General features: G+C 34.1%; 29 protein-coding genes (1 of these 29 running past the window's edge). 4 read left to right on the top strand and 25 right to left on the bottom strand.

Features of this window, described 5'->3' with window-relative positions:
* On the top strand, positions 1–885 hold the 3' portion of the coding sequence (locus EYY60_RS02800; RefSeq protein ID WP_132987881.1) for an MFS transporter. The gene continues 651 nt to the left of window position 1, outside the view; the window shows 885 of its 1,536 coding nt (coding positions 652–1,536); the start codon falls outside the window, past its left edge; its stop codon occupies positions 883–885.
* A gap of 62 nt (positions 886–947) precedes the next feature.
* Here the strand turns inward: EYY60_RS02800 and EYY60_RS02795 are convergent, their stop codons facing one another.
* The 16 genes from EYY60_RS02795 to EYY60_RS02720 all read right to left on the bottom strand — a co-directional run bounded on the left by EYY60_RS02795 (position 948) and on the right by EYY60_RS02720 (position 35,260).
* Positions 948–3,113 carry a beta-glucosidase gene (locus tag EYY60_RS02795; protein ID WP_132987880.1) on the bottom strand — a complete coding sequence of 722 codons (2,166 nt, stop codon included), beginning with the start codon at positions 3,111–3,113 and terminating at the stop codon, positions 948–950.
* Between the two features lie 383 nt (positions 3,114–3,496).
* Positions 3,497–5,014: a phosphatase PAP2 family protein gene (locus EYY60_RS02790; protein ID WP_235832275.1), complete on the bottom strand. Its 1,518-nt coding sequence runs from the start codon at positions 5,012–5,014 to the stop codon at positions 3,497–3,499.
* Between the two features lie 46 nt (positions 5,015–5,060).
* A complete protein-coding gene (locus tag EYY60_RS02785) occupies positions 5,061–5,972 on the bottom strand; it encodes a hypothetical protein (RefSeq protein ID WP_132987879.1) in 912 nt (303 codons plus the stop codon).
* 43 nt (positions 5,973–6,015) lie between these two features.
* Entirely contained in the window at positions 6,016–6,504 is a 489-nt protein-coding gene (locus EYY60_RS02780; protein WP_132987878.1) for a hypothetical protein, read from the bottom strand.
* A 145-nt stretch (positions 6,505–6,649) separates the two neighbouring features.
* Complete coding sequence (locus tag EYY60_RS02775; RefSeq protein WP_132987877.1) at positions 6,650–9,943, bottom strand: VCBS repeat-containing protein; 3,294 nt, start codon at positions 9,941–9,943, stop codon at positions 6,650–6,652.
* A 63-nt stretch (positions 9,944–10,006) separates the two neighbouring features.
* Positions 10,007–12,217 (bottom strand): FG-GAP-like repeat-containing protein, encoded by a 2,211-nt coding sequence (locus tag EYY60_RS02770; protein WP_162847841.1) that lies wholly within the window; start codon positions 12,215–12,217, stop codon positions 10,007–10,009.
* A 49-nt stretch (positions 12,218–12,266) separates the two neighbouring features.
* Positions 12,267–13,763 carry a vanadium-dependent haloperoxidase gene (locus tag EYY60_RS02765; RefSeq protein WP_132987875.1) on the bottom strand — a complete coding sequence of 499 codons (1,497 nt, stop codon included), beginning with the start codon at positions 13,761–13,763 and terminating at the stop codon, positions 12,267–12,269.
* A gap of 167 nt (positions 13,764–13,930) precedes the next feature.
* Complete coding sequence (locus EYY60_RS02760; protein WP_132987874.1) at positions 13,931–14,476, bottom strand: hypothetical protein; 546 nt, start codon at positions 14,474–14,476, stop codon at positions 13,931–13,933.
* A 182-nt stretch (positions 14,477–14,658) separates the two neighbouring features.
* Positions 14,659–16,146 (bottom strand): RagB/SusD family nutrient uptake outer membrane protein, encoded by a 1,488-nt coding sequence (locus EYY60_RS02755; RefSeq protein WP_132987873.1) that lies wholly within the window; start codon positions 16,144–16,146, stop codon positions 14,659–14,661.
* A 9-nt stretch (positions 16,147–16,155) separates the two neighbouring features.
* Positions 16,156–19,164 (bottom strand): SusC/RagA family TonB-linked outer membrane protein, encoded by a 3,009-nt coding sequence (locus EYY60_RS02750; RefSeq protein ID WP_132987872.1) that lies wholly within the window; start codon positions 19,162–19,164, stop codon positions 16,156–16,158.
* A gap of 564 nt (positions 19,165–19,728) precedes the next feature.
* Positions 19,729–23,868, bottom strand: a complete 4,140-nt coding sequence (locus EYY60_RS02745; protein WP_132987871.1) for a hybrid sensor histidine kinase/response regulator transcription factor — start codon at positions 23,866–23,868, stop codon at positions 19,729–19,731.
* Positions 23,869–24,008: 140 nt separating this feature from the next.
* A complete protein-coding gene (gene xyl3A, locus EYY60_RS02740; RefSeq protein WP_132987870.1) occupies positions 24,009–26,603 on the bottom strand; it encodes a xylan 1,4-beta-xylosidase in 2,595 nt (864 codons plus the stop codon).
* A 68-nt stretch (positions 26,604–26,671) separates the two neighbouring features.
* Positions 26,672–29,140, bottom strand: coding sequence for a glycoside hydrolase family 95 protein (locus EYY60_RS02735; protein ID WP_235832274.1), 2,469 nt, complete (start codon positions 29,138–29,140; stop codon positions 26,672–26,674).
* Positions 29,141–29,174: 34 nt separating this feature from the next.
* Entirely contained in the window at positions 29,175–31,880 is a 2,706-nt protein-coding gene (locus EYY60_RS02730; RefSeq protein WP_132987869.1) for an alpha/beta hydrolase-fold protein, read from the bottom strand.
* Between the two features lie 80 nt (positions 31,881–31,960).
* Positions 31,961–33,592 carry a glycoside hydrolase family 43 protein gene (locus tag EYY60_RS02725; RefSeq protein WP_235832273.1) on the bottom strand — a complete coding sequence of 544 codons (1,632 nt, stop codon included), beginning with the start codon at positions 33,590–33,592 and terminating at the stop codon, positions 31,961–31,963.
* A 633-nt stretch (positions 33,593–34,225) separates the two neighbouring features.
* Positions 34,226–35,260, bottom strand: a complete 1,035-nt coding sequence (locus tag EYY60_RS02720; protein WP_132987867.1) for a glycoside hydrolase family 43 protein — start codon at positions 35,258–35,260, stop codon at positions 34,226–34,228.
* A 961-nt stretch (positions 35,261–36,221) separates the two neighbouring features.
* Between EYY60_RS02720 and EYY60_RS02715 the strand changes: the two genes are divergently transcribed.
* The gene (locus tag EYY60_RS02715) at positions 36,222–37,298 is read left to right on the top strand and encodes a M23 family metallopeptidase (protein ID WP_132987866.1); all 1,077 of its coding nucleotides are present in this window, start codon (positions 36,222–36,224) and stop codon (positions 37,296–37,298) included.
* 471 nt (positions 37,299–37,769) lie between these two features.
* On the opposite strand, the gene EYY60_RS02710 is transcribed toward EYY60_RS02715, so the two are convergent.
* The 7 genes from EYY60_RS02710 to EYY60_RS02680 are packed head-to-tail and all read right to left on the bottom strand — an operon-like array spanning position 37,770 to position 49,535.
* A complete protein-coding gene (locus tag EYY60_RS02710; RefSeq protein ID WP_132987865.1) occupies positions 37,770–38,390 on the bottom strand; it encodes a hypothetical protein in 621 nt (206 codons plus the stop codon).
* On the bottom strand, positions 38,387–45,163 hold the full coding sequence (locus tag EYY60_RS02705) for an RHS repeat-associated core domain-containing protein (RefSeq protein ID WP_132987864.1): 6,777 nt from the start codon (positions 45,161–45,163) through the stop codon (positions 38,387–38,389). Before EYY60_RS02705 ends, EYY60_RS02710 begins: the two co-directional genes overlap by 4 nt.
* Before the next feature lie 6 nt (positions 45,164–45,169).
* Positions 45,170–45,619, bottom strand: a complete 450-nt coding sequence (locus tag EYY60_RS02700; RefSeq protein WP_132987863.1) for a T9SS type A sorting domain-containing protein — start codon at positions 45,617–45,619, stop codon at positions 45,170–45,172.
* Positions 45,619–46,308, bottom strand: coding sequence for a hypothetical protein (locus tag EYY60_RS22420; RefSeq protein ID WP_235832272.1), 690 nt, complete (start codon positions 46,306–46,308; stop codon positions 45,619–45,621). Before EYY60_RS22420 ends, EYY60_RS02700 begins: the two co-directional genes overlap by 1 nt.
* A gap of 4 nt (positions 46,309–46,312) precedes the next feature.
* The gene (locus EYY60_RS02690) at positions 46,313–47,650 is read right to left on the bottom strand and encodes a hypothetical protein (RefSeq protein ID WP_132987862.1); all 1,338 of its coding nucleotides are present in this window, start codon (positions 47,648–47,650) and stop codon (positions 46,313–46,315) included.
* An 8-nt stretch (positions 47,651–47,658) separates the two neighbouring features.
* Positions 47,659–48,567, bottom strand: coding sequence for a hypothetical protein (locus EYY60_RS02685; protein WP_132987861.1), 909 nt, complete (start codon positions 48,565–48,567; stop codon positions 47,659–47,661).
* A 2-nt stretch (positions 48,568–48,569) separates the two neighbouring features.
* The gene (locus tag EYY60_RS02680) at positions 48,570–49,535 is read right to left on the bottom strand and encodes a hypothetical protein (protein WP_132987860.1); all 966 of its coding nucleotides are present in this window, start codon (positions 49,533–49,535) and stop codon (positions 48,570–48,572) included.
* A 1,279-nt stretch (positions 49,536–50,814) separates the two neighbouring features.
* On the opposite strand from EYY60_RS02680, the gene EYY60_RS02675 reads away from it, so the two are divergent.
* Positions 50,815–53,613: an outer membrane beta-barrel family protein gene (locus tag EYY60_RS02675; RefSeq protein ID WP_132987859.1), complete on the top strand. Its 2,799-nt coding sequence runs from the start codon at positions 50,815–50,817 to the stop codon at positions 53,611–53,613.
* A gap of 4 nt (positions 53,614–53,617) precedes the next feature.
* Positions 53,618–54,421: a GLPGLI family protein gene (locus EYY60_RS02670; protein WP_132987858.1), complete on the top strand. Its 804-nt coding sequence runs from the start codon at positions 53,618–53,620 to the stop codon at positions 54,419–54,421.
* Between the two features lie 119 nt (positions 54,422–54,540).
* On the opposite strand, the gene EYY60_RS02665 is transcribed toward EYY60_RS02670, so the two are convergent.
* Positions 54,541–55,404 (bottom strand): outer membrane beta-barrel protein, encoded by an 864-nt coding sequence (locus tag EYY60_RS02665; RefSeq protein ID WP_162847840.1) that lies wholly within the window; start codon positions 55,402–55,404, stop codon positions 54,541–54,543.
* Between the two features lie 22 nt (positions 55,405–55,426).
* A partial coding sequence (locus EYY60_RS02660) for an MBG domain-containing protein (protein ID WP_132987856.1) occupies positions 55,427–57,671 on the bottom strand: 2,245 nt, incomplete at its 5' end.

The following is a 57,671-nucleotide window of genomic DNA, read 5'->3' as shown; positions in this document are numbered from 1 at the left end:
GGCACAATTTGTTTGCTGATCACTTTTTTTACAACCAAAGAAAGAATTCTTCCTTCTAAAAAACAAGAATCTTCAGTGAAACAGGATTTTACTGATTTGTCCAAAAATGGTCCCTGGCTAGTTATGTTGCTTGTTACTATTTTGGTATTTATAACCTTGTCCTTAAAAGGGGGAATGTATGTATTTTATTTTAAGTATTACCTAGACCCAGATGCGCAAACCTTATTTTTGAACAATATCGGTTTTACAGCATTTATCCAAGATCTCAACAATAAAATGATCTCAATGGGATTAGTTGATTTTCAGTGGCCAAAAGATGCTCCTACTTCTGCATTTAGTCTGTTTAATGCTGGCGGAATTCTTTTTATGATTCTAGGCATTTTAATTTCAAAGCCATTTGCAGATACTTTTGGAAAAAGAAACATTTATATAAGTTTTATTTTTTTGTCAGCTACAAGTCTATTATTTTTCAATTTTTACAGCAGAACAGCTATTGAAATAGTTTTTCTTACCCAATTAGTACACGGTTTTATTTACGGAGTAACAATTCCGTTATTATGGGCTATGATAGCTGATGTAGCTGATTATAGCGAATGGAAAAACCATAGAAGAGCAACTGCTACTGTTTTTTCGGCAATGCTTGTAGGATTAAAAATTGGAATAAGTATTGGTGGTGCATTAGGCGCGGCTTTTTTATCCAAATATGGTTATGTAGCCGAAGAAATCAATCAGGTGCCCGCAGCAGTCGAAGGAATTAAACTTTCTGTTAGTATTTATCCTGGTTTCATATTTATCATAAGCGCCGTTATGCTGTGCTTTTACAAAATAGATAAAAAAATGGAAATTCAAATAGAAAGTGACCTTAGAGAAAGAAGAGAAAATTAAAATTATGGCAATCTTCTACGAATGCCATAATTTTAATTTATTTGAATTTTTCTAAGCTGGATTTATTGTACTACAATCTTCAAAGCGCTAACAATTTCTTTCGCTGATGTCGCCGTATAAAGTACAAATTCACCAGCTTCAACTTTCCAGCTGGAAGTTTTCTCATCGTAAAAAGCCAAATCTTTTACTTTCAATTTTAAAGAAACCATTTTTTTTTCTCCTGGTTTCAGGAATACTTTATCGAATGCTTTTAATTCTTTCTTTGGTCTTAAAACGGAAGAAGTTGTTTGACCAGCATAGAGTTGAATTACTTCAGCACCGTTCGATTTTCCAGTATTTCTAATTTCACATTTCACAATTATTTCATCATCGATATTGTAAGCTTTTTTATCAGTCGCTACATTAGAAATTTCAAAAGAAGTATAAGATAGTCCGTATCCAAAAGAATATTGAGGTTCAATTCCTTTAGTGTCAAACCAGCGATAACCTACCAGAATATCTTCATCATAATTTACCTTTAAATCATGGCCGGGATATGCTCCTAAAGCATGTGCTGGTGATTGGCGTAAGGTTACCGGAATAGTAAAAGGCAGTTTTCCTGACGGAAATTCTTTTCCGCTTAGTACATCAATTACAGCATTTCCGGCTTCCATTCCACCGTACCATCCCCAAACCAAGGCTGGTACACTAGATTCAATTCCGGCTAATTCAAGTGGCGAACCTGCAATAATCACAACAATGGTTCTAGGATTTGCTTTGGCTACTTCCTGAATTAAAGTTTCCTGTCCGTAAGGCAAACGCATGTGAAGTCTGTCAAATGATTCTGAATCAAAATCATGGTTCAAGCCTGCAAAAACAATCGCTACATCCGATTTTTTAGCTTGAGCCACTGCTTCGTCAATTAATTTCCAATCTACTTTATCTGTGTTTAATTGCCCATCGCTGCTTCTTTCTACAACATGAGATTGTTTTTCATAACCTTGTGCAAAATTTATTTGTACCGATTTTCCATACTTTTCAGTAATAGCCTGTAGCGGTGTAACTTCATATAATGCTTTGATCTCTGAACTAAATCCGCCACCACAATGTGTACGGGTCGCATTATCTCCAATAATTGCCACAGATTTTAAGGTGCTCATATTTAAAGGCAACGTTTTGTTTTCATTTTTCAACAAAACAATTGCTTCGACAGCAGAGCGATAAGCGGCTTGCTGGTGTTCTTTTGTATTTATAGAACCTGTTATTCGCGTTTTAGGATCTAAAACTTTGGTTTTAATCATAACTCGCAAAATATTCGCTACTTTCTCATCTACTACACTTTCTTTTATGCGTCCTTCCTGTACTGCCTTAATGAGTGGATCTGCAAAATACCATTCATCATAATTTTCTTTTTCAGTTCCCATTTCCAAGTCCAAACCGGCTAGAGCAGCTTTTTCAGTACTGTGCACGGCATCCCAATCAGACATGTAAACGCCTTTGAAATTAAATTCATCTCTAAGAATAGTTCGCCCCAAATAAGCATTTTCAGTACAGTATTCGCCTCGAAATTTGTTATAGGCTCCCATAACTCCCAATACTCCAGCATCAACAATCGACGATTTGAAACCGGGTAAATAAATTTCGCGAAAAGCACGTTCGCTCATATTAATATCAATAACAAAACGATTTTCTTCCTGATTATTTGCTACGAAATGTTTCACGCAAGCAGCAACATCTTGAGTCTGCAAAGCCTTTATATAATTTACAGAGAGCTGAGAAATAAGAAATGGATCTTCACTTAAATACTCGAAATTTCGTCCGCAAAGTGGAGAACGAATGATATTGATTCCTGGTCCAAGCAAAACATCCTTTTTACGAAAACGAGCTTCTTCACCTAAAACGATACCGCGCTGTCTCGCCAATTCTAAATTCCAACTTGCAGCCATAGCTGTTCCGGGAGGAAAACAAGTTGAAGAATCATCAGTTTGTCCTGTATACTGCCAATTATGACGATTCATTTCTGCTCTGACGCCATGAGGACCATCAGACAACGCCCATTCTGGAATTCCAAGATGTTTTATTTCTGAAGTATAAAATTTAGAGTTTCCGTGTAGCATACCCACTTTTTCTTTCAAAGTCATTTTTTTTATTAAATGTTGGATCTTCTTTTCGGTTACAGCATCGGTTTGTGAAAAGGCGGTTTGAAAGAATAGTGAAAACAACATAATAGTTCTAATTTGGAATTTCATTTTATATATTTTTTAAAAACTTTTTGGTCAAGATTGATAATTTGTTCGTAATGATAATGGAGAAAAAAATCTTTTAACAAGCTTCCAAAAGTAAAGCAATGCGGTATATCCGAATCAAACAAATCGTGCATTTTCTATAAGAAATGAAGCAAATTCGCATGAAATAATCGCATAAAAATCCAACTCTAGAAAAAGGCTATTTAAAGTATTCTTCCTGTTATTGTTTTTATCCAATTCTAAATAATTGATATTTAGAAAATTTTTAGGGTGCTTTTTTTAGGTAAAAATCCAAGATAGTATGAAAATAAAACCCGACAGAATTTAGAAACCTGTCGGGTTTAAAATTGAAAAACAACCTAATATAAAAAATAATTATTCTTTGATTATTCAGCGCCATCTGTTGTTGCTCTTCCAACAGCAAAACCAGCGACTTTTTTACCTAGTGTTAATCCTTTTTCGCAATCGCTTCTATAATGAATAGCGCCGTACATTCGCGAGTTTGATGCCTCTAAAGCCATTGCTTCATATTGCGTTTTTTTAGCGGGAATAAAATGGGACAAAACCGTACTTGCGGCGGCACTAAAAGTAGAATGCCCCGAAACATAAGCTGGAAAATTAGGAACTCCTGTAGTGGTTTTAATTGAAGGATCCATTTGGCACGGACGTGGATTGAAATAAGCATATTTTGCATCCCAGCAACTAATCGCCGCATCCATCATGGCAACATTTAACAAAGCCAAATTTCTTGCCCAACGAACTTCACTGTACGATTGTTGCACAAAATTTTCAGAAGCAATGGCGTTCCAATGTCCTGGAGGCGTGTAAGTATCTACTCCGTCAGCCCAAAAACTCACAATTTCCAAATGTTCACGAGACTTGTCCTGACTGAAACTTTTAATCTCGGCTAATTCTTTGGCAAAAGCTTCAGATTTTGTGGATGGCGGTGCAGGCGGACGATTTGCAACAACATCAGCTTCTGTCATTAAAAATGATTTTACTTTTCCGAATAATGGCAACATTGGAGGTCTTGCCGGTACTTCTAATGATTTCCACGGAATTTCTCCTTTTGCTGCAGTTTCAGTTTCAAATGCTGCCCAAATTGCCGGCGTACCAATAGCAGCCCCTGCACCATCCGTTGAAGCACGAGTGATGAATTTTGCCGCAACCTTTCTTCCTAAAATTATTCCGGCATCAACATCAGAGCGAACATTGGCACCACTGATGATACGATATAATTTTTCTTCCTCGGCTTTTCCGTTTACATAAGCGATTTCAGTCGGAAATAATAATTTCAAAAGTTCAACGGTAACTCCCGTTACCACAGCATCTTCTGAAGGATAAGATGGCAAAGTGCTTTTAGGAATTAGAACCTGCAAACTCGGATCAACAGTATAAGGCGCCGCTCTGTTGTAAAGCTTTTTAAAATGCCAAGCTGCAACCAGCGCATCATATTGAGCAGCACTTACATACGCATAAGCTCTCGCCGCGTAAGGAGGATTAGAAAATGGAAATTGAGGATATGCAAATGGATTTGCCGCTGAGGGAGCTGGATAAGTTCCGTCTTCATTTTGATACGGTGGACGATTATGCCTCGCAACTAATGTTCGCAAAATTTCATTCCAACGCAACACACTACCTGCGCTCCAATACTCTATTATTCTTTTTTGTTCTTTTGTAATATCAACCTGAAAACTCTTTATTTCATTAATTTCTCTCGTATATGCAGCTGAATTTGTCGCCGCGGGTGCATCTATTGAAAATTCATCTGGTGCAGTCAAAAGATATGTTTTCCAAGTGCCAGCTTCGACATCTGTATTTTTTGGATTTAGTTGCGGAAACTGCTCATTGCGAGGTGTAATATCCTCATCGCAAGAATGTAATAATCCAACTGCAAAAAACAAAAATATCAGACTTTTTAGAACTATATTTTTTATATTATTTTTCACCTTACTTGCTTTTTTTATTAAAATTAATCAGATAGAAAATGCCTCCATAGAATGAAGTTGCTTCTCCAACATTTCTACCTTCTGTTACTACATTATATCCACCAACAATGGCTAATTCAGGTTGTTTTATAACCGTGTATTTTCCATTCACACCCAACTTGAAAGCATTCATCGTATTGCTTGGGAAAGGCATATTGTTTTTTGTAATGTTAAAACCTCCGGATTGTGTAACCGAATTATCGATAATAGCTTCCGCAATCAGTTTTGAGGAACGGTATCCGAATCTAAAATTGACATTTATTAAATCCGGCATATCGACTTCATTGGTATAATGAATTTCATTATCTAAATAAGAATTTCGATCAATGGTAATGTTTCCTCTTTTTAGATAAGCTCCAGATAAAGTAGCGAAAAAATGGCGATACTGGACATCTCCCATCAATCGAAATGTTCCTGTATTGCTCCCAAGGCCAAGGCTCAATGGCAAATAATCGGGGGCATAATCTGATCCGGGTGTTGAATAACTTCCTAAAAGAATTAATGAATACTTGACATTACCAATATTCTTTTTAATTGGCATATATTTTAGAGTGAAAGTTAAATCCTGTATTCCTTTTTGACCTTTCATAGTTCCTGCTGTCGCTTTTGTTTCAACATAAGGAACGGTCAAAAGAAAATTCAGCTTGTCTAATACTCCGTAATCACCCATAAAAGCAGGACCTTGAGAAGATACCGTTCCGAGATTAAGATTTTCTCTTTTAAAAGTGCCTTCCCAATATTCGTTCCAACTGCTGTATTGATAAACCGCCCCGAAGCAAAAATCATTTTTCTTCATCATAAGCGCGTCTATATCAGTTTGTGCATTCATCATAAAGGGAATTAGGAAGAGAAAGCACAAGTATATTTTTTTCATTTTTAAATTTGTTTTTGTTGGTTAATAGTTTGTTTCAGTTTACTCATTCAGCATTTGCAGTAAACTTTTCCTGCTCTTTTTTCAAACTCATTGCTGTATAATAATCCTCGTTGTATTTTCCGGCAATAACCAGCGCTCCTGCAACCAAGACAATATTCTTGATAATATACTGACCCGCCAATGTTGGTTCATACGGAAAGATTTCAAAACAACTGGATTTTAGAATAAAGAAAGTAGAAAGCGTTGCTCCCATATGCAATAATAACAGCACAATAGTTACCGGAATCAATTTTCTAAAGAGCAATCCCAATCCGATACATACTTCACAAATTCCAAGAATTGGAATAAAGAATTCTGGCTTGAGCCAAAAAACCGTTTTCGCCACCATGTCGCCTGCAGGACTAAGACCGAAGATTTTTAGAAGTCCGAACCAAATGTAAATTATGACCAAAGCCAAACGCATTAAGTAAACACTGTGTTTTCCTATTTTATCACTTAATGAGAAATAGAAAGCGTTGAAAGTATTTTTCATTTGTCTTGAATTTTGGATTAGTTAATTAAGAGTTTTTAAAACAAGTCCTTACAATGCCTTAAAGACACTGTAAGTATTGTTTTTAAAAAGTCAGACCTGAACTCAGATAAGAGTTCAAAAGCTTTTTCCTAACTTATTTTTTACTTTAATTAATCCTGACGCTTTGCAAAAACGAATTGTTTTTAGTTACCAGTAGATATGTTTTTCCTTGTACTTTTATTTTCTCCATGTTTTTAACGTCTCCCGGAGTAAAAAATCCGCTTTCAACTGCTGTTACCGATTTGAATTTTCCTTTTCCATTCCCTTTCAAAAACAATCCATGACCGGCATCGTTTCGAGGAGTTTCAACTTCAGAATTATACATGTTTCCTGTAATTAGTGCATCAAGATTTCCATCTTTATCATAATCATCAACCATTATTTGATTGATACAACTAAGCTGTGCTTCAACAGGTAATTCGTGAATTACAAATTTTCCGTTCTTATTTTCCAAATAAATACTGGCAAAAGATTTTACTTTGTAATGCAAGGCTTCTTTAAGTGATTTTTCGGTATAAACATCAACCAGAGTCGCTTCTGAAAAACTTTCGTAGTCTTTGAATTTCTTCTTGATATTCGGAATTTGTTGTGAAGAACAACCACGACCACGAACCGGATATTGTTTGCCATCATTGTAATAGCTCAGTACAATATCTTTGTGTTTATCATTGTCAAAATCTTTCACAAAAATGTCAAAAGTCTCATCTGGAGTGGCTTTGTATTTATAATTCAAACCATTATTTCCAATGATATAATCCATATCTCCATCTTTATCAAAATCGCCTTGCTGAATGCTCCACCACCAGCCTGTAGTATCATCGTTAAGTCCCATCTCTTTTGTGACTTCTTTGAAACCCGCTTTTGAATTTTGGAAAATTCGGATAGGCATCCATTCGCCAACAACGATAATATCTTCTAATTTATCATTATTGAAATCCGTGATTACAGCACTTGTTGCCATTCCAAGATTGACAAATTCTTTAGGTGCTTTTTTAGAAATTTCAAATTTTGGTTGTGTTGCTGTGCTTATATTGTGCAACAAATAAGTTGTTGTTGGTGAAGGATATTGTCCTGGAACCTGTCTTCCCAACACCAAAAGATCCTGTTTTCCATCTTTATCATAATCGATTGGATATACTTTTGAACCACTTGTCGGCATGGACGGAAGTACTCCGACTGGCGCTTTAGTAAAATCTCCTTTTCCGTTGTTGATATATAATCTGTCTTGCAATTTTGGGTCATTAATCAAAAATTCGTAACCGCCGCTTACTACGTACAAATCGTTATCGCCATCATTATCAGCATCAAAAATTAATGCTCCAGTATCTTCACTAGCTTTATCTAGTTCCAATGCAGGAATGCTTTTTTCGACAAAACCATTTTTAGTCTGAAAAAACATTTTCCCAGAATAAGTTGCAGAACCTCCAATGAAATAATCATCAAGACCATCCTTATTCAAATCTCCAACAGCAATCACAGGACCAAAAGTTGACATTTTATGAGGCAATAAAACCTGATCCTTAAAATCATCGTATTTATTTTCTTCGTGTTTGTAAACTGGAAAAATCTTGGTTTCTGTTGCAAATAATTGACTTTTCGGAGCTGTTTTCGCTACAATTTCTTCTTTAGCATCCTGCTCTTTAAAATGAAGTGTTTGATTCGCTTTTACATTGTTTAGTTTTTGCACTTTGCCATTTGTCCAAACCACTTTTACTTCGTCAATTGTATTTTCTTTACCTACTCCAAAATGCAGTTCAGGAGCAACAGATGACTGAAATCCTCTTGTTAAAGTAAGTTCTTGCATTTGAGTTCCTTTTTTGGTTCTCACATAAACACGATTTCCGAGACCATAAACATTTTTTGAATTGCCTTTAAAATCTACTTTGAGGTAATTGTTGATTTTTGAACTTGAATTTTCGAACACTGACGCATAATCGTCGATATTATTTACTACAATATCCAAGTCGCCATCATTATCTAAATCAACGTAAGCAACGCCATTTGAAAAACCTTTAAATTCAATTCCCCATTTTTTATTTGCCTGCTCAAAATTTAAATTTCCATTGTTTTGAAACATGAAATTATCGATTTTCTCAGAAGGAATTTCCTGAGATTTTTTCAGCAAATCTTTTGGTTTTAGATTTAACGTTTCAAGGCTATGAAAGAAATCATTGTTGTTAATTTCTCTTCGAGTTCCGTTTGTTACAAACAAATCCTTATTTCCGTCGTTGTCAAAATCGGCGAATAAAGGTCCCCAGCTCCAATCTGTAGAGGATGTTCCGGTGATGCGTGATACATTGCCAAAATGTGGAATTCCGTTTTCATAAACTCCTGTATTTAACTGCATACAATTGTGCATGTATTGGTAATTAAAACCTGCATCAATTACATCCCAAAAAAGTTTTGGATTCATGCTGGACATGTTTGCCTTTTTACGGCGATTGTCCTTTGCATCCATATCTACCTGAAAAAGATCTAAATTTCCGTCGTTGTTGAAATCTGAAATATCAACGCCCATTCCGTAAAAAGAATTATGCGCCATTGCTTCTTTTACTACTTCCTTAAAAGTTCCGTCCTGATTGTTTATGTACAAGAAATCGGGTGAATTAAAATCATTTGAAACATAAATATCAGGCCAGCTATCATTGTTTAAATCGCCCACTGTGGCGCTTAATGACAAACCATAGTTTTTTACACCCGCTTGTTCGGTAACATTCGTAAAATGATTTCCATCATTTCGATATAAATGACCAGATTCATTGTCTTTGACATGAAGCATCATTTGCACATAATCTCCCGTTGCCGAATTGAATTTAGTTGGCGGATAATTGGCAACAAACAAATCTAGATCACCATCTTTATCGTAATCAAAAAAAGTTCCCTGAACGCTGTTTCCAACATCATCAATACCATATTCTTTGGCTTTTTCTGTAAAAGTGCCGTTTCCATTATTAATATATAATTCATTGTTTTTAGGTCCGAATTTCCCTCCCACACTACAATAAATATCTAAAAATCCATCACCATTTACATCTGCCATAGCTACGCCAGTATACCAACGGCTATCGCCTCCAACACCAGCTTTTTCTGTAATATCTTCAAATTTTAGATTTCCTTTGTTCAGGTATAATTTATTTGATACCTGATTTCCGGTAAAATAAATATCAACTAAACCATCGTTATTGATATCGCCTGTTGCAACTCCACCTCCTAAATAAATATAGTTGTAGGTAAAGTAATTCAGTGAATCGTTTTCTGTCAAGTTATTACTGAAATCAATTCCTGTATCAGAACGGTCTAAAGTCGTAAAGATCTTTTGATCAGAATCTTTAGAACAGCTTGCAAGTAATATTAAGCTCACAATGCTCAAAAAACCTGCTATTGTATTTATGTTTTTCATTTTTATAATTCTAAAATTTATCAATTTGTCTAATGGATTAACCTTTTAATTCTGAGCAATATATCACATACAGATTGGTGATCTTGCTCCGGCTGTTGGAAAGGAAAGTTTTTTAAGATGTATGTTTGAAAATTCTTTTTCTCCTTCAATAATTTTGATGAATTGATTTGGCTTTACATTTTTAAACACTTGCTTTTTCTGATTTTTTGGCCAAGTGATTTCGATTTGGTCAATAATTGACGCTTGTCCAATTCCAACTTCCATTCGCAATGCCGAGGCTCCGAAACTTCCACCTGAATTTAAAATCCTGTATACAGATCTTGAAATGCCGTTTTCTTTGAAAGTTACTTTTACTTTGGCACCAATTGCAGAACGATTGCTTTCTGTACCTTCCAGTTTCATCTTGATCCAACGATTGTTGTTTTGGCCTGGATTCAGGTATAAAGAATTATTGAAAGCATCACCAAAATAAGCACCGCCAACTTCTATAAAAATATCGCTGTCACCATCATTATCAAGGTCGTTAAAAGCTACTGCATGTCCTTTTTGGAGATTTCCCATACGGCTGGAAACGGTTACGTCTGCAAATTTTCCGTTGCCCATGTTTCTGAATAGTTTATTAGGCGACAAGGATTTATAATCCGGATTTCCTGTACCTAGGTACATATCCAAAAAACCATCATTATCAAAATCTCCAAAGTTTGAACCCATTGCAAAAACAGTTTTGCTCAAACCAGACAACACGGAAACATCTGAAAAAGTACCGTCATGATTATTATGGTATAAGTACATTTTGCTGCTTCCATTCGGAATATTTAATGCTTCCATCGCAGTTTCACCGGCAATTGATCCGTTGAACTGATAACCGCAAACAAAAATATCCTGCCAGCCATCATTGTCGTAATCCCAAAACCAAGTTGGAAAAGTCATTACATTGATTCCAGCTAAACCAGCTTCGTCTGTAACATCTTTAAATTGCGGAATGCCATTTTTAAGTCCGGTATTTTTTAATAATATCTTCTTTTTATTCATTCCAGAAAGAAACAAATCAATATCGCCATCATTATCATAATCTGCCGACGTTGCTCCTTTGATAAAAGCAACAATGTCACATTTTGCTTCTTTTGCAACATTTGTAAATGTCCCATCCTGATTGTTGATGTACAATTCAGAAGGATATGATCCATCATTTGAAGATTCATTGCCAATAAATAAATCTAAATAGCCGTCATTATTAAAATCATTCCAGTTTCCGGCTTGAGTAGGAAATTCAGAATACAAACCACTTTTAATAGTGACATCAGTAAAAGTGCCATCGCCGTTGTTACGTAATAATGAATTAGGTTGTCTGCCGAATTTATGCATCCAAGCTCCTCTTAAAACAAAAATATCAACATCGCCGTCATTGTCATAATCTGCTTGGATCATATTCAGACCGCCTTTAAATCTGCCTATTTCTGAAATTTTGGATACATCTGAAAATTTTCCTTTTAGATCGTTTTGATAGTAATGCATAACGCCATCTAAACTCCAATCTGAAGTAACAATATCCAGATAATCATCATTATTGAAATCATCAACAATTACTCCGCCCGACATATTTCTGCTTTTTATGCCCACGTTTGGCGCAACATCCAAAAACGGTTTTACATGATAGTCCGAATCATCTTTATTCAGATTAGGTATCAGCCATTTTTGAGGAACGTTTGAAGGATAACCGCCTAATGTCATACAAGCAATATTAAGCAACCATCTCGATTCATAATCGTTTGGATCTAAATCCAATAACTTCTTATAAATTTCGATTGCGTTTTGAGATCCCTGACGTATAGTATGAATGCCATTTTTTTGAATAGGCATAATACACGATTCCGGATTGTGGTAATTGACACAATTTTGCTTTTCACCCAGTCTCATATAAGCAATTGCCAAACATTTAAGCGCTTGTGGATCATCTTTGCCATCAATCGCTTTTTTTCTTTTGATGGCATTTTCCATAATTGAAACAGATTCTGCTTCTTTTCCGAATTTCAACAAAGCATTTCCTTTATTCAATTCGTTGAATAATTTGAAAAAACCTTCATCAGAACTATTGATTATAGAATCATAATAAGCGACTTCTGCCTTTGCGGCAAAAGGATTGCTCTTGACATTATACATCATTTTTCTCGCATCCAAAATCTTAATCATCTTGTCATTCGGATTGGAAAAATAATCGCATGAAACTGCCAAAACAGAAACTATCAATAAAAATACTACTGGCTTAATTTTCATAATTAAAACATTTTCAGAAAAAATCAGTTCCATTTTAAAATTGGAACACTTATTCAATTGAAGTAATTTTATCTATAGTTTTATTTCCGATATGAAAATTGTAGAATTTCCAAACCTCGTGAGCTACGTTTCTTCCAAGTTTAAGTCCTTCAACATTATCTGCCTGAATGTGATAGCCTCCCATAACTCTGGAAATTCCAGCCATATTTGCTGTTTCTGTAAATGTTGGAAATTTTAGTACAACAGGTTTTCCTACGTTATCTGGTTCTGTCATTGATCCTGGCGCATTTACTGTTGCAGACTCTCCGAAATTGTCGTTTCCTGTCCATAGTTTTAATGCTTCACCGCAACCTCCGCTGATTGTGCTGTGTCCTGAAACATAACCGGGAAATGCAGGACATAAAAAAATATCTGGCGAATATGGTCTCCAGTCTTGCCCTTTCATATCAATATTTCCATAACCTGGTCCGCCCCATGCATTTATAGTTTTGTCTTTAAAATAATAATGTACTAAAGCATAAGGACGAGCAAAATCATAAAACATTTTTGTATCCCAGCATGCTATAAAACAATCCATAGCCGTCACCTGATTATAAAAAAACATTTTCACATCCTGATCCAGCGTGTGCTTGTCTCGTCTTGAAACATCCTGAGCAAATTTTAGCCAGTGTCCAGCTTGTTGCACTGATTTTGGGCCATCACGCATAAATTCTACTAATGCTTTTTGTTCGTTAGTAAGATTATGTTGCAAGTCGATTAATTCTTTAACTTCATTTTTGAGTTGTTCAGAATCTAAAGAAGGTGGAGGCATTGCACGAAACTGATCTCCAGTTTTTAACCCAACAGGTTTTACTTTACCCCAAAATGGCGTCATGCAGCCGGGCGCGAACTTACCGCCTTTTCCATCTGAAAAATATTTTGGTTGCCAGTGATTTACATCAACCATTTCGTCGGCAGTGTTTACTGGCTTATAATTTACATAGTTAAAATAGGGAGTTCCATTTGATCCATCTTCTTCTCCATATTGATTTGAACCGTCATGTTTTCTGGCTTCAATCACTGATTTGGCGGCTAAATTCCCTATTCCTGCTGGTGTTTTAGGATCAAGAGATTTATCGTTAGGATCCAATCCTAATTCTATCATATATGCTTTAAAAATTTCTTTGTCTGAAAAAAAATATTCACACAATGCATTGTAAGCGGCATAACTAATAGCAATCTCTTTATTTCTTAGTGTTTGTTCTTTCTGAGGTCTTCTTTCTGCATCTTTTAAATATACGGAAATTGCCTTTTCATCATAACGGCTCCAGGCATCAAAAATGGCAACAAATGTTAATCCTAAAAAACGGGAAGTAACAGTTGGTCTTGGCTTGAATCTATCGGTATCATTTGCCGTTGCATTGATCGCAATTTCGCTCCATTTATAAGCCATATTGCTTACTCCTGTTGGTTCAGGTTGTTTTTTATTGTCTTTGTTTTGAGCAAACGCAGATGTGCTTAAAGCACTAAATAGAAGCACTTTAAACAAAAATTTATAAATTTTCATTTTTGGTTAGGTTTATATGGTTATGTAATAGTTTCTTAAATCAATTATTCTAATTGATTAAGTGAAAAATTTAAATAATCAGAATTCATCTTATGGCAACACCAAAGATTGAATTGAGGACTTGATTAATAGTCAAGATCTTTTAAATTTTTAACGTGAAAGAAGTATTATACCATATCGGGAGGAGGACAAATGGTAGTAAAATACCCCGAAAGAAGGTCTCTTTTTGGAGTATACGGACACAATTTTTCAGGAAAAAATGCTTTGGATGCAGTAACAACCAAATCAATTGTATCATTATTAGGAATGTAATCCGTAATAAAGGATTTCATTAATTTTTTACTTGGATTTTCTTTGTTAGAAGAGGTGTCAAATATTTGACTGTCGACAATTTTTTTTAAATCCTTGCTAAAAACTTTGGTATAGGAATTTTTTAGGCAATATAACTTTAATACATTGTTTACAATTCTTTTCTTAAAAACATGATAGGTCTTATTTTCGATTGTAAAATCTTCGTTGACCTCTTCAAAACCAGAATCCACGACATACGCGTAAGGATCAATCTGAATTTCGATAACTTCAAAATTTATATCTTCAGTTTTTTCCATAGCAGTCACCCACACTTGCTCTTGTTGTTCAGCAAACATGATGTAAAATCCTAAAACATTGTAAAACAACGTTACGATTAAAAAAAGTAATGCAATTTTTTTCATTTTGAATAAAACTGGTCTGTGGTATTTAAAAATGTATTTTAATAGTAAAACAGCAAATTATAAGTGTCTAAATTTTAATGGTTTTGCAACATATAAAATAGTGATAAACAGCGCACTTGCATGCGCTGTTTCTCAAACTACTAACTAACTTAACTTAAACTAACTAACTAACTTCAATTTATTTAATATCCAGGATTATTATTACTTGGCTTAATATTTGGATTTGAAGACGTTTCTCTATTTGGTATTGGCCACAATTCGCTTTTACCAGCTTTAAAGCCAGTTCCTGCTAATTGAGTACTAGCAATGCCCCATCTAATGATATCATCAAAACGAACTTGCTCGCCAGCCAATTCTACTTTGCGTTCGTGAATAAGAGCTGTAAAAACTTGATCTTTTGTAAGAGTTGTAGCCAACAATGGTACACCTGCTCTTGCACGAACCTGATTGATATAACCAATAGCCGTTGCTTGCACACCACCCGATCTTAAGCTTTCACATTCTGCCATCATAAGCAATACATCAGAATAACGCATAACCTTGAAGTTGATACTTGAATCAAGATTTTCGTCAGTACGTTTATAATAGTTTTGATATTTTTTCCAGCCTGCTCTTCTTAAACCTTCAGATGAAGAGAAATTAGCAGCTGTCATCGTGTTGTTTCCGTTATTATATTTAGATCCCGGCACGTAAAAAGTATCTCCAAAACGTTTATCGTTTGGCTCATATTCATCTAATAAATTATCAGAAGGATATACGTTGTACCAACCTAGGTTACCATATTCCTGACCTCTAAGTGTAGATTCGGCAACACCATCTCCAGCGGTATCACTACCCCATTTATCAGCTACTCCTAATTTTTCGTCATATTCAATTTCGAAGATTGATTCAGGACCATGTTCTGTCTCATCCATGAAATTGTTATAGAAATTAGTTTCTAAGCTAAATCCTGTCACTTTACTGAAAGCAGCTAAAGCTTCATCATATTTCTTTTGGTACAATAGCGCTTTCCCTAAGTAAGCAAAAGCAGCTTCTTTTGTTGCTCTTCCTTTGTCTTCAACACTTTTGCTTAATAAATTTTTAGAAGCAAAATCAAAATCAGAAACAATCAATTTATACACTTCATCTTTAGGACTTCTTGGATTACCAACGATAGTTTGCTTTGTATAAATTGGAAGATCTCCAAAACGAGGCACTAATAAAAAGTAATAGTAAGCTCTTAAAAAATGAGCTTCGCCTAAAAACTTATTCTTTTTCTCTTGTGATAAAATTGAATTTGGCAAAGCATTGATTTTATCTTCATTGTCTAAGACAAAATTCGCTTTGGAAATTCCTAAATAGCAGGTTTCCCAATAAAATTGGATAATATCGCTACTTGCATCAAAAGAGAAATCAAGAAAAGGTTTTTTATTTCCTTCCAACTGTGGATTCCCTTTATTTTCTTGAGCCATATTATCTAAAGCAAAGAAAATGTGTCTTGCATATAATCCTCTTGTTTGCAAGTTTGCATAAGCAGCATTTACTGAAGCCTGTACTTGAGTTTCGCTTTTAAAGTATGTTTCCGGCGATAGCTCATTTGGATTGCTCAATTCTAAATCATTGTCATTACAAGAATTTATAGTAAAAATTCCTAGTAATATCGCAACTGTATATTTTATTTTTCTCATCATCTTTATAAATTAAAATGTAACATCAAGTCCAAAAATTATTGATTTAGGTTGAGGGTATCTTCCTATATCAATTCCAGCAGAATTTGCATTAGCATCTACACGAGCAATTTCAGGATCTAAGCCAGAGTACTTTGTAATTGTAACAAGATTTTGCGCACTTAGATAAAAGCGTATGTTTGTAAAATGGTTGTCGAAAGTGTCTCCTGATAAAGTATACCCCAAGGTCACATTTTTTAACCTTGTATAAGAACCATCTTCAACATATCTTTGACTTGCAGATGACCAGTTTTGACCCGCCCCAAGTGCTCTAGGTAATGTAGCCGATGGGTTGGTAACTACTCCATTTTGAACTATTGATCTGTCTAAAACATCTGTGCTAGCATTGAATAAACGCTGCATAGCTTCTAGATCAAATTTGTTTGAGTTAAAAACGTCATTTCCGCTAACTCCAGTTATAAAACAATTGAAATCGAATTTTTTATATGCTGCTGTAAGGTTTAGACCATAAGTAAAATCTGGGTATGGATTTCCAATATTTGTTTTATCCTCTGAGTTGATAACTTTATCTCCGTTTCTATCAACAAATCTAATATCACCTGGCTGTATTGTAGTTTGTCCTGCACCTAAAGCAGCATCTACTTCTGCTTGATTTTGATAAATTCCATTTGTTTGATAACCCCAGAAGTAAAATAATGGCTGACCAACTTCGAGTCTTGAAAAGCTCTCCAAACCAGCTCTTCCTGATGGTCCGCCTAAAACGCTAGTTACACCTGGTGCCAAACTTGTTACCTCATTTTTGCTTGTTCCTAAATTAGCAACAGCTGACCATGTAAAATCACCTTTTCTGTCGTTGTAGCCAAGTGAAAGTTCAAATCCGTGTACTTTTGTATTGGCAATGTTTTGAGTCTGAGTTCCTCCACCAGCTGAACCTACAGAAGCAGGAAGCGGTACTGCGAAAAGGATATCACTACCCTTATTGTTGAAATATTCAAAACTTCCAGTGAATGCTTCATCAAATAGTCCAAAATCCAAACCAATATTTCGATCTGTTTTAGACTCCCATTTCAAATCTGGATTAGAAGCTCTACCAGCTGTAACACCTGAAGCTGCTGCTCCGTTGATTGGATAAATGTAATTTGCTGCTAAAGTTCCACTGTACTGATAATTGTCAATAAGGTCATTTCCTGTTGTTCCTGTACTTGCTCTAAGTTTCAATGTGCTGAATATAGAATTTGCCATAAAACTTTCTTTTGCAATATTCCAACCTAAAGCAACAGAATAAAAATTACCATAACGATTATTTGAACCAAAACGAGAAGATGCATCTCTACGTCCTGAAATTGCGAATAGGTATTTATCATCATAGTCGTAATTAATACGAGCTACATAACCTAAATTATTTGTTTCACTGCTTGTTGATGCCAAATTTGCATCCTGAAGTCTCAATTGATCAATTTCATCTGAAATATAATAACGGCTACTTGCTACAAGATTCTGAAATTTATTCTCAATTTTAGTAATTACTCCTACTGCTTCTAAGTGATGTTTTTCTGCAATGGTAGTTTTATAAGTTAAACTATTATCGAAAACAATCGTTTGACCTTGAGAATTTGTTTCTGCAGTTGATGAATAAGCTTGTTTATGAGCTGAACCATCGCTGTAGCTTGGAATAAAAGTATGGTCTTCGTTTGTAAAATAATCCAATGCAACTTGTGATCTGAATTTCAACCCTTTAATGATTTCTACTTCAGCGTAAATGTTTCCAATTATAGATAATCCCTTAATGTATTGATATCCTAAATTTGCCACACGAACTGGGTTTTCTGCATCCTGCCCATCAGCAGTAGAAGGGCCTTGATAACCTCCTAAATTATTTGCATTGTAAACAGGCAGATAAGGTGCCATTTTAATAGCATGCTCCAATAATGTTCTACCTCCTGATGCACGTTCTGGATTAGTCTTGCTAAAAGATACTCCAATATTGCTTCCTACAGTCAGCCTACCGATATTTTGCGTATTATTCGCTCTGAAAGAGTAACGTTCAAAACCAGTATTTATAACAGCTCCTTCTTGTTTTAAATATCCAGCAGAATAACGGCCTGTTGAATTTTCAGTTCCGTTTGAAAAACTTAAATTGTAATCCTGCATTACACCATCCTGAAAGATTTCGTCTTGCCAATTTGTATTTATGTTTCCAAATTCAGCTGCTCTTGCTGTCAAGTCACTTCCTAAATCTTTGGCATATTTAAGATATTGCTGTGTATTTAAAACATCATATCTTTTAGTAATTCTCTGAAAACCTGCGTACGAACTAAAATTTAATGTTCCTGCACCTTTTTTTCCTTTTTTTGTAGTTACCATAACTACACCATTATACGCTTTAGAACCATATAAAGCTGTCGTTGATGCATCTTTTAAAACGGATATATTCTCAATATCGCTAGGATTTAATCCTGATAGGTTACCAGTTAAAACGCCATCGATTACATATAAAGGTGTACTGTTTCCCATTGTAGCCAAACCACGAATACTAACTGTAGGGCTAGAACCGGGTGCGCCATTTACAACAGTAACACCTGCGGCTCTACCCTGTAAAGCAGACTCTGCATTAGTAATAGGCACTGCTGTAATATCTTTTGAGGTAACAGTTGAAATTGCTCCAGTTACTTTGGTTCTTTTTTGTGTTCCGTAGGCAACTACAACTTCCTGTAAGTTTTGTGCTGATTCAACTAATGTAACATCAATTGTAGTACGAGTTCCTACTGCAACCGTTTGCGTAACTAAGCCAACATAAGAAAATATTATTTTGTCTGTTGGATTAACTCCTTTTAAAGAATACTTACCATCAAAATCTGTTGATGCACTATTGTTTGAACCTTGTACAATTATGGTTGCACCCGGTAATGGAAATCCCGAAGGATCTGTAACCACACCTTGTACGGTCTTGGATTGTGCTATCATATTCTGATAGCTTATCATCAGCAATGCGATTATTGCAAATTTTAATTTTAACTTCATAATTGGTTTTTTGTTTTAGTTAAATAATTGTTGGTTGTAAAGTTTTGTTTGTTTGTTATTTATTGTATTAATATTGTCCTTTATTTTTTGAATTTAAAAGCCGCTTGCAATACATAAATATGGTTTTAATTCATATTCTAAATGGGTTTAAGATTGTTAGTAATTTGTTTCATGTTTATTCTAATTTTGATTCTACCAAAAGTAGATTGTTAACATAAATTTCACATACTACATTTGATGCATAATCTATCAAATTTGTAGCATCATAGTTAAAAAAATAGCAAATTCAGGGTTTTACAGCGCTTAATCAATTGAAATGAAAAATATATTATTGCCATTTTTTGTATCATAATTTTTGGATATAGAAAAAATAAACGACTTATAAATTTCTATTTCACAATCAAAAAGAGACGAAATCGCTCCCGATATTTCTTCTTTTAAAAAAATAAAGAGGTGCAAAAGAAATCAAAATATGTAGTCTCTAAAAACCGGTTATTTGATTCATTTAAAAGCAAAAAAAAAAGACGAAATACTTCGTCTTTTTTAGAGGGGAAATTGATATAATTAACTATTGCTTACTTTTTGTGTTGGCAGACATCCAAATTTTTCTTTATAACATTTAGTAAAATAAGATGGCGAACTAAAACCTACTTTATAACTGATTTCCGTTATATTATCATTTCCTAATTCTATTAGTTCTTTAGCTTTTTCTAAACGAACATTCCGAATAAATTCATTGACTGATACGCCCGTTAATGTCTTGACTTTACGATACAACTGGCTTCTGCTCAAAAAAACATTCGAAGCCAAAACTTCTACGCTCAATTCGGTTTCACGAATATTTTCATTGATGTAATTCAGAACATTTTTTATGAATTCATTGTCTAAAGTTGTAGTTTTTTCTTTAGCTGTTGAAGTAATTCCGTTATAGAACTTATTGAACATAATTTGTCTGCTATTAATCAACTGTGTTAAACTAGACCTCAAAATATCCATATCAAAAGGTTTGCTTAAATACATGTCAGCACCAGAATCAATCCCTTCCAATCTGTCTTTAACTAAGGCTTTTGCAGACAACATCATTAACGGAATATGGCTTGTTTTTAAATTGGCTTTTATATTTTTGCATAATTCCAAACCATTCATGACAGGCATAATCACGTCGGTTAAAATCAAATCAGGCAGTTTTTGCAAAGCTAAGTCTAAACCAACTTGCCCATTTTCGGCAACTATGACTTTGTATTCTTTTTTGAGTTCACTTTTTAGATAATTTCGAAGTTCGACATTGTCTTCAACAATCAAAACCGTATAAATTCGGTCTTGATGCTCCTCATCATCAGTCAATTGGATGTCCTCTTTTTCGACAATTGGCTTAAAGCTTATTTTATTATCCTTTTTATATTCTTCAAGCAATATTTCGTTTTCATTAAAAAATTCTTTTCCAACAGGAAACAGCAATTTAAAAATAGTGCCTACTCCCAATTCGCTTTCAACCTCAATTATCCCTTTATGTAATTCGACAAATCCGCGAACAACTTCCAAGCCAATTCCTGTACTTCCATAATACGCTTTGTTCAAATTGTTTACCTGATAAAAACGATCAAAAATCTTTTTAATATCTTTTTTATCTAATCCCGAACCAGTATCTTCAACAACTATTGTAAAATAAGGCGCAGTATCTGATGAATCAATTAAAGGAAAATGAATTTGTTCGCTATTAATTATGATTTTCACCTTAATTTTTCCATTATCCGGCGTAACTTTAAAAGCATTTGAAACGACATTAAAAATAATTTTTTCAAACATTTTCGGGTCGATCCAGTCTTTTAGTGAAGTTTTATTGGATTCAAATTGCAACTCAATTCCGCGGCTTAATGCTTCTTCATTAAAATAACTGACAACTTCTTTTGTAAAACCAACCACTTCAATCAATTGTAATTGAAGATTCATTTTATTGAACTGAAGTTTATTAAAATCCATCAACTCATTAATCAGTCTCGAAAGTCTGTCAGAACTTTTTTGAATCGTTTGCAATTTATTCAGAACACCTTCTGGAAGTTGCTGGCTGCTATTTTTTATGATATCTCCTAAAGGATTTAAAATCAATGTTAATGGAGTCCTGAACTCATGTGAAATATTGGTAAAGAATTGTAATTTTTTATTGTTTAATTTTTCAATCTGAATCGCTTTCTGTTTTTCAAACTCGATCATTTGTTTTTGTTTAAATCGATTTTGATAATACTGATTGGCAAAATGAATCGCTGCCCCAAGTAAAAGCGTATAAAATAAATAAGCAAAAGATGTTTTCCACCATGGCGGCAATATCTCAATTTTTAACTCCAACGGCACCTTGCTCCAAGCTCCGTTTTTTTCTGAAGCTTTAACTTTAAATGTATAATTTCCAGGAGCTAAATTGGTGTAAGTTGCCGAACGTTTGTTTCCGACATAATTCCAAGAATCATCAAAACCTTCTAAATAATAGGCAAATTCATTTCTAGCTGGAAAAGAATAATTCACCGCAATAAAATCAATTGTAAATACAGACTGATCGTGTTTAAGAATTATTTTTTTTGTTTCGGAAAGTACTTTTATAAGTGGCGAATTTTTTTCAAGTGGTCCGACTGATTTATTGAAAAGCTTCAGATCAGTAAAATAAATAGGTAATTGCTTTTTACTTTTAACCAAATTAGAAGGATTAAAATAGTTTAAACCCTCGTAACTCCCAAAATAAAGCATTCCATCTTCATCTCTTAAAACTGCATTATTATTGAAATCATTACCTAGCAAACCGTCAAAGGTAGAATAGTTTACGGTAGTATTGTTTTTTAAATCCAATCTCGTAATTCCTTTTTTTCCACTTAACCAAATGCTTTCGTCATTAGATTCTGTAATCGCCGAAATTGATTTTTCATGCAGTCCTTTAAAATTGATATACCATTTTAGGACATTCGTTTTTTTATTGTAACTGAATAATCCTGCGCCATCAGTACCAATCCAGATTTCTTTATTTTTAGCCTCATATAAAGCATTAATTGTATGAGTACTTTTATGATTTTTAAGTTTCTCCGACATTTTATCTCTAAAAGAAGTCACAGAAAAAGTGATAAAATCATTCGTAACCACTTTATAAAGACCTGTTGTTGAACCAACCCAAACAGCATCATCTGAATCAACCATTACATTTCTGATGTCAATATTTGTTATTGCATTTGTCAAAAATGGCTTCGCATTACAATGGTGAAATTGTCCGTCTGACGGAGTATAATAATGTAGTCCTTTAGCAAAAGTTCCAATCCAAATTATACCTCTGGAATCTTCTGTAATACTCATAATATTATCTGAGGCTAGATTAGGTGTATTTTTAGTATTATAATTAATAAAACTCCTGCTTCCTTTCTTTAAAAGAAAAATCCCTTCGTTCCAACTCGATAGCCAGACATTTTGTTTTTTGTCAATAAATACCTTTGTGATATTATCATTGGTTAATCCAGAATATAATTTGCCATCTGATTTAGTAATATGTTTAAAGTCTTTGGTTATGGGATTGTAAACATCCACTCCTCCACCTTCCATAGAAATCCATAATTGTCCCTGATGATCTTTAGCTATTCCGGTCACACAACTGGTTTGTAAGGATTGTGGATTTCCAGGCAAACTTTCTATGATATTGACTTTACTGTTTATTTTATCAAAAACGCCTAAACCTTTATTATAATAGCCCAGCCAAATTCTATTCTCTCTGTCTAATAATAAAGACCAAACCGAATTTGAACTCAAACTACGTGTATTGAACTTGCTGTTTACATATTTTTTTTGAACAACACCCTGATCATCAACTATGATTAATCCATCATTTTCGGTTGCACAAAGAATTGTTTTAGAATCTCTTGCCAAAATTGACATGATTCTTTTTTTAGTAATAGGATAGTAAAAGGCTTGTTTAACTTTAGAATGTAAATCGACTTTTATCAAGCCTTTAAATCCGTCGCCAATCCATAAGTTTTGATTACTATCTAAACACATAGACACAATGCTTGCCGAGTGTATCCGATTGTCATTGCCAATGTTAATCTTTTTTGTCTCATTCTTTATAGGATCGAATATTTTCAATCCTAAATTTGTTCCCAAGTAAATGGTTCCTTTTTTATCTTTTGCAAGACTATTGATAAGATAATTAGCGTTATTGGCTACATCAGAATTGACTTTAGTAATTTTCCGCGTTGTAGTATTTAATTTTAGTAAACCGTTGTTAACTGTTCCTAACAGTAGATTTCCGTTATTGTCTTCAAGAATGCTTTTAATAGAAATTACAGTTTCTTTTTTAATTTTCTTCTGAATATCAATGCTTTCAAAATTGTCTAAGTTTCGATTATACAGACATAATCCTTCGTCAGTCCCTATCCACAACCGGTTGCGAGTATCAACGTAAGTAACATAAATTAAATTGCTATTAATAGAATTACTCCGTTTGGAATTTTGTTCATAAGCAACATAATTAACTCCGTCGTATTTATACAAGCCAGCACCATTTGTACCCATCCACATAAATCCAGACTGATCCTGTGAAATGGTATAGATACCACTTTTCGAAGCTTCTTTATCTACTAATCTAAATTGATAGTTTTCAAATTTATCCTGAGAAAACAATTTGTTTACTATAAAAAATAGAATAACTATCGCTTTAACACAAATTTTTGGAGCCATACATTATTGAGGAAATTTAAATTAAATATATACTTTTTAATTGAAAATGCAATTTTTACGCATGTTAATTAAGTATATTATTAGAATTTTGCCTACTTCAAAAAACAATATTTCTCAAGCAGGCGTTGAATTTTGATAGATTATTGAACAAAAACTTTAATCATTTTTAAATCTTGAGTTTTTGAACTATTACCATAATACACCTCATACTCACCTGGAGTTACCTTCATATTTCTAGTGTTTTGATCATAAAATTCAAATGAAGATGATGGCAAATCAATTGTTACATTTTGACTTTCTCCCGCTTTTAAATTGATTCGTTTAAAAGCTTTCAGGGTTTTTAATGGGCCATCTATATCATTTAATTTTCGAACATACACTTGAACAATCTCAGTTCCATCACGTTTACTGCTGTTTTTAATGGAAAAACTCAATTGTGTGCTTTCATTTGATTTTATTTTTGGATTGCTCAGCTTCGCCGTACCGATATTGAATTTAGAATAACTCAAACCAAAACCAAAAGGAAATAAAACATCCGTTGTATATCTGTACGTGCGTCCTTTCATAGAATAATCCTCAAAATCTCCCAATATATCTGAATTTTTATAAAATGAAACCGGAAGTTTCCCCGCAGGATTATAATCTCCAAAAAGAACATCGGCAACAGCCTGGCCACCTGATTCCCCAGGATACCATGCCTGTAAAATGGCATCACAGCTTGATGTTTCTGGCGCAAAAGCAATTGCAGAACCCGAGCAGTTTACAAAAACTACTTTTTTACCCGCTTTTTTAAGTTCTTGCAGACATTTTCTCTGAACAGCCGGAAGTTCTATATTCGTTCTGTCTCCTCCTTTAAAACCCGGATACGAAACCGGCATTTCTTCACCCTCCAGCAAAGTCGAAAGTCCGCCGACAAAAATCACAGTATCAATACCATTTAATTTCTGGATTAAAGCTCCGAAATTTATATCGAATTCTTTTCCAAAATCAAATTCAAGGTTGGCCTGCCAATTGTTTGACTGGGCGTAATTAATTTCGATTTTATATTTTTTACCTGCTTCAACGGCAAATGGAATTTTTCCCGGTACTGTTCTCCAATTGGTGTATTTTGCTTTAGAAATTCCGTCAACTATTAATCCGAAAGTTCCGGTGGCACCAGTTTTAAAAACCAATGTATCATTTGCTTTAGCTGAAAATTCTGCCTCATATTTTGCTGAAAATCCTTCTAATTTCACTCCGGAAGCAAATTCATGCTGACCAGCAGTTGTCATTTTTATCGGATTTAAAATCTGTTGTGATACTACTGGACTGCCTTCTCTATTCGAGTTATTCCAATAAGTTGCTTTCATCCCTTTTTTCCCTTCAAAAGAAAGTTGGTCAAAGTAGGTTTGATTTACTTTATCTTCTACTAAATCACAGGCTTTATCATAAAATATTTTATTTACAGGAAGTTTTGATTCTACTCCACTTTTGATCGTTATTGTTTTAACAGGAGTTCCATTATAATTCCCCCATAACATTGGCTCATTTTCGGCATTTGGACCAATAACGGCTACTTTATTGATGGATTTATTTAAAGGAAGAATATTGTTCTTGTTTTGCAAAAGCGTCATTGACTTTTGAGCCATTTCAAGTGCTAATTGCTGATGTTCTTTGCTGTTAAGAACAGTTGCCGGAATTTGAGCCCATGCAACAATTGTATCATCATCCATTTCGCCCAAATCAAAACGGCCAACTAAAACACGAAGAAGGCTTTTATTGATATCCGACTCTTTTATTAAATCTTTCTCAACTGCTTCCGGAAGATTTTTAAAGGGATATTTTTCCCAAACACATTCTACATCAGTTCCTGCCAGTACGGCTTTAGACGCGGCATGTGTTTCATCAGACGAAACTTTATGAGTGGTATAAAAATCAGTCACCGCACCGCAATCTGAAACCACCATATATTTATAGCCCCATTCATCACGAAGAATGCCTTGCAGCAATCTTCTATTACTGCAGCAAGGTTCATCATCTAAACGCTGATAAGCACACATTACTTGGCGAACATCGGCATCTTGAACCAATGATTTAAAGGCTGGCAGATAAGTCTCATATAATTCCCTCGGATTTACATTATTAAGATTCAATTCATGTCTGCTCCATTCAGGACCTGAATGAACCGCAAAATGTTTCGCACAAGCCAAAAGTTTTCGGTATTTAGCATCTTCAGGGCCTTGTAATCCTTTAACAACAGAAATTCCCATTCGCGAAGTAAGATACGGGTCTTCGCCATAAGTTTCCTGACCACGGCCCCAGCGCGGATCTCTAAAAATATTTACATTAGGCGTCCAAACCGAAAGGCTTAAAAAACGCTTATTCTCGTTGCCGTTTTTAATCCACTGATTGTATTTAGCACGGGCTTCATCTGAAACCGCATCAAAAACATGATATAACAACTGATCATCAAATGATGCTGCCATGCCAATAGGTTCAGGAAAAACCGTCACATTATCATTATTCGCATAACCGTGCAAAGCTTCGCTCCACCAATTGAATTTTTTGATTCCTAATCGTGGTATAGCATCACTCTGATCGCACATTAAAGCCGCTTTTTCTTCAAGCGTCAATCGTGAAATTAGATCTTTTGCTCTTTCTTCAGAACTAAGAGAAGGATTTTTAAAAGGATATTGCTGCGCATTGGCACAAAAAAACGATAGTAAACTTATTATAAATAGAAACTTGTTTTTCATGTTTTCTTTGAATTTAAATTTTAAAAAAAACTTTTACTCTAAGTCACTCATATTGAAATGACTGTAATTTATTCCTTAATCGAAAAATGGTATATTTTTCCTTTTTCAGTAGCAACATCATATAAAAATGTTGGTTGAATATTTAAAGGTCTTATCGTTGATTCTTTAGCGATGATGGGCTTTTTGATCGCATCTGTTTCGTAAAAAACATTTGAATTACCTCCGGAAGCAGTTTTAAAATCCATTTTATTTTTAGGAATGATTTGATTTGGAGTTCTTAATCTAAGATTTCCTCCAAGATTGGACTGAATACTGACAGCAACTAATTTTCCATTTTTCCATTTCAACTCTTTAATTTCAAATCCTCCTCGCGCTTTCAAACCAGTTATTTCTCCATATTCTTTCAAAGTATCGGGCAAAGCGGGAAGTAAATGGATCGAACCGTCTGAACTCTGCATCAACATTTCAGCAATACCTGATGTACAACCAAAATTTCCATCAATCTGAAATGGCGGATGCGCATCAAAAAGATTATTATAAGTACCCCCGCCTCCAGCGTTTACGCCAAGTGGAGTCAATTGATTTTGGATTAAATTAAAAGCGTGGTTTCCATCCTGCATTTTTGCCCACCAATTTACTTTCCAGCCCATACTCCAACCTGTAGATATATCTCCTCTTTGCAATAATGTATTCTTTGCGGCTGCAAAAAGCTCCGGAGTTTTGTAAGCCGAAATCTGATTAGAAGGATATAAGCCATATAAATGCGAAATGTGGCGATGATTATCTTTAGGATCATCAACATCATCCATCCATTCCTGAAGCTGATTGTATTTGCCAATTTGCATTGGCGGAAGCATATTGCGCAACGTTTTTAAACTATCAATGTATTGTTTGTCTTTTCCTAATGTTTCAGATGCTTTTATTGCTGTACTAAAAACATCAAAAACGATTTGATTGTCCATCGTTGACCCGGCAGTTACTGCAGAACCTTGATGCGCCGTTGGAGCGTTTTCAGGTGAATTTCCGGGAACTACGACCAGCCAGCCACTTTCAGGATCTTTTACCAAGAAATCAGCATAAAAATCTGCTGCTCCCTTAAGGGTTTCATATACCGATTGAAGATAATCTTTATCGCCCGTGTAGAGATAATGCTCCCATAAATGTTGGCTCAACCAGCCTCCGCCGGCATTCCAGACTCCCCAAGTTGCGCCGTCGACAGCGCCGTTAATTCTCCATATATCAGTATTATGATGCGCCATCCAGCCACGGGCTCCATACATTACTTTGGCAGTCTCTTTTCCGGTTTGTGCTACTTCTTGGATCATTTTTAAAAGAGGCTCGTGCATTTCTGATAAATTGGTTTTCTCAACTGGCCAGTAATTCATTTCTGTATTTATATTGATCGTATATTTACTGTCCCATGCAGGATTCATGCTGTGATTCCAAATACCTTGCAAATTGGCAGGCTGACCTCCAGGCTGTGAAGATGAAATCAATAAATATCTGCCATACTGAAAATAAAGCGTTACAAAAGATGGATCCGAAACATTTCTGAAATTCGCTAATCTTTCATTTGTTGGCAGTTTGGATGCTTCAGTTGTTCCAAAATCAAGTTTGACTCTCTTAAAATATTTTTGATAATAAGCAATATGAGCTTTTTTCATATTGTTATACTCTTTATCAAATGCCTTGTCCAAAAAAGATTTTGCAAGTTCCTTTTCATTGCCGCTGATATCATCGTAATTAATAAAGTTACTAGCAATAGATACATAAATCAAAACAGAATCTGCTCCTTCAATTTTTATAGAATTTCCAATACTTTTTATTCCTCCGCCATTGACTTTGAACTTTGCCAATGCATTAAAATTGACTTTTCCATCTATGCCTTCATGATCACTTGTAGTTCCCGAAAGTGAAAGTTCATTGTTGTTTTCAACTTTAATTTCCTGTTTTTTATGTTCAGAAGTAAAAGCAGCTGTAAACGACAATTTTCCCGGTTTATCAGCAGAAAGTTTTATCACTAAAACCCGATCAGGGAAAGACATAAATGCTTCACGTGTATAGGTAACGTTCTGAACTTTATAAACTGTTTTTGTAATCGCATTCTCTATATCAAGTTCTCGGTAATAATCGGTAAAGTTTTGATGATTCAAAAAATCCAATTCTAAATTTCCAACAGGCTGAAACATTTGCCCGTGGGATTTTTTAGTGATTATATTTTCATTGATGAGTTTTTCTGCTTTTTTATATTCTTTCTGAAAAATAAGTCTTCTAATTTCGCTTAGTGCATTTTTTGCATCAGGATTATCATTCCTGTTTGGACTTCCGCTCCATACACTTGCTTCATTTAGTTGAAAAATTTCTTTTTCGACATTTCCATATACCATAGCGCCTTGAAAGCCATTTCCAATTGGCAGCGCATTTTCCCATACTGTTCCTGAAGAATTTTTATACCAAAGTTTTAAATCATCTTTCTGCTGTGCAGCTAATGAAATTCCCAATAGAATCAATATGGTACTTAGACTTTTTTTCATCATTATTTTGTTTTTGGAAATTCTTGCTATCTAAAAATTAATTAAACAATAACGGCGCAAACAGAAACAAATCATGTCTCCAAACTGGCCATGTGTGTCCTCCTGAATATTCACTGTATTTGTATTTAATTCCCATTTGGTCAAATTTGCTCAACATTATTTTGCAGTTTTCATAAGCAATGTCTTCCTTGCCTCCCATTGAAATCCAAAAATTCTTGATATTAGAATTAATAACAGTGGCATTATTTTTCATAAATTCATATTGAGGTCCTGATAATGCATCATTATTGGCCCACCAACCCGAGCTGAATACACCTATACTTGAAAACATATCTGAATTTTTAACCCCAGCATACAATGTCTGCAGTCCTCCCATTGATAATCCGGCCAATGCTCTATTTTTAGCGTCTGTTGCTACTTTAAAATTACTTTCTACAAAAGGAATTGCGCCCTCTTTTAATTCATTTTCAAATGCTTTCAATGCATTTTCATTGAAACCTGCAGTTCCCATATTTCCATCAAGCATGGCGATAATCATTGGCTTTGCTTTCTTTTCGGCTATTAAATTGTCTAAAATCAAATTCGCCTTGCCTTGAGTTGCCCATCCGGTTTGGTCTTCGCCTCCTCCATGCAACAGATATAAAACAGGATATTTTTCGGCTGAATTTTCATAACCTGGTGGTGTATAAACATACATTTCACGCCAAGAATTAGTTGTTTTTGAAAAATATTTTTTGATTGTGACATCACCATGGGGAACCATTTTTAATTCGTAAAAATCCCCTTCTTCATTTGGAATTTCAATACCGCTGGCCATGCGTCCCATGCCATAAAATGTTTCACTAGCAGGATCAGCTACAGCTACGCCATCAATTAGCAAGGAATAATAATTAAAACCTTTATTAATTACTCCTGTTGTTGTAGTCCATAGTCCGTCTGAATCTCTGGACATATCATACTTTTTGCCTAAATCAATCTGTACTTTTGACGCTTCTGGCGCTTTAATTTTAAAAACGACACGGTTATCCGGCAATATTTGAGGATACTTCGCATTACGGATGTTGGTCGCAGCCTGATCACCTAAAATCGTATATGCTGAAAAACTGGATTGATCGACAGGTTTAAATAAAAACTGTGAAAACATATACAATCCATTTTTCCAAACTTTGAAATCATGCACGCCTGGCTCTAAATAATAAATGTGAGGCACATCATTTTTATACAAATAATCGTGCGTGCGTTTACTGTTGCTAATTAACCAATCATTATCACCGCACGAAATCCAAAGTAATTTTAATTTCTTTTTTGCTTCTTCAGGATTTGGGAGTAATTCTTCTGGCATTTTGGTATTTGGCGCAGCTGAAAATGCACCAACCCAAGCAAATTTATCCAAGTTCCCTAAGCCAAAATTCAAAGATTGCCCGCCACCCATAGACAAACCGGCAATTGCACGGTGTTCTCTGTCTTTATAAACAGGGTATTTTTTTTCAATAAATGGAATCAAATCATTGAGTAAATCTTTTTCGAAGGTTGAAAAAGCTTGCACTTTATCTGGCGCCATGATATTTCCTGTTGCACTATCATCTTTCATCGCTCTTCCGTTTGGCATTACGACGATCATAGGTTCTAATTTTCCTTCAGCATAAAGATTATCTAATATAATCTGTGGATTTCCTCCTTTTAGCCATTCATTTTCATCGCCACCTATTCCGTGCAGGAGATATAGGACAGGGTACTTTTTCTTTTTACTAAATCCAGGAGGCGTATATACATTTGCTTTTCTTACGGTTCCAACCGTTTTAGACTCATAATTAATCAATTCTACTTTACCGGCCGTAGCATTTGAATTTACCTGATCAAAACCAATTGGTGCGCTAACCCTGAAAAAATCTTTTCCATTGTACAATTTATAGCCTAATAACGACAACATTTTCTCGCCGTAACGGTTACCTAAATCTCTGTAACCTGCAGCATTAAAATGTAGAAAATCTGGTTCGGCTTTGCATCCGCTTGAAGAAATGACATACGAATTTGGTATTGTTTTAGGAAGTGTGGCTATAATTTTATTCATACTTCCGCATTTACCATTTTGATCTTCATTTACAGTTTCACCTGAAAGCAATGGAACTTTATTAGGATCCAGATTTAAATCTTTCATCAGGTTGTCGTAAACAATTTTTACTTTCTTCGGCCAAAGTGTATCACCCGTATTTGATTCTCCTTGATGCAGTAAAATTCCTTTAATTACACCTTTTTTTTGAGCAATTTTCGCCATTTCAACCAATCTTTGATATGGATTGTCATTGTATTGTTTTAGAATACCTTTCATCCAATCTGGTGCCGTAGCAACATATTCTGATGTTTTATTTACATCAAAAAGTTCAATTTTACAGCCTCCAACGGCTACATTTATCACCCCAACTTTTATATTTTTTGGCAGATTGGCAATTAAAGTTCTTCCAAAATAATCTACTGGAGTCAACCCAGTATTACATCGGCATAATGGAGGAACTGCCGCATACCAATTTCCTTTTAAACGTCCATTTTCAGGACAATCTACTGTTGATAAAACTTGAAAACGATCATCAACTGCGGTGATATCCTGCGGTTCAATTTTAGCATAACCCTCCATATTTGATTGGCCAAAACTCAAATAAACATGAAAATTTGGATCTTGAGAATATCCTTTTTGTCCTATAAAAAAAAGAACAGCAAATGCAAAAAATCTAATTATTGATTTCATTATATGGTGCTATTTTAATGTCAAAAATTATTGTTTAATTGTTGAATTAGAAAATTCAACTGTTTTTAAAATTTTTCTTTTTATTCTGCGTAAGCGTCATTTGTACTAGTAGCGTATAATCCTACCAATGCTCCAGTAAAACCTCCAGCGACATTTGTAGAAAGAATATCGCCAGAAACACTTCCTCCTAAATTTTCAAAATCAATACCGTTTAAAGCATAGCTAAATTGATAGCTGTCTCCTGTTGCTTTTACCTGAAGACGAATGTCTTTTTTGATTTCAATTTTAGTACTTGCAACAATTTTTGATTGCCCTTTATCGGTTCTTTGCAATACAACATAGGTATCTTTTCCTTTTTTGGTAATACCAAACACGTAGTTAAAACGCTCGCTCTGAAGGCAAACAATTCCAGCCAAATCTTTCTCTGATCGTGGTTTGTAATCTATTGTTGATGCAAAAGAAAAAGTATTATGCTGCTGTCTATAAAAAAGTGTTGAAGTTGGTTTGACTTCTTTAATATTTACTGCAAAAGGCTTGATCTCAAGTCCTTTTTTGGTTACCGAAATAAAATTTTCTCGAGGCCCTCTAAGCCCGATCCATCTGTAATCTAGTTTTTCAGATGTGAAGTTTTCTGTAAACGTGAAATTTCCATTAGGAAAAAATCCGTCTTTTCCAGTTTTGTTTTCAATAACACCATTAGGCATTTTCATTTTTGGTTTGAGAGGAACTAGTCCGTTTTCAAAAACTGGAAAAACGCCAGACCAATCTACAGGCAACATAAAAGTTTCTCGTCCCGTATTCACTCTATTTTTATCATTAGGACGAATACCAAGAAATACTCCATAATATTTATTATCAGGACCTAATACTAAATCAGCATGTCCTGCCCAGTCCACTTTTTCAGGTCTATCTTGTGGAAAATACCTTTGTGTCAGAATCGGGTTGTTTGATGCTGGTTCAAAAGGACCTTTCGGACTGTCACTAACAAAAACAACTTCGCTATGATTATCACCAGTTCCGCCTTCGGCACACATTAAATAATAACGACCGTCTTTTTTATATAAATGTGGTGCTTCAATCCAAATTGGTTTTTTAGAAAGATCGACACCTCCGTCTACAATAATTTTATCTGAGCCTGGAATTACTTTATCATTTGCAAGGTCATACTCCCAAACTTTAATTACACGATGACCTTCATACAATTCTTTTCCTTTGTCTGGTGCATCATTATGTACAATATATCCTTTTCCGTTATCATCAAAAAAAATACAAGGATCAATACCGTTAAAATCCAATTTAATAGGGCTTCCCCAACCTTTCATTGGATCTTTTGTTTTTACTATAATATTCCTCATTCCTCCCGTAAAAGCAGTTACAATCATATAAAAAGTATCATTATGAGGATTATAAGTTATACCTGGTGCGTATACTCCTTGGCTAATTCCAGTATCGTGAGGATTAAATTCTGAAACCTTATTTAAAACGCCTCCTAAATCTGTCCAATTCACTAAATCTTTAGAATGAAAAATTGGCACTCCTGGAAACATGGCAAAAGAAGAGCAAACCATATAATAGTCATCTCCTTTTCTGGTAATAGCGGGATCAGGATAACATCCCTGCAAAATTGGAGTATAAAACTCGTCTGATTTTAAAGAATTATTTTTATAAATATCATCATTGCCTGTATAAACAACATTTGAAAAGATTGGCATTTTACCAATTTGCGCTTTTACTAGGGAATCTTTAATTTTTATTTCATTAAAAGAAAAAAGAAATAATAAGGATAGCAGTAGAAATATTTTTTGGTGTTTCATTTTAATTAGTTCTTGTATTTTAACATCTCTTTGAAATGTGTGGTTATAAAATAATTGAATGCAAATAATTAATAAGTGTACTTATTACAAATATAAAGAAACATTTGAAAAAACAACCGGTTGCTTGATAATATCTTTAACAAATAAGCAAAAAACCGTATAGTAAAAAACAGTCTCTATAATAAAATTGATAAAATATTTGTTTTTTATCAATTTTATTCGATCTGAATTCCACAAAAATTGAAATTCTATTAATTATTTTTTAAAAAATAGAGTAAAAAAATGAATGACTTTTTTTCTAATTTTCTTTAATAGAGAAAGAAAAATTGTCTAAAAAAACATAAGATGTAGTACTATGTAATTTTCCTACTCTTCATTAAACAAATTAAAATCACAATCGGCCTCAACAAATAGCGTCCCTAGACTATCAAATAATTAAGTTTACTTTTCTTGATTACTTTACTCGTTATATTATTAAAATCTTATGCAGTATAATTTGGTTAAACTGCATAAGATTCTAACAAGCCACATTTACTCCGTTGGTCTTCTTAAACCATATGGATCTATGGTAAGGATTTTTCCGTCATCTGTATAGTCGATTTTAGTTACCTTAATACTTCGCAAATGCGTCACTCCTTTTGACAAACTCGAATCATGATAAAACAAATACCATTCGTCATTTACTTTACAAATCGAATGATGTGATGTCCATCCAATCACCGGATTAAGAATACGGCCTTGATAAGTAAAGGGCCCATAAGGATTGTCGCCTATTGCATAACAGATATAATGTGTATCTCCAGTCGAATATGAAAAATAATATTGACCATTGTATTTATGAACCCAAGAAGCTTCGAAGAAACGTCGTTCATTATCCTCAGCTTTCAACGGTTCTCCATTCTCATCGAGAATTTTAATTTCCCTTGGTATTTCTGCAAATTCTAGCATATCATCTGACAGCATTGCCACGATGGGCCCTAAAGCAGGCTCAGTATCAGATGGTTCTTGGTTATTGATATCATACTTATTATCTCTATATTTTTGAAGTTGTCCACCCCAGATGCCTCCAAAATAAATATAATGCTTAGCGTTATCATCCTCAAAAACAGCAGGGTCAATACTGTAACTTCCACTTATCGCCTCTTTTTGAGCTTCAAAAGGCCCTGTAGGCGAATTACTCACTGCAACGCCAATTTGAAAAATTCCATCTGCACGCTTTGCTGGGAAATACAAATAATACTTACCATTTTTACACGCCGCATCTGGAGCCCACATTTGTTTTTCTGCCCATGCTACGTCATCGACATGTAGTGCAACACCATGATCTACCGTTTCTGACTCTATAGAATCCATCGAAAACACATGATAATCTTTCATACCAAAATGATCACCATTATCATTAAAGGAAATCCCAGCTTCGATATCATGGGAAGGATAAATATATATTTTATTTTCAAATACATGCGCCGAGGGATCAGCTGTGTATATATGTGAAACTAGAGGCTTAGAAATTGCAGATTTGTTAATTTCTTCGAAATTTATTTTATCAATATTATCTTCAGGCATACCTTGTTTGTTATTTAATTTATAATTAATTCTTTCTTTTCAGTGGCAACAAATGGCATAGCAAAACCCTATACTAAATCAAAGAATTAGTAAGCTTTGCTTTTAAACTTAGTTTAAACAATCTAAAGAGACCGTCAAACTATTAGAAAATAATGGAATATAAATAACAAACACAACCGGTTGTTCAAAGATATGAAAAAATAATAAATAGCTGTTGATATTAAGAAATTAAAATTTTACGCAAAATCAGCACATTCGTTCGAAAATTAAACTAGAAGACTCTCCTTAAAAAATAAAAACTATTTTCAATCAAGTAATTTTCATAATTTTGTTTCAACCACTGAATTAATGTGTTCTTAAAAAGATATTATTACAGGTTAACAAAATTCCGCATTCACCTTGAAAAAAATAAGGTTTAGTTGTTTTTTTTTGTTTAATCATATTCAGATTTGTACCTCTATTGTACCTCGGCATCTGTTAGATCCAGTAAATACTGGCTGTTAATTTCTGCATCGGGAAATAGAGGCACAAAACAACACAAAACATCATTCAAAAAAAAATACATTAAATCACTACATATCAACAATGTAGTGTTTTTTTTTTATACCCAAAACTTTCGTTTTATTTGCGCAACTTTGTTCTTATTTGTACTCCCATTGTACCTCGAAAATAGTTTTAACACTAAGGTACAAGTGTCAGGCCAAATTATGGCACACTTTGGCACTGGAGTTCATACCATAAAATGGACACAGAAACACATCGAATAAAAAAGAATTTTACAATAAAAAAAGTTACAAATTTCTGTTCTAAGTTTTGTGGCAAAATCATGTACAATGTGTTTGGATATATCGGAAATTTGATACAGTTATTAAACTTTCTTATCTAATATAAATGTACGATCTCATGTAACCTTTAAAAAAAACAATCGTCTTAAATTAGACAACCACCAACACTATCAAAGATGAGAACAGTTTACTACATTGCATTTCTATTATTTTTTATCGGGATTCCGGTATATGCTCAAAATAAAATTTTGATTGATTCAAAACCATCTTCAATTTTTATTGAGCAAAGTGACAATAAACAAATTCTGAATTTTGATTTTCTACTTTCAAATCAATCGACAGATACACTGATCTTAGAACGTATTAAAGTTTCGGTTTTTGATAATCAAAATCACTTGGTTCACACAAAATTTCTTGATAATAATGGAACTGCACCCAGCATTTTATTGCTGCCTACTCGCAACTGGAATGGTAAGCAAAGCCATTTGGTATTTAATCCTTTTTCAGAATTTGACAATTCATTTAATTTGGCAAAATTAGAATTCGAATGGATTTTCAGTAATCCGAAAGAAAATGAAACTGTTGTAAAAACTATTATTATACCTAAAAAATATCAACAAAAAATAAATTATAAATTACCATTAAAAGGTCGTGTCCTTGTATATGATGCACATGATTACAATTCACATCATAGAAGATTCGACTATAATTTCGAGCCTATCAAATTGCTGGATTTAAAATCAAATTTCATGCGTTATGCCTACGATTTTGTAGTACTTGATTCTAACAACAATCAATTTAAAAACAACGGAGAAAACAATTCTGATTATTTTGGATTTGGAGATTTAGTCTACGCGGTAGCTGATGGAAAAATAATCTATGCGATAGGCGAACACAAAGACGATAAAAATTTCAACATCTCTAAGCTCAAAGAAAATCCTTTGGAACTATATGGAAATTGCATCGCAATTGAGCATAAAGATGGCTCAGTAAGTATCTATGGCCATTTAAAAGAAAACAGTTTAAAGTGCAAAAAGGGAGATTTGGTAAAAGCTGGACAGGAAATTGCACAAATTGGCGTTTCCGGCAGCTCCTTTTTTCCACATCTTCATTTCGAGGTGAGAACTGATATAACTAATGTCGCTGAGGGCCTTCCATCCTATTTTTCGAATATTAATCTGGTAGTTGGAAAAACATTTCAAAAAATAATATCTGGCTTGGCTGAATCTGGAAACATTATTGAAACCAAGTAATATCAGACGCTTGAGCGACAGCAATGTCTGGAAAAATTATTAATTATTAAAGACTGTATTTATTAAGGGACAACGGAACAGAACAAACCATTGATTTCGCCTTAGAGAATTGGTGTACTTCTGATTTTAAAGCTTTCTTTGGCGCAAGCATCGTAATTATCACTCCCAGAAATTAACATTCTCGTACTAAATAACTAATAACAGATTTAAAGTACAACTAAGATACAAATCAAAGAAGTACAATCGCAAACAAACAAGGTTTAGTTGTATTCAAAAAAATCAACTCTAGGCAAATTATTTACGTGATTTCTATAATCAAAATCCAGTAAAGTCTTTGCACAAAAAAAAATGCGCAAAGTCAGAGACATTTGCGCAGCTTTTTATGAGAACTCTTCGGTGAGCGGGGGATTCTCTTATCATATTCATTGTCGATGCTCATCGCACGAAAGGATTCGTATGGGAGCCATTACATCAAAATCTATGATAAAGTTTTTGTTCCTTCTCACTAAATTCATACCATTTCTTTTTATAAAAAATATACTCAGATGAGTCTATTTTTACTCCTTTATAAATTTTGTTTTCAAATTTAAATTTATAATTAAAGTAAATATTTTTAGTTTCATCAAATGTTAAATTTTCAGATTTTAAAAAATATTTTGAATCATTTTTTATACATGTTTTAGTTATCACTAAATTATTATTATTACTTTTAATTGAAATAATTCTTTTAAAGTATTTTTTATGGCTTAAATCACCTACTATACTTTCATAATACTCAGCTTGAATATGCAATTTCTCTTTTAAACTATCATCTTTTACTGCAAGCACAACTTGTTTTTTAACTGAACAACCTGAACCACATCTACTTGAATAAATAAAATTCCATTCTTTTTTTTGAAGAATTCTGATGCTATCCTTACCATAATAATCATCCACTTTTAAACTATCAATTTTTATGTTATTCTTCAATAAATAAATTGTCGTGGAAGAATCATCGTTAAAATGATTAGTAATACTATAATTATTCTCCACCTTATTACAACTAATTAAAAGAAAAGCTATTATACCTAAAATTTTGCAATTTATTTTCATGGCCAATGTTTATTTGAGTCTGAATATTGAAAAAATGTAGTTTGTCCATATTGTGCACTGATACAAAATGTTCCTTTGTTATAGGCTCTCCAATTTGCTCCAACATTTTTTTGGTCCTTTTGCCAAGTTGCATTCCAGAAAAAAGCTCCATCTGTTATTCCTGGCTTTAGATGCCACCAATTTGATAAGGCCTTTGACGCACCTATTGAACGATTGTAATAACTATTTTCAGGCTTCATATCAATAATATCATATAATTTCATCTTCATGATCTCATTATAAATTTTACCTCCTATAGCATCATATTGATTAACTCCTCCAATATTATCAATAAACCCTTCGGTTAATGTTGCTCCCTGGTCATCAATTCTATTTAAAATTACTTCTCCAATGCCTTGAGCTTCCTGAGTATTATTTGAAGCCTCCCCTATAACCGTTGCAAAATATTCTTTTAATCCCTGATGATCATATGTTTTGCCGTTTATTGTATATTCTTTTTCTAATTTATTGGATGACGAGTGCGCAAAATGATTCAAACCACTAACTACAAGCCCTGTAACAGCTCCCTGCCAAAAATTCCCTCCAGTAAGTTGTGCTCCAACCCCTCCAGAAACTGTACCAAAAGCGATCATACCAATATCGCCGGTGCCTTTACCTAAACCTGCATGAGTAACAGTTCCTTTTACTCCATCGCAATATTTAGTCGTGGTAGTCCCTCCACTCCATGCACTCGCAGCAATACTGCTCAATGCTCCAGCCGCAAACCCACTCCAAAATTTCCCTCCTGAAATTGCTGTCATACTTCCTTGAAAAGTTCCATGCGCAACAGCTTGGAATGCTGCTTGTGAATAGAAATTAGAAAATATTGTAGTAGAAGCACTTCCAATACCAAAAGTCACTGCGGAACTTGCTGCACCTATAAATGTTGCCTTAACTAATCCTCCTACACTAAAAGGAACATCTGCAACCAAGGCAGTAATTGTATAAGTTAAAGCTGCAATAGCTGCTCCAATGCCCACAGCAGCAAAAAATCCAATTTCTGCAAATTCCCCTGATGAATCAGTATATTTCAAAGGATTGTTTAATACATATGCATACTTATTGTAATTCTGCGTGTTGAACGGTTCCTGTACATAATTATCAGGTTGCAAGAATCGGTGTAATTTCGGGTCATACAAACGCCCATTCATGTGTATAATCCCCACACTCTGCAGATGCTCATGACCTGTATATCCACGATCTAATACTGTCAATCCTGTCAGAATATTTCCTGCTCCATCCTGAACTTTCACTAAACTTCCCCAAGCATCGAACAATCGTTTTTCAACAACTGCTCCAGCCTGATCAGAAATTGCAACAATCGTTCCCTGATAATCTCGATGTAAATATAAGTAATTTTGAGTTGTCCCATTACTTTTTAAAACAACAGGAGCGCTGTAACCGTCACCTCCGATATAGGTGACAAACTCAATAGCTCCAGTTGTAATATTCTGCTTGATCTCCATTGTTCCATCAGCAGAATAATGTTTGCGATAAATTCTTTGCAGTTTGTCTGTCTGCAAGCCACCATAAAACATACTACTACGGTCATTGCCATCATTATAAGTAAAGCTAATTTTGTCAACTCCCGTTTCCTCTATCTGTACAGGGCTCTTGAACGTATTATAGCTGATAATTTGAGTTGGCCTCGCTGTATAATAACTCAATGCCTCCGGTGTTGGTGTTATAGCCTTATTTTGGTACGTTTTTGTACCATCATATTCATAAGTACCTACACTGTTCTGAGTAATTCTTCCGCGATCATCGTAAATCTGTCCTTCTTGAACTCCTTGTCCATTTGTGAATTCAGTCAGACGATCTAGATTATCGTATTTGAAAGATTCATTTCGACTGAAAAGACTATTCGTACGACTGTTCAGATTACCTCTTTTGATTTCAAATGAAGTATTAAGCATCATGATATTTACGACTGACGGATTTGTTTTCTCGTGTTTGATCTGTGTTACATAACCGTATTGGTCATATCCATTAGTCACAGCAATTCCATTTCCAAATGTTCCTGTCAAAAGCTGGCCTCTTTCATTCACACTATTTGCCTGCCACAAGACCTGTTGCGTAGCATCATCCACAATCTGCCATGGAAAGCCATTCTGATAGGTGTTTTTTATCGTTTTGGCACTTGTCTTGCCAGATGCAGTTGCTGTAGATGTCTCTTTATCGATTCTTCCTAGCGAATCAAAAGCCAATTCTTTCACAAAAACGGCATACGGAGTAGTTTCCGTTGTTTTAGACAATCTTTTTAAATTATCATATTCATAGCTGTTTGTAATTGTTTTTGATTCCGTATTGTCAACAAAACTGCTGCTTGTTATTTGGTTCAATCCATTATAAGCATACGTGGTCTTGCTGTTGGTGTTGGTTCCAACGATTGTTTTTTCTGTCAGCTTTCCGGCTGCATCGTACACCAAAGATGTTGTCCCGTTGGGCGTTGTTTCAGTCTTAAGCTGGCCGTATGCATCATAACTATAAGTATAAGTCCCAGCACTTGGATCAATCATCGTAATTTTGTTTCCCCATCCATCAATATCAATCTGTACTTTGTTTCCTTGATAATCGGATTCCTTCAATTGACCGTCTGCAAAGTAGATAAAATTGATTGTTCCTCCAGGATCAGTAGTCTGCACCTTGTTTCCTAATGCATTTACAGTAGCTGTAGTTGTTTTTCCATCATCATTACTAGTAGTAGTCAGGCCTGAGTAGGAAATACTCTGAATTTTCCCAGTAGGAGCGGTTACTTTTGTAGGCCTCATCAAGTAGTCATACTCATAGCTTGTCCAAAGGCTAGGAGATGAAAAATAAGGCTCGCTTTCTTTTTCTTTTCTTCCTACGGCGTCATATACAACCTGCTTTGAAATTATCGAATTTGTTGCAAATCCCTTTGTTGAGCTTTTTACAGTTCTTCCTAAAACATCATATTCCGTTATAGTTTTTGCTTCTAAATTGTTTGTCGTAGTCAACGTGTAACCTCCTGTCGAAAGTTTTGCATAGGCATTAGTCGTGACAATCGGAACAGCTGAAGAATTAGTTACTGTTGTTGTCAGCAATTTGCCCCAATTGTCGTAAACAAAATCATTTACAATACCCATATAATCTGTTGATTTTTTCACTTGGCCAAGCGAATTATATTCAAAATTGGTAACGAAATTTTGATGATCTGTTTTCTTTACAACAAAACGCTTGGTAGCATCGTACTCGTCTTTTATCGTTCGAGAAGGAAGTGGCGTAGGTGCTGCTGGAGCACTTACTGTCTTTGTCAATAAATTTCCTAATGCGTCATACGACATCTCTTCTACGACAGCATAAGTATTATGGCCTTTTTTCTCCGTTTTAACCAAATTTAAACCGCTGTAGCTATATACCTCTTCTGAGGTACGTGTATCACCTGTATAGATATTTGTCGACTTGTTTACTTTTTTCGGCCTTCCAACATAATAGTTAATTCCTATCCCTAATGGATTACTGTCGTATTGAGTGTCTACAGTTGTCGTGCCTTGCAGTGTCGCTCCACTGAATGTTTTCGTCACGCTTTTGGTTTCAAGTCCAAAATAATTTGTACTCTGAACCGTTCCGTCATAAGTGAAAGTCGTTTCAATTTTGGTATCTGTCAAATGATCAATCGAAGTCTGCTTGGTCAACAGTATATTATATACACTAGTATTAGCAGGCGCTGCAGTTCCTGCGGGAACCAAAGTATAAGCTTTAAAACTGCTTCCGCTTGTTCCTTTCGCACTGAAACCCGGCTTCAAGACTACTTGTGATGACTGATAATTCACATTCAGATTATCATTTACAGCAGATGAAGCAGTAACCGAATTGTTTGCAATGAAACTTTGGCTTGAAGCAACAGCACTAGTAATAGTAATATCATTTTGATAGGTATTCCATGGCTGATCTCCTCCTGTGGTCGAAACAGCAAATTCATTAATTTTGGTACTCAAAAGATTTGTAGGTGTACTATCAAAAACAGTACTTCCGTTTGTACTGCTCCATGTTATAGTGTTTGCTCCCTTAAGCGCAACATCATTATGCTGTGTTGTCCACAGTTTCGTGTCTGAATCACTAACATACCAGCTGCTTCGAGTAGTTCTGATAAAACCGACAGTTCCGTAATTGAAATTAGAAACATAGCCTCTATATCTGAAATTTTGATATTTAGAAATTCCATTGATAGTAGCCGTAAGCTTTGACACCAAAAAACTGTTTGCGTTCCTTATGATTTCAACATTCGGGTACGTTACACTGTTACTAGAAGAATAAAAATCGCTAGATGCATTACCCTGAGCGTTATCACTTGCTTCCATTGACTTATATTCAACAGTCTGCACAATATTTCCACCTGATTCTGATACGGTAACCATCCTATTTTCAGCATCAACATTTTTGTTAAATTGATAATACTCAATTTTGTTGTAATGAGCCCTTACGACAATAAGATCTGTATTAGCTCCATTGAATTTAAAATTGGATGGGATAGGAATAGGAACATCCGGAGAGTTTGAGGTAAAAACTCCTGAATTGTACCCAGCAGAAAAACCATCAACACCAACCATCCCGATATTATTGATAAATCCTGTCACTTGCCATTGCGTGTCATGATTGTTGATACTCCAATCGTCTTTATAATATCTTCTCCAGACACGCACTAGATCTGATTTTCCATCTTTATTGATGTCAATTGCAAAATAACCACTATAATGTGCTTGAGTAGTAAATGGCATTGGCGTCTCTTTGGTAGTATCTGGTCGATATTCTACAATATCAAGTGACTGTTTGGTAAAAAACTCTCCTCCAGATGGATTGCCATTACTATAATAGATATTCCATTGTACTTGTGCATTTCCTCCTTCACTCGTTGGCAGCATAACATCTGTTTTCCCATCGCCGTTATAGTCTCCAAAAAGAATTTGTTTCGTTTTGGAATATTGATCAAGATTTCCTGTCCCAATGATTTCGACAGCAATCCAAGGAGCCGTATTCAATTGGCGAAGTGAAGCTATTCGATAATTTTTTGTAGTATTGTCAACAAATAGGATATCGGTTTTACCGTCGCCATTAAAATCTGCTGTAAATCTGTTTTCGTATTCTTTGCAATAGCTGAAATCAGACATTAATACAAAATCTTTTGTGTTTAGCACTGTTGAAGCATTGGGCGCAAGATTTAAATAATATGCACTGCTGATGCAATTGCCGACACTTGATTCCTTTAGTATGCAATTACAGTTTAATGCTTCTCCGTGAGGTCCTGTACAAGGCCCGTCCATTCCATAATGGTCAACTTGATGATGCTGCAATATTATCACCTCAGAAATACCGTCACCATTAAAATCTCCTTCTAAATACTGATTATTCAGATTAACCTTGTCCGGATATTCAGTTGATGCAGTAGTGGCCACACCTCTACTTTGCTCTTCTCCTCCACCGCCTCCTGTGGTACATTGAATTTCATTGGCAACAATATTTTGTATTGCTACTGTTTTGGTGTTTACAAGATTTACCGAATTATTATTCAAATTATAATAATTGAATGTAAGCGAATTGAGATCTGCAACAGGATCGATTATGCTGTTAAACTGATTCAGCCTGTCATTTGTTAAAGTAGTCGCAGAGAATGTTCTTCCAGACATAGCATATAAGGGCATATATATAGGTTCATTCCCGCTACTGCCTTGAAACAAATTTTTAAAAAGTTTATTATCCACTATAAAATCTAGTCGTCCATCACCATCAAAATCCCCTGCAAGATCAGTTTTGTCAAAAGATAGATTGTTTGTATATTCTTTCTCTGTTCTTTCCTGATAATTAGGACTGGTGCCGTATGTAAATACCACAGGATTTGACTCTTCACTTTGCGCATTTATTTCCTTGATACTTGCAACACGCTCATATCCTAAACCAGGATCAACTATATGAGTCAACTGATAGGTCCTAAAAAGTGTATTATCGGCATAAACCTTAATATTGTCCAAAATCTTTGATGCGTAAACGGGAACTCCTTTTAAGTAATCACGCTCTACCCTTAATGAGTTTCTATAAAAAAAACTTATTTTATCTTGCGCAGCAATGCCTGCCGCTGTATTTCCGCTAAAAACAATATTACTTATGTAAAGCTGATTGGTGTTGTTGTAAGTAACTGTTTCATAATTATAATCAATGAAATTACCGTAAGTATCCTCGTAATGAACGATATACCAAGCATTCAGCGAAACCGAATTCTGCAAGCTACCCGAACCTTTTGATCCATACCAGCTACGCGATCCGTCTGGAGCAGTAACAATAAAATAAGTAGTCGTCCCCTCTATCTTCAGCTCGATTTTGGTATTGCTTTTGTACTCGGTTTCATAAGTAGAACCGCTGGCCCAGTAAGTTCCTGTTTTTATAAGTAAGCGCTGGCCGTCCAATGCCAGTTTATCATTGTCATCAAAATCTACTCCGTCAACAAAGCCATCAATATCTCTTCTGGTTGCCATACGGCTAATTGTAGAAATACTATTGATGCTCCATCCCTGTCCGGCGATTCCTCCTCTTACACCACTACTGTAGGTAAGATTAATAATAGGCGCAACATTTTTTATGCTGGGCGGGGTAGCAATAGGCAGTGTATAGGTCGCAGTACCTGAAGCCGAAATCTGCAATTCTCCTTTTGTGTCTGTAAAATTCTGAGAAAAAGAAAGATGACTTATTAAAGTCAATATAAAAATGTAAAACTTCTTCATGCAACCTTATTGTTTAATAATTTTAATAGATTTTTGATCGCCGCTACTGTAGTTCAGCATTACCAGATAAACGCCGGATGGCAGTTCCTGAAAAGGAATATTCTGGCTTTCATTACGATTAGTCAACTGATAAGTTCTCAATTGTTGTCCTGACACAGAAAAAATTTGAATCGAGCTAACATAATTATCATTTGTAAGTTGCCACCTCAAATACAGTTCTTCTTTCACAGGATTTGGATAATATGAAATGACATCTTCTTCTGAAAATTTAAGCATATCCTCATCTGTAAGGGCCTCGATTTCTTTTACGGCTTTGGTAGGCTTTGAAGTGCATCCGCTTAAACATAAAGTGCGAGTCAATTGATTTCCGGCCGAATCATATCCGAAAGTAATTTTTTGCTGGGCGTTTGACAGAAGACAAACTCCAAACAATAATAGGGTTATTATTTTTTTCATTAAATTTTTGATTTAATATTTTTTATTTCTTGTTTTAATTCTTCGATAGTTTTATTCTGCTCAATCATGTACAAGGTCAGCTCCTCAATTTTCTGAAGAAGTTTGGAGTTCATTTCTCCTAGGTTGATTCCGTTTTTCAAGACTTCTTCTTCAGATGGAATGTTTTCTAGATGACCTTTTTCCGCAATATATTTCTCCACTTCTTCAAGTGTTGGTAAGATGTATTCTTTTCTAAATACGAAATCAGACCAGCCATTCATATCAACTTTTACTTCTTGAGAATGTATTGTACCGTTTACGTCAAGTTTGTTTTTTGGATTTACAGTACCGATTCCTACATTACCTCCAAAAGAAGCGCCGCTAAAAAAATTTGTTTGACTACCATCGCCAGGTATATAAAGCAAAGTACGTAATGGCCCATCATACCTTTTGGCAATAATTTCAAAGCCCTGATCGTAGGTCCAATCATCTGTTAAATATACTCGAAGGCGTGAATGACCATTGCTGCTATTACCTATGGATTCATTTCTGATGAAACTATTTTCTCCCCAACCATTAAATATTAATGAATTGCCTAAATACTCTTGAGTACTTAAAACTATATCCCCTGTCGGCGAAAAAGTATTTTGAGCTGAAATTGAATCCTTTCCCCATAAAACAAAAAACACTATTAATATTGCTTTTTTCATAATATTATTGATTTTCAATTTTTAAAATTCTTCTCTCTAGCTCTGCCTGGTATTTCTTCATTAATTTATTTTCATCTTTCACTTTTTCATTTTCCTTTTTCATTTCAATCAAATACAAAGTTAGTTCTTCAATTTTTTGTAGGAGCTTAGCGTTCATTTCTCCGAGGTTAATTCCATTTTTTAAGACTTCCTCTTCACTTGGAATGTTTTCCAAATGTCCTTTTTCAGCAATGTGTTTTTCAACTTGTTCAAGGGTTGGCAAAATATATTCTTTTTTGAAAACAAAGTCAGACCAGCCGTTCATATCTACTTTAACTTCTTTCGAGTGGATTGTTCCATTGACGTCTAGTTTATTTAAGGGATTTGTTGTTCCAATACCTATATTCCCATTTTCACTAATATGCATACGAACTTGCGGCGTATTTCCACTAGTATTTATACTATTAGTTGAAAATTGCATATAGGTATCCCAACTTGTACCTCTATAACTACGGATACTAGCTGATCCTGCACCTGAAAAATCCCAACTAATTTCTTGAGCAGAGTTTGAATTAAATGGTGTGTTTGGTCCCCATATACTTATTGCTTTCAAGGGCGTTGGATAACCATTTGGCCCAGCTTGTATAGTTAATCTCGCAATTGGATTTATAGTACCTATCCCTATGTTGCCTCCATCTGCGATAAATAATGACGTATTATTATCATTATCTCTAAAGTAAAACCCATCTCCATCAATAGGAGTTCTAAATTTCATCCCTTCGGCATCAGCAGTAATCCAAGCTTTGCCTCCGTCCTCCCTAAGCAATTCAAGCCCAGAATTCCATCCTTCGGCATAACTTGAGTATATACTTAATTTAGATTCAGGAGTAGATGTTCCTACTCCTATTTTGCCTTTATTGATTGTAAAATATGTATTAGCTCCATCGCCCCATGATTGAATATTATCATAAGGATCCCTTTCCCACCATGTTCTCGTATTAGTTTGCGGGGTTGAATAAGTGCCATCTATAGAAATTCCGTCATGAAATCTTGTTGTCCACCAATTGGAATCCGAGGCATTATCTCTATAAAGCCAAGATCTATTTAACATTTTATTAGCAGTTCCACAACTCCCACCAATTTCATTAATTAACTGTGATGATCCAAGTGGAGATCCTAATGGGGTACTTTCGTAACTTTTAATTGTACCTGAAACATCCAATTTAGAAGTTGGTGAAATAATTCCAATCCCTACGTTATTATTCCCAGATGTTCCTTGAATAGTTCCTGTAGGCGTATATATTTGGGCATTCGCATTTAAAGCAAAATAAAATGTTGTAATAATAGCTAATCTAAGTTTCATATAAATCTTTATTTTAATTTCTCTTCAATTTTTGAAAGTCTTTCAAACACAACTTTGAAATTTTCATTTTGATTTTTTAATTCCATATTCTCTTTTTTTATTTCAATCAAATAAAGTGTCAATTCTTCTATCTTCTGCAAAAGTTTGGAATTCATTTCTCCTAGATTGATTCCATTTTTCAAAACTTCTTCTTCAGAAGGAATATTTTCAAGATGACCTTTTTCAGCAATTTGTTTTTCAACTTCTTGAAGTGTAGGTAAAACATAATCTTTTTTGAATACAAAATCTGACCAGCCATTCATATCTACTTTTACTTCTTTCGAGTGGATTGTTCCGTTAACATCTAGTTTGTTTGCTGGATTAATTGTTCCTATTCCAACATTCAGATCGTCATTTATTGATAAAACAGGATTAAAAAAAGCATTATTGTCTTTCCAGCCCAACCTTAAATATCTATTACTAGCTCCTCCGTAATTAACGTTTGTCTTAATTTGAATAGCCCCACTACTTGCTGGGCCAGAAATTGTGCTAATTTCTCCCTGTTGTCCAAGAATTAAATTTCCTGTAATTATTTGACTACCATTAAAAGTATTTGCTCCCCTTGTGGCTACTTCATTCCAAGTTGGGTTATTTCCATCATTAGTTTTTCTAAAAAATAATCTATCGTTTTCCGTATATGAAGAAGAAAGTTGTAATTGAAAAAGATTATTAGGATTTCCGTGTCTAATAACGAAAAGATGACTCCAACTATAACTTGTATCTGGAATTCCACCAATGGCATTAAAACCGCTGTATACTCCTGAATTGATCGCCCCCAAGTAAGTACTTGTACCAGGTGCCAATCCATCACCTATTTGTTGCGAAAATCCAATGTTATATACTAATAAAGCAACAATAATTATAATTCTTTTTTCCATTTTTATTTGTTTTCCAGCGTAGTTAATCTTTCTTTCATTTCTAGGTTTTCCTTTTTCAATTCAATCATATAAAGAGTTAATTCCTCAATCTTCTGCAGAAGTTTAGAATTCATTTCTCCGAGATTAATTCCATTTTTTAGAACTTCTTCTTCAGATGGAATATTTTCCAGATGCCCTTTTTCAGTAATATGTTTTTCAACTTCTTGAAGTGTTGGCAAGTCATAATCTCTTTTGAAAACAAAATCTGACCAGCCATTCATGTCGACTTTTACTTCTTTGGAATGGATTGTGCCGTTGACGTCTAGTTTGTTTTGAGGTGCAGAGACGCCAATTCCAATATTGCCATTTGCTTTTATAGCCATTTTGACACTAGCATTAGTAATAAAATTTATTGCACCATGATCTCCACCTGTTTTATTATTTATAATATTAAGATCGAAGTAACTTCCAAATCTATGTCCATAATATGAATATCCGGAATTAACTTCAAAATCACAGGTATCATGATAACCAATGCGAACAATACTACTTCCGCCATTAGTTGTACCAAATCTTGTTAAAGAAGCTATTACTTCATTGCTATCGTTAGTTAGAGAATGCAAAACTTGTAGTTTAGTAGTAGGAGTTGATATTCCGATACCTACATTTCCCTTAAATACAGTATTTAATGAACCTCTTGAGATTTGAATAGCATCGTAATCTAAGTCAGCATTTCTCGTACCAATTGCCAATATATCATTTAAGCCATACTTGAAAAATGCGCCATAAGTATTACTGCCTCCTTCACGAATTCTTAGTTCGTTATCTGTAGTCCAATCAACATTATCAATATTTATATTTCCGACTACATTGAGTTTAGCATCAGGGGTTGTTGTACCAATGCCAACATTACCTGTTGGGGGAAATGTATTTTGCGAAAAAGTCTGTTGAATAATAAAAAATGAAAGCAGTAAAGCGATGTTTTTCATATATAATTTGTTTATTTAATATTGGTTTAACGGAAATAAACAGTTGTTAATACTTCGTTAAAATTGGCGGGCAAATAAACAAAAGGATTTTATTTAATTTTTACGGTTTTCCGTATTTTGCAATATTTAATTATATTTAAACAAAAAGCTCAAACAATAACATCTTAAAAATAAACAGTTTACTGTTTTTTTTTTTTTAGATATAGACACTTAATAATATTTCATTTTTCATGAAAATAATTTGATTAGAAGATATTCCGAAAAGATTAAAATAGCTTTGAAGAGAATAATTATCTTTTATACAGATTGACACTTGAAAGAAGGCAATATATTTAAAATCAAACAATAATATACGAATTGTCGTGTAGTGAATACATTAAAATATATAAACAATAATTTATATGCTTAAAATTTTATACATTTACTTCAACCACTTGATCAATGAGTTCTTAGAAAGAAAGTTATTATAAATTAACAAAAGTTACTTTTCAATTGAAATAATGGATAAAAGTTTGTTTGTTTTTGTATCGCTTTATTTTGTACAGACTTGTACGTTTCTTGTACCTCGAACTCTGTTAAACCATATAAATATTAAGTTGCTAATTTCTGCATCGGGAAATCGGTAAACATCACAAAACAAAAACAAATGAGTTAAAATATTTATAAACAATATTTTAACTCGTTTTTTACTTGCACTTTCTTTTGTATGTTAGATGATGTTTTGATTAAATTTGTACCTTGTTTGTACCTCGAAAAACTGAGATGCAAAAAATATTTTTTGTGGCCAAATGATGGCACGTAGAGACACTGGAGTTCATACCTAAATGGACACAGAAACACAAGACCTTTGCTTATAAAACATAGGAAAAGCAAAAAAAACAAGGCAGAAATACACTAGAATCCAAGCAAGATTGGCTAAAAAACAAGATTATTAATAATTAATTATGTTAAAAAAAAGCAAAGTCGTTTTTTACATTGTAGTATTTTTACTTAGATTTGAACCACATCAATATTTAACTATTACACTAACGATTAGTAATTCAAATCGTTAAATTTTACACTACTAACTGCCAAAACTCAAAAAAAAATCATGAATTTCACAAAACTAAGTCACTACCCTTCTTCAAACCTGTCTAAAAAAGTGCTATTTCAATTTCTACTTTAGAATCTACACTCTTACTTACTCAAAAAACAAATCATCAACAAATGCATTTTATTTCTATTTCTCAAAAATAGGATAGAACTATAATGCCTACTTTCAAAAAACCATAATCAATTAATGAGACAAACAATACTATTATTATGTTGCTTTCTTTTTTTATCAACTACTTTACAGGCACAAACATCAGGCACAGTTAAAGGATATGTAACCGATACCATAAATCATTCTACTTTAACGAAAGCATCAATCTCTTTGTTAAGAGCAAAAGATTCCATTTTAGTAAAATTTACCCGAGCCAAAGAAAATGGCTATTTTGAGTTGAATAATATTAAACCCGGTAAATTTATTTTACTGGTTTCTTATCCAAAATATGCTGATTTTGTAGATCAATTTTCTGTTGATTCCACAAAATTAATCAAGGATTATGGTAAAATTAATTTAGAAGATAGAGGAAAAATACTATCAGAAATAATTATCAAAGGCAATAGAGCCGCCATGAAAATCAAAGGAGATACGTTAGAATTTGATCCAAAAGCATTTAAAATCGAACCTAATGCAAAAGTGGAAGATCTGATAAAACAATTCCCAGGAATACAAATTGACAAGGATGGAAAAATTACCGCTCAAGGCGAAACTGTAACAAAAGTTTTGGTTGATGGTGAAGAATTTTTTGGTGATGATCCTACTCTAGTTACAAAAAACCTACGTGCGGACATGGTTGATAAAGTACAATTGTACGACAAAAAAAGTGATCAAGCTGCTTTTACAGGAATTGATGATGGTCAGAAAACCAAAACGCTGAATGTTAAACTTAAAGAAGACAAAAAAAATGGTCATTTCGGGAAAGTAGAACTCGGAGGAGGAACTGATAATTTTTACAAAGGTCAAGCCATGTTTAATAAGTTTTGGGATAAGAAAAAATTAGCAGCTTACGGTATTTTTGGCAACACAGGACAAGTAGGATTAGGATGGGGAGATAAAGATAAATATGGCCAAACAAGTTATCAAGTGACTGATGATGGCGGTATTTATTTTACAAACAATGGTAATGATGAATTTGACAGTTGGGATGGACAATTTAATGGTGAAGGAATTCCAGTAGCTCAAACTGGCGGGATACATTTTGACAATAAATGGAACAACGATAAAGAATCTATCAATGTAAATTATAAAATTGGCGATATCAAACTTTCAGGAGATCGCAATGATATTAACCAGCAAAATTTAAGTTCTAGCAGTATTTATAATACTTCAGACAAGAGTTTTGAGAAAAACATGACTAAAAACAAACTTGATCTAACTTATGAAATTAAAATTGATACTACTTTAACATTAAAATTAAATGTAGATGGATTATTTAAAAAGAGTAATTCAATTGACGCAGAAACGCGAAAAGGTACTGACGAACAAGGCAACCAATTGAATAATTTGAAACAAACAACTACAAACGATGTTGATGATAAAACATTTAATATAAATACTTTATTAACCAAAAGATTTAAAAAAACGGGGCGAACATTATCTCTTAATTTAAACCAATCAAGTTCAGATAGCAAAAGTAATGGTTATTTAAATTCTAGAGCTGAATTTTTTACACCATCCGTAATTAGTCCAGATAGCACCAAAGTAGTCGATCAAAACAAAGTCAATAATATTAGTAATACCGCTTTTAAATCAAATTTAATCTATACCGAACCGTTATCTAAGAACCTGTCTTTGATTCTTAACTATGGATTCAACATTAGTAACGGTAAAGCTGATCGTAAATCTTTTAATCAAGCTCCAAATGGCGATTATACCGTTTTGGATTCCATTTTTAGTAATAATTATGAATTAGACCAAACGATAAACCAACTTGGAGCGATTTTTAATTACAAAAAAAATAAAACTGTTTTTTCTGCTGGTTCTAAATTTAGTGGTGTAAAATTTAAACAATATGATGTTTATAGAGATAGTTCTTTTGATCGAAAATTTGTCAACTACATGCCACAGATAAGCTATCAATATAATTTTAAACAAAGAGAATCACTGCGTTTGTCGTATAACGGAAACAATGAGCAGCCAACGTTAGAACAAATACAACCGATACCAAATAATCAAAACCCATTAAATACGATTTTGGGTAATCCTAATTTAGATCCTTCTTTTAAAAATAATTTTAGAGGAAATTATTATTCCTATAAAGTACTTAGCAATCAATATTTTTCGGTTGGTGGATCGTACAATTTTACACTAAACCCAATAATAAGCAATGTGATTACAAATGATAGAGGGCAAAGTATTTCTCAATTTGTAAACCTAAAAAACAAAGCTACAACAAGTTATTATTTGAATACTAATTTTGGCAAAACAATCAAAGCCATAGACATGTCAGCAGGAATTGGCTTAAGTGCCAGCAAAAATTTAAACTATAATTACATCAACACAAAACTGAATCAAACTAAAAATTCAACTTATTCCCTTAATTTAAACTTATCAAAGAATAAAGAAAAAAAATACAATTTAAGTGCTAGCTTCGGACCTACTTACAACGTTGCTGATGCAAGCATCAACCAAAATAGTGATAGTAATGGTTGGGGCTTTAATGGAAATTTCTGGACCAGCGTACAATTGCCTTTCAAACTAGAAATTAGCTCAGATGGTAATTATCAATATAATGGAAAAACGCAAGTAATTCAGGAAAGTTTTGAACGTTTTATTTGGAATGCATCTGTCACAAAAAAATTCTTAAAATCAGATAATTTAAGAGTTTCTATAACGGGAAGAGATCTTTTGAACCAAAATGTAGGATTTAATCGTTCTGCATTCAATGGAAATATCAACCAAAGCACTTACACAACTATCCAAAGATACTTTATGTTCTCTGTAAGCTGGGATTTCAGCAAAATGGGCGGAGGAGAAATTAAACAAAACTAAAACTATGAAAGCAATAATAAACCACATCTTACTTTTAATAATTGTATTGACAAGCTGCAATGCTTTTGCACAAAATAACCAATTAGTACAAAATGATCACTTTGTACAAAGTGGCGTAATCGAATTTGAGAAAAAATCGAATATATATGCTTTGATTACCAAAAAAATAAAAGGAGAAACTGAAAGCTATTATAAATTAGCTTTTGAAAGTTATAAAAAAAACAATCCACAATTTAAAACTACAAAAAGCACACTCACTTTTTCAAAAAACAAAAGTTTATATAAATGGAATGAAACCAATGAATCAACAAGCAACAATAATTGGATTGCAGATGATGCAATGGCTAATTTAAAAAACATTATTGCCACAGATCTAGATACTCAAACCAGCACTACCCAAAAAAACGTTTACGATGATTTATATTTAGTTAAAGACAGTTTACGCAAGATTGACTGGAAAATTACCGATGAAACAAGAGAAATTGCAGGTTATGAATGTCGCAGAGCAAATGCTATAGTTCTTGATTCTGTTTATGTTGTTGCCTATTTCACAATTCAAATTCCGTTCTCAGGCGGTCCTGAATCTTTTACAGGCTTACCTGGAACAATTTTAGGCTTGGCCCTGCCGCATGAAAATATGACTTGGTTTGCCACAAAAGTTACTGAAATTCCAGTATCTGACAAAGATTTAGTTCCACCAATTAAAGGCAAACCTACTGACAATAAAGGATTAAACAAAATACTTTTGGATGCTTTGAAAGACTGGGGGAAATGGGCAAGAAGAGCATTGCAGGCCTACTCCATGTAATAAGAGCTTAGCATATACAATTTTCATGTAAAAAAGTTTTATTATACAACAAAAGGTGCGTTTCATTACGAAACCGCACCTTTCTTTTTTTCAAATATTTATTATTATTTTTTTCGTTCTTAATTTCCTTTCGTTTTTTTTAATGAAAATCCTAATTTTATTTGCAAACCAGCAGAAAAATAATTGCTCTTTTGAACTATTATTTTATTTCTTGAAACACCATTTGCCTGCGTATTTTCAATACCATTTGGATCATACAAAACAATATTGATGTTTTCGTTTTTTTTTGCCAAATCAGAAAATCCGTAATCAGCAAATACGCCTGTATAAAGCTGTAAATTCTCTTTTAATTTGAAAGTCAAGCCTGTTTCTAAACTTACTAAAAATGAAGTCTTAAGATCTGTCGATGTTTTATCCTCCCAATTGTTTATTTTCCCAAATCCGTGCGAGGGCAAATTATCTATAAGAAGATCTGTGTCTGGATAATAACCGCTTAACTGTAATTCATCAGCAGAAGCTTTTATATTTTGTTTTCCTGGAAATAAAACTTTTCCTCCAAAACCTAGATACCACTGCGATTGGCTTGAAACTGAGGTTCTGTATTGTAAAAGAACAGGAATAGCAAAAGAAATGAAATGCTGTTTTTCCTGATAATTTTTCGGTGAAACTCTATATTCAAATGCCGACATCTGGTCATCAACTTCATTTGAATTGATTGTTGTTCCTTCATTCAGCTTAAATGTATTTTGATTGTAAAAAACATCTATGCCTGTATTAATTCCCCAGTGATTATTTAAAAAATAGGTATATCCAATTCCTAAACCTCCACCTGTTTTCAAATTTCCATTCCCTTGAGAACTTTCATAAAGAATCCCTGATGGACCTCCACTAATCTTTATACTAGTTTCTTGCGCTTGTATTGAACTATATAATAAAAATATCGCAATTGCAATTTTGATTTTCATTTTGATTTTGATTTTCATTGATCTTAAATTAAAACTCATTTTACTTTACCAAGACATTAAGTGTTTTCTTCTCACCATTTGATAAAGTAAGCATTACGATATAAATAGAAGTTTGCGAAGGCGCAATTATTTGATTTTGAGTTTTCACATTAGAAATCGTCTGAATTAATTTTCCATTAATGTCAAAAATATCAATGATGGCACTTTTAAGCTGTACTTCACTAAAATTACATTCTAAAGTAAATTCACTCGACACTTTTACCGGATTAGGATATATTTTCATATTATTTGAAAATACTTTTCCAGTTATTTCAAACAAACAAGATTTAATTTTGTTACCGTCTTTATCCGTAGCAATGACATAGTAAGAGCCATTTAAAGCTTGATTTTCACTTAAATACTGTAGAGTTGCCCCAGAGATCGCTGTTCCATTTTTATACCATTGCCAAGAAACAAACTCTTTATTTTTATTATCAAAGAAAAGAACATCAGACCAATGTTGCGATATAAGTCCGCCTTGTGTAACTTCAATAGGTTTTATAATAGTAACTGCAGGGTTATGATTTTGATCTCCATTTTGAGATGCTGTAATTGAAGTACTTCCCGAATTTTTTACCGTTAAATTATTACCCGAAACCTCGGCAATATTAGTATTCGCAACCGAATAAACTATAGGCAACCCACTGTTTGACACTGCATCAAGATTTATGTTATCTTCGGTTTCACAGCCAAATTCTAAATCTTGATTCCACGAAATTACTTGGTCGGCTTTAATGATTTCAAAAACGGCACTTTCAAAAACAATTTTATAGTTTTTCCCAGCATCAATTGTTCCCGCGTTAATTTTATATTTTCCAACATTTTCACCAGTTTCTCTTGAAAGTACTCCTGATATAATTGCATTTGTATCACCATTTACAAGTCCAGAAACCGTATATCTAAAAACAGGATCAGTTGTTCCAAAAACTTTCTGATGTTCTGCCGAAGCAGTAATAGTTAGTACGTATTTATCAGTAGTGAAACTAATTTCATTTCCGTAAACTACAAATCCATTACTGTTTATAGCATACGCTCTCACATAATAATTTGTATTGCCATTTAGATTATTCAACGCTGAAGTAATTGATCCTAATGAACTGCCTGCAATAACTTTGTTATCTGTTATTAGCGGATTTGATTTAAGCGAATAAACAAATCCTGTTTCTGTTAAACATTTTCTATCATTATTTTCCAAAGAAATTGTTCCCGAAACTAGCGCTCCAGAAACTGTTATATTTGTTGCAGCTAATGTATTTACCGTAAAAGGCGTAGGTTCTTCAATTACTACTGTTTTAGAGATTGAGCAAGAATTTTCATCTGTAATGGTAATAGAATATGTTCCCGCTGTAAGTCCATTTGCTGTAGCTTCGTTTCCTCCTTTTGGTGACCATAAGTAAGTATAAGCTCCTTTTCCTCCACTCACATTTACAGTTGCGGTTCCATCATTTCCTTTATTGCAAGATAGATCCGTTTTTGAAGTTGTTGCTTCAAGTAATGCAGGTTCGGTTATAGTAAAACTTTGCTGTGCTGTGCATGCATTTGCATCAATAATCGTAACTGTATAAGTTCCCGCACTAAGCTCAGTTGCAGTTGCTGCAGTTCCGCCAGATGGAAACCAAGAATACGTATATGTTCCTGTTCCTCCCTTTGCGCTTACCGTTGCTGATCCTGTGTTTCCTCCGTGACAAGCAATATTTGTTTGTGCAACTGCTGTCGCTGTAAGAGCATCAGGTTCCGTAATAACAAAACTCTGCGTTACTGTACAAAAATTTGAATCTGTAACCGTTACTGTATAAGCTCCTGCACCAAGTCCTGTTGCAGTTGCGGCAGTTCCGCCAGAAGGAGACCAAGCGTAAGAATAAGCTCCAGTTCCGCCAGTTGCATTTACAGTAGCAGTTCCGTTATCAGCGCCATTGCAAGAAACATCTGTTTTGGATATTGTTGCAACAAGAGCAGCAGGCTCTGTAATCGTAACGCTGGCAGTAGTTTGGCATAAGTTGGCATCTTTGACGGTTACGGTATAAGTTCCCGGAGCAAGGCCAGAAGCTGTAGCGCCAGTTCCACCAGTTGGAGCCCAAGAATAGGTGTAAGCTCCAGTTCCGCCGGTAACATTTACAGTCGCAGATCCGTTTGAGCCGCCATTACAAGAAACATTAGTCTGAGTTGCTGTTGCAACAAGAGCAGCAGGTTCTGTGATTGTAAAACTTTGCGTTTTTGTACATAAGTTGGCATCAGTTACGGTTACC

This window comes from Flavobacterium zhairuonense (genome assembly GCF_004352915.1).
GTDB classification, from domain to species: Bacteria; Bacteroidota; Bacteroidia; order Flavobacteriales; family Flavobacteriaceae; genus Flavobacterium; species Flavobacterium zhairuonense.
The sequence above is the reverse complement of the archived record's forward strand: the minus strand, read 5'-3'. Positions and strand labels throughout refer to the sequence as shown.

What these genes read in the sequence shown, in the direction of transcription:
- EYY60_RS02675 (WP_132987859.1), top strand. Translation starts at nt 50,815, where the DNA reads ATGAGACAAACAATACTATTATTATGTTGCTTTCTTTTTTTATCAACT.
- EYY60_RS02725 (WP_235832273.1), bottom strand. Translation starts at nt 33,592, where the DNA reads ATGCCAATCTTTTCAAATGTTGTTTATACAGGCAATGATGATATTTAT.
- EYY60_RS02680 (WP_132987860.1), bottom strand. Translation starts at nt 49,535, where the DNA reads ATGAAAAACATCGCTTTACTGCTTTCATTTTTTATTATTCAACAGACT.
- EYY60_RS02760 (WP_132987874.1), bottom strand. Translation starts at nt 14,476, where the DNA reads ATGAAAAAAATTGCATTACTTTTTTTAATCGTAACGTTGTTTTACAAT.
- EYY60_RS02745 (WP_132987871.1), bottom strand. Translation starts at nt 23,868, where the DNA reads ATGGCTCCAAAAATTTGTGTTAAAGCGATAGTTATTCTATTTTTTATA.
- EYY60_RS02785 (WP_132987879.1), bottom strand. Translation starts at nt 5,972, where the DNA reads ATGAAAAAAATATACTTGTGCTTTCTCTTCCTAATTCCCTTTATGATG.
- EYY60_RS02775 (WP_132987877.1), bottom strand. Translation starts at nt 9,943, where the DNA reads ATGAAAAACATAAATACAATAGCAGGTTTTTTGAGCATTGTGAGCTTA.
- EYY60_RS02665 (WP_162847840.1), bottom strand. Translation starts at nt 55,404, where the DNA reads ATGAAAATCAAAATCAAAATGAAAATCAAAATTGCAATTGCGATATTT.
- EYY60_RS02795 (WP_132987880.1), bottom strand. Translation starts at nt 3,113, where the DNA reads ATGAAATTCCAAATTAGAACTATTATGTTGTTTTCACTATTCTTTCAA.
- EYY60_RS02720 (WP_132987867.1), bottom strand. Translation starts at nt 35,260, where the DNA reads ATGCCTGAAGATAATATTGATAAAATAAATTTCGAAGAAATTAACAAA.
- EYY60_RS02750 (WP_132987872.1), bottom strand. Translation starts at nt 19,164, where the DNA reads ATGAAGTTAAAATTAAAATTTGCAATAATCGCATTGCTGATGATAAGC.
- EYY60_RS02755 (WP_132987873.1), bottom strand. Translation starts at nt 16,146, where the DNA reads ATGATGAGAAAAATAAAATATACAGTTGCGATATTACTAGGAATTTTT.
- xyl3A (WP_132987870.1), bottom strand. Translation starts at nt 26,603, where the DNA reads ATGAAAAACAAGTTTCTATTTATAATAAGTTTACTATCGTTTTTTTGT.
- EYY60_RS02715 (WP_132987866.1), top strand. Translation starts at nt 36,222, where the DNA reads ATGAGAACAGTTTACTACATTGCATTTCTATTATTTTTTATCGGGATT.
- EYY60_RS02710 (WP_132987865.1), bottom strand. Translation starts at nt 38,390, where the DNA reads ATGAAAATAAATTGCAAAATTTTAGGTATAATAGCTTTTCTTTTAATT.
- EYY60_RS22420 (WP_235832272.1), bottom strand. Translation starts at nt 46,308, where the DNA reads ATGAAAAAAGCAATATTAATAGTGTTTTTTGTTTTATGGGGAAAGGAT.
- EYY60_RS02700 (WP_132987863.1), bottom strand. Translation starts at nt 45,619, where the DNA reads ATGAAAAAAATAATAACCCTATTATTGTTTGGAGTTTGTCTTCTGTCA.
- EYY60_RS02735 (WP_235832274.1), bottom strand. Translation starts at nt 29,140, where the DNA reads ATGATGAAAAAAAGTCTAAGTACCATATTGATTCTATTGGGAATTTCA.
- EYY60_RS02670 (WP_132987858.1), top strand. Translation starts at nt 53,618, where the DNA reads ATGAAAGCAATAATAAACCACATCTTACTTTTAATAATTGTATTGACA.
- EYY60_RS02685 (WP_132987861.1), bottom strand. Translation starts at nt 48,567, where the DNA reads ATGGAAAAAAGAATTATAATTATTGTTGCTTTATTAGTATATAACATT.
- EYY60_RS02770 (WP_162847841.1), bottom strand. Translation starts at nt 12,217, where the DNA reads ATGAAAATTAAGCCAGTAGTATTTTTATTGATAGTTTCTGTTTTGGCA.
- EYY60_RS02705 (WP_132987864.1), bottom strand. Translation starts at nt 45,163, where the DNA reads ATGAAGAAGTTTTACATTTTTATATTGACTTTAATAAGTCATCTTTCT.
- EYY60_RS02780 (WP_132987878.1), bottom strand. Translation starts at nt 6,504, where the DNA reads ATGAAAAATACTTTCAACGCTTTCTATTTCTCATTAAGTGATAAAATA.
- EYY60_RS02690 (WP_132987862.1), bottom strand. Translation starts at nt 47,650, where the DNA reads ATGAAACTTAGATTAGCTATTATTACAACATTTTATTTTGCTTTAAAT.
- EYY60_RS02765 (WP_132987875.1), bottom strand. Translation starts at nt 13,763, where the DNA reads ATGAAAATTTATAAATTTTTGTTTAAAGTGCTTCTATTTAGTGCTTTA.
- EYY60_RS02730 (WP_132987869.1), bottom strand. Translation starts at nt 31,880, where the DNA reads ATGAAATCAATAATTAGATTTTTTGCATTTGCTGTTCTTTTTTTTATA.